Annotated in this window: 53 protein-coding genes and 1 tRNA gene (1 of these 54 running past the window's edge); 32 read left to right on the top strand and 22 right to left on the bottom strand. The window is 53.2% G+C overall.

Annotated features, from left to right (window positions below; genetic code table 11):
- Positions 1–454 precede the first annotated feature (454 nt).
- A complete protein-coding gene (uspF, locus tag SK34_RS13295; RefSeq protein ID WP_003835732.1) occupies positions 455–883 on the top strand; it encodes a universal stress protein UspF in 429 nt (142 codons plus the stop codon).
- A gap of 478 nt (positions 884–1,361) precedes the next feature.
- Here the strand turns inward: uspF and torD are convergent, their stop codons facing one another.
- Genes torD through torC form a run of 3 tightly spaced genes read right to left on the bottom strand, consistent with a single transcriptional unit; the run spans position 1,362 to position 5,681 of the window.
- Entirely contained in the window at positions 1,362–1,976 is a 615-nt protein-coding gene (torD, locus tag SK34_RS13290) for a molecular chaperone TorD (protein ID WP_032936924.1), read from the bottom strand.
- Complete coding sequence (gene torA / locus SK34_RS13285; RefSeq protein WP_048233221.1) at positions 1,973–4,513, bottom strand: trimethylamine-N-oxide reductase TorA; 2,541 nt, start codon at positions 4,511–4,513, stop codon at positions 1,973–1,975. The genes torD and torA overlap by 4 nt, the downstream gene beginning before the upstream one ends.
- Positions 4,503–5,681 (bottom strand): pentaheme c-type cytochrome TorC, encoded by a 1,179-nt coding sequence (torC, locus tag SK34_RS13280; protein WP_003835737.1) that lies wholly within the window; start codon positions 5,679–5,681, stop codon positions 4,503–4,505. The genes torA and torC overlap by 11 nt, the downstream gene beginning before the upstream one ends.
- A gap of 131 nt (positions 5,682–5,812) precedes the next feature.
- On the opposite strand from torC, the gene torR reads away from it, so the two are divergent.
- A complete protein-coding gene (gene torR, locus SK34_RS13275) occupies positions 5,813–6,505 on the top strand; it encodes a two-component system response regulator TorR (RefSeq protein ID WP_032948739.1) in 693 nt (230 codons plus the stop codon).
- On the opposite strand, the gene torT is transcribed toward torR, so the two are convergent.
- Positions 6,478–7,509 (bottom strand): TMAO reductase system periplasmic protein TorT, encoded by a 1,032-nt coding sequence (gene torT / locus SK34_RS13270; protein ID WP_048233219.1) that lies wholly within the window; start codon positions 7,507–7,509, stop codon positions 6,478–6,480. The genes torR and torT overlap by 28 nt on opposite strands.
- 82 nt (positions 7,510–7,591) lie before the next feature.
- On the opposite strand from torT, the gene torS reads away from it, so the two are divergent.
- Entirely contained in the window at positions 7,592–10,357 is a 2,766-nt protein-coding gene (torS, locus tag SK34_RS13265) for a TMAO reductase system sensor histidine kinase/response regulator TorS (protein WP_071684890.1), read from the top strand.
- A gap of 37 nt (positions 10,358–10,394) precedes the next feature.
- Here torS and SK34_RS13260 read toward each other — a convergent pair.
- Positions 10,395–10,471: transfer RNA gene (locus tag SK34_RS13260), tRNA-Arg, on the bottom strand.
- A 253-nt stretch (positions 10,472–10,724) separates the two neighbouring features.
- On the opposite strand from SK34_RS13260, the gene fimW reads away from it, so the two are divergent.
- The 3 genes from fimW (at position 10,725) to fimZ (ending at position 13,646) form a co-directional block, all read left to right on the top strand.
- A complete protein-coding gene (fimW, locus tag SK34_RS13255) occupies positions 10,725–11,318 on the top strand; it encodes a fimbria biosynthesis transcriptional regulator FimW (RefSeq protein ID WP_003021906.1) in 594 nt (197 codons plus the stop codon).
- A 385-nt stretch (positions 11,319–11,703) separates the two neighbouring features.
- The gene (gene fimY, locus SK34_RS13250) at positions 11,704–12,426 is read left to right on the top strand and encodes a fimbria biosynthesis regulator FimY (RefSeq protein WP_003021904.1); all 723 of its coding nucleotides are present in this window, start codon (positions 11,704–11,706) and stop codon (positions 12,424–12,426) included.
- 587 nt (positions 12,427–13,013) lie between these two features.
- Positions 13,014–13,646 (top strand): fimbria biosynthesis transcriptional regulator FimZ, encoded by a 633-nt coding sequence (gene fimZ / locus SK34_RS13245; protein ID WP_003021902.1) that lies wholly within the window; start codon positions 13,014–13,016, stop codon positions 13,644–13,646.
- 49 nt (positions 13,647–13,695) lie between these two features.
- Here fimZ and sfmF read toward each other — a convergent pair whose 3' ends face one another.
- From sfmF to fimA, 6 genes are all read right to left on the bottom strand, one after another.
- Positions 13,696–14,190, bottom strand: a complete 495-nt coding sequence (sfmF, locus tag SK34_RS13240) for a fimbria assembly protein (protein WP_085951539.1) — start codon at positions 14,188–14,190, stop codon at positions 13,696–13,698.
- A gap of 34 nt (positions 14,191–14,224) precedes the next feature.
- The gene (fimH, locus tag SK34_RS13235) at positions 14,225–15,232 is read right to left on the bottom strand and encodes a type 1 fimbria D-mannose specific adhesin FimH (protein ID WP_044712796.1); all 1,008 of its coding nucleotides are present in this window, start codon (positions 15,230–15,232) and stop codon (positions 14,225–14,227) included.
- 4 nt (positions 15,233–15,236) lie between these two features.
- Positions 15,237–17,858 (bottom strand): fimbrial biogenesis usher protein, encoded by a 2,622-nt coding sequence (locus tag SK34_RS13230; protein WP_003847495.1) that lies wholly within the window; start codon positions 17,856–17,858, stop codon positions 15,237–15,239.
- Positions 17,859–17,865: 7 nt separating this feature from the next.
- Positions 17,866–18,558, bottom strand: coding sequence for a type 1 fimbria chaperone FimC (gene fimC, locus SK34_RS13225; protein ID WP_016149733.1), 693 nt, complete (start codon positions 18,556–18,558; stop codon positions 17,866–17,868).
- 41 nt (positions 18,559–18,599) lie between these two features.
- The gene (gene fimI / locus SK34_RS13220; RefSeq protein ID WP_044699450.1) at positions 18,600–19,133 is read right to left on the bottom strand and encodes a type 1 fimbrial protein subunit FimI; all 534 of its coding nucleotides are present in this window, start codon (positions 19,131–19,133) and stop codon (positions 18,600–18,602) included.
- A gap of 77 nt (positions 19,134–19,210) precedes the next feature.
- Positions 19,211–19,765, bottom strand: coding sequence for a type 1 fimbrial major subunit FimA (gene fimA / locus SK34_RS13215; RefSeq protein WP_032947919.1), 555 nt, complete (start codon positions 19,763–19,765; stop codon positions 19,211–19,213).
- A gap of 571 nt (positions 19,766–20,336) precedes the next feature.
- On the opposite strand from fimA, the gene folD reads away from it, so the two are divergent.
- The 3 genes from folD to SK34_RS13200 all read left to right on the top strand — a co-directional run bounded on the left by folD (position 20,337) and on the right by SK34_RS13200 (position 22,067).
- Positions 20,337–21,203 (top strand): bifunctional methylenetetrahydrofolate dehydrogenase/methenyltetrahydrofolate cyclohydrolase FolD, encoded by an 867-nt coding sequence (gene folD / locus SK34_RS13210; RefSeq protein ID WP_003021887.1) that lies wholly within the window; start codon positions 20,337–20,339, stop codon positions 21,201–21,203.
- Between the two features lies 1 nt (position 21,204).
- The gene (ybcJ, locus tag SK34_RS13205) at positions 21,205–21,417 is read left to right on the top strand and encodes a ribosome-associated protein YbcJ (RefSeq protein WP_044699447.1); all 213 of its coding nucleotides are present in this window, start codon (positions 21,205–21,207) and stop codon (positions 21,415–21,417) included.
- 125 nt (positions 21,418–21,542) lie between these two features.
- A complete protein-coding gene (locus tag SK34_RS13200; protein ID WP_003021883.1) occupies positions 21,543–22,067 on the top strand; it encodes a metal-dependent hydrolase in 525 nt (174 codons plus the stop codon).
- A 91-nt stretch (positions 22,068–22,158) separates the two neighbouring features.
- On the opposite strand, the gene cysS is transcribed toward SK34_RS13200, so the two are convergent.
- Positions 22,159–23,544, bottom strand: coding sequence for a cysteine--tRNA ligase (gene cysS, locus SK34_RS13195; RefSeq protein WP_003831109.1), 1,386 nt, complete (start codon positions 23,542–23,544; stop codon positions 22,159–22,161).
- 173 nt (positions 23,545–23,717) lie between these two features.
- Here cysS and ppiB point away from each other — a divergent pair, with 173 nt between their 5' ends.
- From ppiB to mnmH, 5 genes are all read left to right on the top strand, one after another.
- The gene (gene ppiB / locus SK34_RS13190) at positions 23,718–24,212 is read left to right on the top strand and encodes a peptidylprolyl isomerase B (RefSeq protein WP_003021875.1); all 495 of its coding nucleotides are present in this window, start codon (positions 23,718–23,720) and stop codon (positions 24,210–24,212) included.
- 2 nt (positions 24,213–24,214) lie between these two features.
- Positions 24,215–24,937: a UDP-2,3-diacylglucosamine diphosphatase gene (gene lpxH, locus SK34_RS13185; protein ID WP_003835755.1), complete on the top strand. Its 723-nt coding sequence runs from the start codon at positions 24,215–24,217 to the stop codon at positions 24,935–24,937.
- Between the two features lie 238 nt (positions 24,938–25,175).
- Positions 25,176–25,685 carry a 5-(carboxyamino)imidazole ribonucleotide mutase gene (purE, locus tag SK34_RS13180; protein WP_003021871.1) on the top strand — a complete coding sequence of 170 codons (510 nt, stop codon included), beginning with the start codon at positions 25,176–25,178 and terminating at the stop codon, positions 25,683–25,685.
- Complete coding sequence (gene purK / locus SK34_RS13175) at positions 25,682–26,749, top strand: 5-(carboxyamino)imidazole ribonucleotide synthase (RefSeq protein ID WP_003021869.1); 1,068 nt, start codon at positions 25,682–25,684, stop codon at positions 26,747–26,749. The genes purE and purK overlap by 4 nt, the downstream gene beginning before the upstream one ends.
- A 96-nt stretch (positions 26,750–26,845) precedes the next feature.
- Complete coding sequence (mnmH, locus tag SK34_RS13170; protein ID WP_046669824.1) at positions 26,846–27,931, top strand: tRNA 2-selenouridine(34) synthase MnmH; 1,086 nt, start codon at positions 26,846–26,848, stop codon at positions 27,929–27,931.
- Here mnmH and SK34_RS13165 read toward each other — a convergent pair whose 3' ends face one another.
- From SK34_RS13165 to ybbA, 6 genes are all read right to left on the bottom strand, one after another.
- A complete protein-coding gene (locus SK34_RS13165) occupies positions 27,932–28,591 on the bottom strand; it encodes a methionine ABC transporter permease (RefSeq protein WP_003021866.1) in 660 nt (219 codons plus the stop codon).
- Positions 28,584–29,600, bottom strand: a complete 1,017-nt coding sequence (gene sfbB, locus SK34_RS13160) for a virulence-associated ABC transporter ATP-binding protein SfbB (protein ID WP_003847503.1) — start codon at positions 29,598–29,600, stop codon at positions 28,584–28,586. Before sfbB ends, SK34_RS13165 begins: the two co-directional genes overlap by 8 nt.
- A 63-nt stretch (positions 29,601–29,663) precedes the next feature.
- The gene (locus SK34_RS13155; protein WP_003835785.1) at positions 29,664–30,494 is read right to left on the bottom strand and encodes a MetQ/NlpA family ABC transporter substrate-binding protein; all 831 of its coding nucleotides are present in this window, start codon (positions 30,492–30,494) and stop codon (positions 29,664–29,666) included.
- 275 nt (positions 30,495–30,769) lie between these two features.
- Positions 30,770–31,903, bottom strand: a complete 1,134-nt coding sequence (locus SK34_RS13150; RefSeq protein WP_003021860.1) for a porin — start codon at positions 31,901–31,903, stop codon at positions 30,770–30,772.
- Between the two features lie 188 nt (positions 31,904–32,091).
- Positions 32,092–34,506, bottom strand: a complete 2,415-nt coding sequence (gene ybbP / locus SK34_RS13145; protein WP_048233214.1) for a putative ABC transporter permease subunit YbbP — start codon at positions 34,504–34,506, stop codon at positions 32,092–32,094.
- Positions 34,503–35,189 carry a putative ABC transporter ATP-binding protein YbbA gene (gene ybbA / locus SK34_RS13140; protein ID WP_048233212.1) on the bottom strand — a complete coding sequence of 229 codons (687 nt, stop codon included), beginning with the start codon at positions 35,187–35,189 and terminating at the stop codon, positions 34,503–34,505. The genes ybbP and ybbA overlap by 4 nt, the downstream gene beginning before the upstream one ends.
- On the opposite strand from ybbA, the gene tesA reads away from it, so the two are divergent.
- From tesA to SK34_RS13125, 3 genes are read left to right on the top strand one after another with little or no spacing between them, the layout of a single operon-like run.
- Complete coding sequence (gene tesA, locus SK34_RS13135) at positions 35,157–35,783, top strand: multifunctional acyl-CoA thioesterase I/protease I/lysophospholipase L1 (protein ID WP_003847506.1); 627 nt, start codon at positions 35,157–35,159, stop codon at positions 35,781–35,783. The two genes, ybbA and tesA, sit on opposite strands and share 33 nt — an antisense overlap.
- On the top strand, positions 35,773–36,582 hold the full coding sequence (locus SK34_RS13130; protein WP_087879042.1) for an SDR family oxidoreductase: 810 nt from the start codon (positions 35,773–35,775) through the stop codon (positions 36,580–36,582). Before tesA ends, SK34_RS13130 begins: the two co-directional genes overlap by 11 nt.
- Before the next feature lie 58 nt (positions 36,583–36,640).
- Entirely contained in the window at positions 36,641–37,495 is an 855-nt protein-coding gene (locus SK34_RS13125) for a co-chaperone YbbN (protein WP_048233211.1), read from the top strand.
- Positions 37,496–37,573: 78 nt separating this feature from the next.
- On the opposite strand, the gene fetB is transcribed toward SK34_RS13125, so the two are convergent.
- Positions 37,574–38,353, bottom strand: coding sequence for an iron efflux ABC transporter permease subunit FetB (gene fetB, locus SK34_RS13120; RefSeq protein ID WP_003021842.1), 780 nt, complete (start codon positions 38,351–38,353; stop codon positions 37,574–37,576).
- Positions 38,340–39,017 (bottom strand): iron efflux ABC transporter ATP-binding subunit FetA, encoded by a 678-nt coding sequence (fetA, locus tag SK34_RS13115; protein ID WP_048233209.1) that lies wholly within the window; start codon positions 39,015–39,017, stop codon positions 38,340–38,342. Before fetA ends, fetB begins: the two co-directional genes overlap by 14 nt.
- Positions 39,018–39,151: 134 nt before the next feature.
- On the opposite strand from fetA, the gene SK34_RS13110 reads away from it, so the two are divergent.
- The 4 genes from SK34_RS13110 to SK34_RS13095 are packed head-to-tail and all read left to right on the top strand — an operon-like array spanning position 39,152 to position 43,374.
- Entirely contained in the window at positions 39,152–40,069 is a 918-nt protein-coding gene (locus SK34_RS13110) for an SPFH domain-containing protein (RefSeq protein ID WP_003021835.1), read from the top strand.
- On the top strand, positions 40,066–40,524 hold the full coding sequence (locus tag SK34_RS13105) for an NfeD family protein (protein WP_048233207.1): 459 nt from the start codon (positions 40,066–40,068) through the stop codon (positions 40,522–40,524). The genes SK34_RS13110 and SK34_RS13105 overlap by 4 nt, the downstream gene beginning before the upstream one ends.
- 19 nt (positions 40,525–40,543) lie before the next feature.
- Positions 40,544–42,688 (top strand): PA5441 family protein, encoded by a 2,145-nt coding sequence (locus SK34_RS13100; RefSeq protein WP_048233205.1) that lies wholly within the window; start codon positions 40,544–40,546, stop codon positions 42,686–42,688.
- Positions 42,658–43,374: a DUF3142 domain-containing protein gene (locus tag SK34_RS13095; RefSeq protein WP_048233203.1), complete on the top strand. Its 717-nt coding sequence runs from the start codon at positions 42,658–42,660 to the stop codon at positions 43,372–43,374. Before SK34_RS13100 ends, SK34_RS13095 begins: the two co-directional genes overlap by 31 nt.
- Here the strand turns inward: SK34_RS13095 and cueR are convergent.
- Entirely contained in the window at positions 43,371–43,781 is a 411-nt protein-coding gene (gene cueR, locus SK34_RS13090; RefSeq protein WP_003021822.1) for a Cu(I)-responsive transcriptional regulator, read from the bottom strand. The two genes, SK34_RS13095 and cueR, sit on opposite strands and share 4 nt — an antisense overlap.
- Positions 43,782–44,070: 289 nt before the next feature.
- Here cueR and SK34_RS13085 point away from each other — a divergent pair, with 289 nt between their 5' ends.
- The 10 genes from SK34_RS13085 (at position 44,071) to ybaK (ending at position 55,564) form a co-directional block, all read left to right on the top strand.
- On the top strand, positions 44,071–46,215 hold the full coding sequence (locus tag SK34_RS13085) for a TonB-dependent receptor plug domain-containing protein (protein WP_003021819.1): 2,145 nt from the start codon (positions 44,071–44,073) through the stop codon (positions 46,213–46,215).
- A 2-nt stretch (positions 46,216–46,217) separates the two neighbouring features.
- Complete coding sequence (locus SK34_RS13080; RefSeq protein WP_048233201.1) at positions 46,218–47,042, top strand: heme/hemin ABC transporter substrate-binding protein; 825 nt, start codon at positions 46,218–46,220, stop codon at positions 47,040–47,042.
- An 18-nt stretch (positions 47,043–47,060) separates the two neighbouring features.
- A complete protein-coding gene (gene hutW, locus SK34_RS13075; protein WP_048233199.1) occupies positions 47,061–48,398 on the top strand; it encodes a heme anaerobic degradation radical SAM methyltransferase ChuW/HutW in 1,338 nt (445 codons plus the stop codon).
- Between the two features lie 12 nt (positions 48,399–48,410).
- Positions 48,411–48,905, top strand: coding sequence for a heme utilization cystosolic carrier protein HutX (gene hutX, locus SK34_RS13070; protein ID WP_003021812.1), 495 nt, complete (start codon positions 48,411–48,413; stop codon positions 48,903–48,905).
- Positions 48,905–49,528: an anaerobilin reductase gene (chuY, locus tag SK34_RS13065; protein WP_003021809.1), complete on the top strand. Its 624-nt coding sequence runs from the start codon at positions 48,905–48,907 to the stop codon at positions 49,526–49,528. The genes hutX and chuY overlap by 1 nt, the downstream gene beginning before the upstream one ends.
- Positions 49,529–49,579: 51 nt before the next feature.
- Positions 49,580–50,572, top strand: a complete 993-nt coding sequence (locus tag SK34_RS13060; protein WP_003021806.1) for a FecCD family ABC transporter permease — start codon at positions 49,580–49,582, stop codon at positions 50,570–50,572.
- Complete coding sequence (locus tag SK34_RS13055; RefSeq protein WP_048233197.1) at positions 50,569–51,339, top strand: heme ABC transporter ATP-binding protein; 771 nt, start codon at positions 50,569–50,571, stop codon at positions 51,337–51,339. Before SK34_RS13060 ends, SK34_RS13055 begins: the two co-directional genes overlap by 4 nt.
- A gap of 147 nt (positions 51,340–51,486) precedes the next feature.
- Complete coding sequence (gene copA / locus SK34_RS13050) at positions 51,487–53,988, top strand: copper-exporting P-type ATPase CopA (protein ID WP_048233196.1); 2,502 nt, start codon at positions 51,487–51,489, stop codon at positions 53,986–53,988.
- A 100-nt stretch (positions 53,989–54,088) separates the two neighbouring features.
- Positions 54,089–54,883, top strand: coding sequence for a TraB/GumN family protein (locus tag SK34_RS13045; RefSeq protein ID WP_016149720.1), 795 nt, complete (start codon positions 54,089–54,091; stop codon positions 54,881–54,883).
- 201 nt (positions 54,884–55,084) lie between these two features.
- Complete coding sequence (gene ybaK / locus SK34_RS13040; protein ID WP_048233194.1) at positions 55,085–55,564, top strand: Cys-tRNA(Pro)/Cys-tRNA(Cys) deacylase YbaK; 480 nt, start codon at positions 55,085–55,087, stop codon at positions 55,562–55,564.
- A 107-nt stretch (positions 55,565–55,671) separates the two neighbouring features.
- Here the strand turns inward: ybaK and ushA are convergent, their stop codons facing one another.
- The gene (gene ushA / locus SK34_RS13035) at positions 55,672–57,324 is read right to left on the bottom strand and encodes a bifunctional UDP-sugar hydrolase/5'-nucleotidase UshA (RefSeq protein WP_048233193.1); all 1,653 of its coding nucleotides are present in this window, start codon (positions 57,322–57,324) and stop codon (positions 55,672–55,674) included.
- 174 nt (positions 57,325–57,498) lie between these two features.
- Between ushA and fsr the strand changes: the two genes are divergently transcribed.
- Positions 57,499–57,671 carry the 5' portion of a fosmidomycin MFS transporter gene (gene fsr, locus SK34_RS13030; protein WP_003021788.1) on the top strand. It continues 1,048 nt past the right edge of the window, so 173 of the gene's 1,221 nt are visible here — the first part of the coding sequence; the start codon lies at positions 57,499–57,501; the stop codon falls past the right edge of the window.

The raw sequence follows: 57,671 nt of genomic DNA, 5'->3' as shown, positions 1-57,671 counted from the left end.
CATCAAGCGAAGAGAGAAATAAGAATCAGCCAATAGGTAAGTTTGAAGGGGCTCGCATAATTAATGAGAACGAAATGTAAATATCAAATTTCGTTTAAAATTAGAATGTTAAACCAAACATAAAGTTTGATTAACTATTAATCACACAAACATCAGAATAAAAGTTTGATAACGATTAAAAGCTGCTGAAATTAATCCTTTGGTGACAATCGTTATATAATTAAATATATAATGAAAACACATAAAAAAGAACCCTTTTCTGTTTTTCGATTACACGTATTAATGAAGATATCTGTCTTACAATTTTGCTCACATATACATATACGGCCAGACATGCGACACACACATTTCATTGACGCACATTTATGCACGTAACCTTGATCTGGTCACTTATTATACAAAGACAACTTTCGCTACACTCAGAGTAGAGGTAAACAAACAGGAGGTAGTGAATATGTATCGCTCAATTCTGGTGCCCATTGATATCTCTGAAACCGATTTGACTCGCCATGTTGTTCCACAGGTTCAGGCGCATGCCAAAACCGCGAAGGTTCACTTTTTAGCCGTTATTCCTACCGTTCCGTTCTATGCCTCGCTGGGGCTGGCCTACTCTACCGAATTCCCGGACAGAAGTGGTCTGCAGGCCAAGGCCAGCGAAAAACTCGAAGAGATTATTAAGCAGTTCAATATTCCTGCAGGCAGGAGTCAAACTCATGTCGTTTACGGCCCGCCAAAGGATCAGATCCTCAAACTGGCGGAATCAGTAGACGCCGAGCTTATTGTCATCGCCTCACATAAACCCGGTTTTAGCACTTATCTGCTGGGTTCAACGGCAGCAGCCGTGGTACGCCACGCGAAATGTCCGGTGCTGGTTGTACGGTGATAGGGTTAAAACGGGAGCGAATGTGCTAATGCCATTCAGTTCACGAAGATGAAAGACCATGGAAATAACTGGGAGTGGAACAACCATAGCGAGGTCATCGCTTCAACGCCCTAATTTCCAGTTAAATCTGTTTTGCTGTTCAGCGATTTTCAAATAAAAGCGCAGGAGGTCAAGTGTGGACTGGTCCGGCTGAAAATTGCCGACGTGTTTCCGTAAGGCCGGGAGAACCCACAGGGATGCGGGTTCAGGGCGCGTTTTACAGGGATGTTGCCTCGCGCCCGGCCCGGTAGCCTGAAGGAATAAGCGGAGAGTATTGCGCAGCAACAATTTTCCCGCCGGGAGCCGGGATTGTTAAGGGTACGGCGATAGTACCCTTAACACGTTCACAGACAGTATCGTTTCAGAGAAGTGAAAAACATAAGGTGAACGTAGCAATACGACGGAGGCAACAGATTCATTACTGCCGGATGTGCTGCTCTCAGCGCTGATTATCCAGTCTGACCAAAGCCAGCAACAGCTGACTTAGCGCGCCGTAAAAACCAAAGTCATCATACCGACAGCATTTAGTGGTGAACTCCGGTAACCAGCGTAACAGCCCTGCCAGCGTTTCTCTGCGCAACGCATCCACCTGCTGATGACGCGGTCCTGCCTCTGCCAGGGAAAAATGCAGATGGCTCAGCAGTTCGATAAAAATCGCCAGATGATCGGCTGACTCGCTAAACGTATCGCTTACCTGCATGCCCGCATCAGATAATAGTTGTTTAATGACCCCATAGTTTGGCCCTCCTTCAAGATGAGCCGATGCATAGGGTAACGCCGCGTGTTTATCCGACATCAGGAACAGGCTGCAAAAATCAGCCGCCAGTTCCAGGGTAGCGTCTTCCCGCACCTTGAGCGCGGCAATTTTCGCCTCCAGCAGAAGGACCTGCGCCTCAAGCAGAGGCTCGCCTTTGAGCACCGCGAACCACTCAGCCATTTCGCTGGACTGCAAAAGCCCCAGGCTTTCATCGTCACGCTCCCGGGAAAACAACTGCGCCAGCCAGGCGTACACGCAGGCCATTTGTTCTTTTGTCAGGGAGGTGTCTTTCATCATGACTTCACCTGCTCAGCCGGGACATATTCACACTGCGCCACCATTTTTATCGGGCCACTGAACGCCGTCACGTTATCCACCTTGCCGGTATACTTCTCAATTTCCACCAGCGTAGTATGGGCGCTGGTTGCCTGCGCCAGCTGAGACGTGCCGATATCTATCGTTAACACGTTCGGATTGCCGTATTTACACAGCGCTCCGGTTTCTCCACCGTTATCAGGGTCGTACCAGGCACCTTCATGGATGCGCGCCACGCCCGGCGAGTAGAGATCGGAGACAACCGCCCCGGCCAGCACTTGTCCACGCGCGTTAAATACACGAACTATATCGCCGTTGCGAATGCCCCTGGCGTTGGCATCCTGTGGGTTAATAAACACCGGCTCTTTGCCACCTACCGCGTAATGCTTACGCAACGCTTCGGACTCGCAGAGCTGTGAATGCAGACGGAAATCCGGGTGGACGGATTGCAGATGCAGCGGCCAACGTTGCGACCCTGGCCCACCGTGTGAACGTTCGATTTTCTCGAACCACATCGGATGCCCCTGGCAATCGTCATATTGCATATCGGCAATGGTTTTCGAATATATCTCGATCAAACCGCTTGGCGTCCCCAACGGTTCAAGGTCGGGATCTTCGCGGAAGGCCTGATGACGAACAAACATCTGCGGATGTTCGAATTCAACGTACTCTTGCTGATTCCAGAAAACGTCGAAGGCCGGAAGATGAACACCGCGTCCTTTCCCTTGCTGGCTTCCTTCCTGCCAGATGCGCTTCAACCAGCCCATCTCATCCAGCCCTTCAGTGAACGCTTCTTCACGGTTAAAGCGGCGGCAAAGATCGCGGAAAATATCGAAATCATTACGTGCTTCAAACTGCGGCTGCACCAACTGCTTCATGGCGATAATTCCGCGGTTGGAGTGGTTGCCATATTGGTCAAGATCGTTACGTTCAAACTGGGTCGTCGCCGGCAATACGATGTCGGCGAATCGACAGGTCGACGTCCACTGATTATCGATGGCGATGACGGTTTCCAGCTTACGCCATCCCTCAATAATGCGATTAATCTGCTGGTGACGATGGAAAGGGTTGGTCCCGGCAAAAACACACATCTTCAACGGCGGTAACTTAACTGTTTTGCCGTTCCAGTTAATGATTTTGCCCGGCTCCAGAATCGCATCGATAAAACGCGCGATCGGAATAGTACTGCTGTAGCCCTTATAATCGGTGCTGTCATGCACAGGAGGTACGGTGGTGGAGCCAGAAAAACCGCTCAGGATAATCCCTTTACGCCCCGGGGTGCCCGCACCGTTGTAATGCCAGCCAAAGCCAAAGCCGCCGCCGGGTAAACCGATTTGTCCGAGCATCGAGGCTAGCACCACGATCATCCACGCCCACTGTTCCCCATGCTGCATACGCTGCACGCACCAGCCGGCAATAATTTGCGTTCTGCCGCCCGCCATCTGCCGCGCCAGTTCACGAATCGTATCTGCATCAATTCCGCAGATTTTTTCCGCCCACTGGGCATCTTTAGGCTGTCCGTCACTTTCGCCCAGCAGATAAGGCAGAAATTGCTCAAACCCAACGCAGTAGTTATCGAGGAAATGCTTATCGTAGAGCTTCTCGGTATACAGCGTGTGTGCCAACGCCAGCTGTAGCGGCACATCAGCCTGCGGGTTCACGGCGATGTGCTTAACCTTGTCGCGGCCCAGATAGTCATGCGTTGAGGTGACGACCGGGTCAACGCTGATGACCGAAATCTCACCCCGCGCCACTTTATCCTTCAGTTGCTCGTAGTATTCGTAGACATCATGATCCGGACACCACCAGTTCGCCTGCTGGTTTTTGATGAGATCGGAACCCCACAGCACAATGGTTTTGCTGTTTTCTAGTACCAGCGGCCAGGAGGTCTGCTGTTCATATACCTCCATTGACCCTACCACGCGCGGCAGAATGACCTGAGCGGCGCCGGTGGAATAGTCTCCCCCGGTACTCACGCTGTTGCCATGCAGCGCAATGGCACGTGCCAGCATCCCGGAAGCATTGTGGAACATCCCGGTCGATTGCCAGCCGCTGGCAGTCAGCAGCGCGCTCGGACCATAGGTCTTCTGAATGCGTTCCAGCTCCTGGTAGAAGAAGTCCAGCGCTTCATCCCACGAAACGCGTACAAAACGGTTATCTCCGCGCTGAGTGGTATCGCTCTGATGGCGCTTACGCAACCAGTCCACGCGGACCATCGGGTAGCGAATACGCGCCCCACCGTGTACGTGATCCGGGAGTCCGGCGATCATTTTTGACGGGTATTTATCATGCTCAAACGGTTTGGCCTCAATAAAACGACCATCAACCACGGTGGCACGGATAGCCCCCCAGTGAGAACCGGTCAGAATCCCCTCTTTGACACCAGTGCCCTGGACTTCTGCGGCGTTAGCGCTACGCGGCGTGAGCAGCGAAGGCCCTAACATACCAGCTACGGTCAAGCCCCCCAACTGCATTAGAAAACGTCGGCGAGATGCCTGAAAGAGATCGTTATTTTTCATTGCTTTCTCCCTTATCGCCATGCGGCTTATCCGTAGTGTCAGAGGCATTCATCTGCAAATATTTCAGTAAGGTACGTTCTTCACGTTTATCCAGACTGGTAAAGCCAATCATGCCGTTCAACGTGCCAATCCAACCGTTAGCATCAAAGTGCTCTTTCTCTGGCGCGCCGTGGCATTGGTTACAGGTTCCGTTATAGAGCGAGTCGGCATAAGCCCAGATAGGTTTGATGTCGTTGACCATATCGCCCTTCTGCATCCAGGCGGTGGCCTGCAATTTACTCCATGGTGTATTCGTTTCCGCAACGGTGGTTTGCTCCAGCGTCTTCACGTGCTGCTGGATGTCGCCACGAATGGAAGCCACAAAAATGCGCTTGCCCGGCAGTTGCGCCAACACGCGCTGACGCCCATTACTCTCGGTCCAGCCCACAATTTCAATTTGCAGCCAGTCACCGTCACGCTTTAACACTTTCACTTCAGAAGCGGGCAGCAGTGAGCCTGCAGGTTCTTTATCACCTTTGGCGGCATAAATAGGTTTGATGTCCAGAGAGTAGAGCGTCTCGCCATCATCGTTTGCATTGGCGCGTAACTGGTCAAACTGCTTACGGAAACCGCTGCTCATATCGGGAAGCTGGTGCGCGATTCCTTTATGGCAGTCGATACAGGATTGGTTGTCCTTGGCCGCAATCTTCATCTGGCGCGCAGCTTCAGGATGCTGTTTAGCGTGGTCCATCGCATCATAGTCATGACAAGAACGACAGGTCGCGGAGTTGTTCTCCTTCATTCGCGTCCATTCGCGCTCCGCCAGCTCAGCGCGTTTGGCTTCGAATTTTTCTGGAGTATCAATAGAGTGGGCAACAAAGGTTTGGTAAATATCGTTGCTGGCCTCCAGCTTACGTTTCACCATGCCTGGAATATCGGATGGAATGTGGCAGTCATGACATTCTGCGCGTACCCCGGAGGCATTCTGAAAATGCGCAGACTGTTTATATTCTTCGTAAACCGGCTGCATACTGTGGCAGCTCACGCAAAACTCGGTAGAACTGGTTAATTTAATACCAACGTGCGGCAAGACGATCAGCGCAATACCGACCACAATCCCGATAACGACCAGCGCCAACACTGACCAACGTGCGCTCGGTCTGAGCAGCGCCCTCCATAGTTTCCGCATAATAGCCCCTGTAATTTTATGGTTTAGTTACAGAGGATCTTATTTCTCAAATGTGAACAGCAACACTGGTCAGGATGAATGACTTACGGCACAATGTGAACAGATATGAACAGAAAGAGCACGCCATCAGGATGTCGCATCACATTGTAATTGTTGAAGATGAACCCGTCACCCAGGCGAGGTTACAGGCATACTTTGAACAGGAGGGTTACCACGTCTCGGTCACCGCCAGCGCTACAGGCCTACGTGAAATCATGTCACAACATCCTGTCGATCTTATTCTGTTGGATATCAACCTCCCGGACGAAAATGGCTTAATGCTGACCCGTGCCCTGCGCGAACGCTCAACGGTAGGGATCATTCTGGTGACGGGTCGTAGCGATCAAATTGACCGGATCGTTGGCCTGGAAATGGGCGCTGATGATTATGTCACTAAGCCGCTGGAGCTACGTGAACTGGTGGTTCGGGTTAAAAATTTGCTCTGGCGTATCGATCTTGCCCGCCAGGCACAGCCGGAGACCAAAGATAACTGCTATCAGTTTGCCGGATACTGTCTGAATGTCTCCCGGCATACCCTGGAGCTGGGCGATGAGGCGATCAAACTCACCCGCGCCGAGTATGAAATGCTGGTCGCCTTTGTCACCAATCCGGGGGAAATTCTCAGCCGCGAACGTTTACTGCGTATGCTTTCGGCACGACGGGTAGACAATCCAGACTTACGCACCGTGGATGTATTGATCCGCCGTTTGCGCCATAAGCTACGGGCCGATTTACTGGTGACGCAGCACGGCGAAGGTTATTTTTTAGCAGCCGACGTGTACTGATACAGATAAACCGGACGGAACCCGCCAGGAGAAAGTGAGTGCTGAACATGCTGGCTGTCGGCATTTTTCGGGGTGAGCACCAGGATCGGCGGACTGATATTTTCCGCCACCGGTTGCCCTTGTAATACTCTGATAGCCTGTTGAATCGCCAGTTCACCTTGCCAGACCATTTGATCGCTGGCAGCCATAATGATTCTTTCGCGTTTAAGTCCGCGATAAACCTGATGCGACAGGTAAAAAGAGACAACGGTTAGCGGCGTCCCCTGATTCCGCTTCTCTCCCATCGCTGCCTCCGCAGCAATTGCTGTACCGGCAACCACATCGACATCCGGGTGACGTTCAAGCATCTCTTGTAAAAGGTTGCGCTGAACTTCAATATCATTATCCCCCAACGCCACATCCACGATGTGCACCTGACTACCGGCAATCGCCTGACGGAATCCTGCCACCATTTCGCGGCTGCCTCCGGCGTCATCAGGTCCGGGCAATAATAAGACCTTTAACGGTTTTCCCGCGCTCCACTTAACCAGATAGTGGCCTGGCTGGTAACCCATCTGGAACCATGGAACTCCGACCCGTGCTTTCACCGTCGGATCGTGTATCGCATTCACTACCTCAATGACCGGCAACGTACCAACCTGCGCCTGCAAATCCGGAAAAATCGTTGTGCTGCTGCCCAATAAAATGGCATCCGCGCCCCACTGCTGGCACTGGGCGATTTGTGTTTTTTGCGTGGTGAACTGACGATACCCTCCCGCCTCAAACACCTTCAGGCTTACTCCATATTTTTTTGCCGCCTCAAGCATGCCGTAATTCACTGAAAGCCAGTAGGAATCCTTCAGGCTGGGATACAACGCGCACAGTTTCCAGACTTTGCTTGCAGTAACGTCCGTCTGCGGCACCGAGACTGACTGCCGGGTATCCTGCCAGCGCAGCAGTGCAGACCCGGCCGCGTGACTTAAGCCGGGAAAAAGTGTGATAAGCAGGAAAACCAATACGCGCATGATAGCCTCAACATTGATAAGGCTTTATCCTAGTTGCTTTCCTCTTTTGGACTCAACCTTTTTAATCTGTGGCGACCAGACAGTGAATTTATCTCTGACCAAACGACTGTGGATAGGCTTTGCGCTGATGGCGGCACTGACTCTTATCAGTACGCTGACAGGCTGGTATAACCTGCGTTTTGTCAGCCAAGTTGAGCAGGCCAATACCCAGGCGCTAATTCCAACCATGGATATGGCGCGCCAGCTCAGCGAGGCCAGTGCCTGGGAACTGTTTTCCGCACAAAATCTGACCACCGCAGACAATGAAAATATGTGGCTGGCTCAGGGGAGAATGCTAACCGCCCAGAGTCTGAAAATAACCACATTACTCAAAACTCTTCGTGAACAGGGCTTTGATACTTCGGCCATAGAACAACAGGAAAAAGAGATCGCCCAGTCGTTAAGCCATCAGGGGGAGATGGTTGGCGAACGCCTGAAATTACGCGCTCAACAGCAACAACTTAGCCAGCAAATTATTGAGGCCACCGCTGACGTTGCCGAAATGGCGCGCGGCCAGGCCAGCAATGCAGCTACCTCGGCGGGCGCCACGCAGGCAAGCATTTATGATTTAATTGAGAGTCATCAGGGGCAAGCGGCTGAACACGCGTTGGACAGGCTCATCGATATCGATCTGGAATATTATAACCAGATGAATGAGCTGCGCCTGAGCGCGCTACGCGTGCAGCAAATGGTGATGAATCTGGGGAATAACCAGGCGCAGAATAACCTGGCTGCGCTGGAAAGCCAGTTGAATGCCGCCGTCAGAGTGCTTCACCGCCGACAAATACGTATTGAAGATCCAGTGGTGCGCACTCAGGTGGCCGACACCGTCAATACGATTAGCCGTTATATTGAGCTGCTGTCCCTGTATCGCCAGGATAATGACTTCACGACCCAATTGCAGATCTTATCGCAGAATAATATCGAACAATTTACCCGTTTCAGTAGCGAAGTCAGCCAGTTGGTGGAAATCATCGGCCAACGCAATCAAAGCGGACTCGCGCATCTCAAACAGGCCAGCCAGCGCGGGCAACACTTGCTGCTGCTGTTAGGTGGCGTGTCATTATGTTTGCTGATTCTTATACTTTGGCGTGTGGTTTATCGCTCAGTCACACGCCCACTGGCACAGCAAACCCAGGCGTTGCAGCGTCTACTTGAGGGGGATATTGACTCCCCCTTTCCGGAAACCGCAGGCGTTCGCGAGCTGGATACCATCGGGCGGTTGATGGATGCCTTTCGCAGTAGCGTTCACGCCCTCAATAACCATCGCAAACATCTGGCCGCACAGGTTAAAGCTCGCACCGCCGAGCTGCATTCTATGGTATCTGAACACCGGCAGGCCCGTGCAGAAGCTGAAAAAGCTAACCAGGCAAAATCGGCGTTTCTTGCCGCCATGAGTCATGAAATACGCACTCCGTTGTATGGTATCCTCGGCACTGCGCAGTTGCTCTCAGACAATCCAGCCCTGGCACAGCATCGGGAAAATCTACGCGCAATCACCGACTCGGGCGAGTCTCTGCTGACCATCCTCAACGATATCCTCGACTATTCCGCCATCGAAGCCGGTGGAAAGAATGTGGCGATAGGCGATGAGCCTTTTGAACCCAAACCCTTGCTGGAAAGTACGCTTCAACTCATGAACAGCCGCGTTAGCGGTCGCCCGGTCGTGCTGGTTGCGGATTTTGCCGATGACGTTCCCGCTTCCCTGCGTGGCGATCCGCGCCGTATCCGGCAAATCATTACTAACTTATTAAACAACGCACTACGCTTTACCGATCGAGGACACATTATCCTGCGTAGTCGGCGTGAAGATCAGGACTGGTATGTTGAGGTTGAGGATACGGGATGCGGAATTGACCCTGCCCGTCAGCACGATATTTTTCAGCCGTTCGTTCAGGTAAGCGGTAAACGCGGAGGAACCGGGCTCGGACTCACCATCAGCGCCAGTCTCGCCAAGGCAATGCAGGGAGAGCTAAGCGTTACCAGCACACCCGGCGTCGGGAGTTGTTTCCAGCTACGTCTGCCATTGCGGGCAACCACGATGCCCGTCATTAAACCCGCACAACGCTCCATATCGTTACAGGGCTTACGCTTATTGCTTATCGAGGATAATCCTCTTACGCAGCGCATCAGCACAGAAATGCTCACTCTCAATGGCGCACAGGTCACCGCTGTCGACTGTGCCGAGGAGGCGTTAAGCCTGTTGCGGGAAGATGCCAGCTTTAATGCTGCTCTGGTTGATTTCGATCTTCCTGATATCGACGGGATCACGCTGGCGCAGCAGTTAGCCCACGACTATCCGGCACTTAACCTGATCGGCTTTAGCGCACACGTCATCGACGAAACGCTAAACCAAAGAACCAGTACCCTGTTTCTCGGCATTATTCAAAAACCGGTTCCACGGGATGAACTCAGTCGACTTATTACGCATTATCTGCACGCCAACGAGTCTCTCCCGCTTGCATCAGACAATGACAACAAACGGTTAGATTTTCAGCAATTGGCTGGGGATATCCAGGTCATGGGATGGCAAAAGGTGCACGAATGGTTAGCGCTCTTTAAGCAACACACCCTTCCTTTATTAGATGAAATTGACACGGCGCGAGATTTAAATGAGCGCGAGCAGATAAAACGTCTGGCGCATCAGCTCAAAAGCAGCTGCGCCAGCATGGGAATGCACTCAGCCAGTACGATGTGTGCAGCACTTGAACAGCAGCCGTTGGGTGATTTTTCACTCAGAGAGGAGATCCAACAAAGTCTTTATGAGGTAGAACGTTGGCTGGAAGCAGAAAAACCGTCCCACTCGTAACGGTGCGTTGAAGCTGAGCATAGGGACTAACTTTGAATGGTACGCCCTGTAGGATTCGAACCTACGACCTACGGCTTAGAAGGCCGTTGCTCTATCCAACTGAGCTAAGGGCGCATTGCGAAGTGATTACTTCATGCAGATGAAACGCGTGAATTATACGGTCAGCGCCTGCTGAGTCAATGCCTTTTATTTCAGTTGCTGGCGAAGTGTACGAATGTTGATTTTTTCTGCTTGTTCAAGGGTATCCAGGAAATCACCTGGTAACAACTCAGCCCACGAAACGCCAGATTTAAGGATACATGTATTTAGAATATTTATGATTTTGCTTAACATTCCCTTACCCCTCCAGTGGTTCAGGAACTCTTTAATGTTAAGTATCGCCATCAAGGAAGAAAACAGTCACTTCGAACATGGACTGAAAATCATCATCTCCCATCTGGCAAATCAGTGGCATCAGGAGATCTGCTTTTTACCTGTCGAGAATATCGATCGCGCTGACATCGCGTTTATCTCCCTGGATGAAGATTGGCTCAGCGCCGATTGCTATCAGATTCCGATCCATACCCGCCGCCAACACCGGGTTGTCATCTGCAACAGAAACGATAAAGATAAGCTGATGTTCCGGCCCTGCCTGTACATGTTGCCGCTGATCTATCGGGAAGATGACGTTGAGGAAATGACTAAAAAATTAGTCCCCATCCTGCAAAAACGTGCGCTGCGCAACAACGTGCCTGCAACTATCTGCCATTACTGCACTACCCGCAACTTTTCTGTCGACGAACGCAAGTTCTTAATGTTTCTCGCCAGCGGATATACCTTAGCCGAAACGGCTCACCTACTCTCAATAAGCGATCTTCAGGCCAAAGCGACCCGCCGCGGCATAATGAAAAAGCTGCATGTGAAAAACGATCAGCAATTCTTAAGATACATCCGCGCCCATCTGAATTTTCTACAAAATTAGACGGGGTATCTCTGCCTAATTTTTATTGAGAAATATCTCATCCTCGATTAAGTATCGACTCCTACTGTACCTATCCGCAGACTGCCAGAATAATCCAGCCATACTATTTCCGGGGTAACAGAAAGACACACCCGGTAATATTTTATCTAATATCAGAGAGAGGTTGAACTGGATAAAACGATCTTTTGGGCATTGAGTAAGACATCAGAAAACTTCCGGCAGATTATTCTGATGGGATACGCAATTGCCAGTCTGATGATTGTTGAAGTACTGAAACCCAACGGCACAAGGACATTGACCTTTACGCTGGCAAAAATTTGGGTCAGGGATGTTTATAGTCAGCAATTTATCCAGACCTGCCGCAACAGAAATGGAATGGAAAAGGATGCACAGCGCAAAACGCCGGGACCGCTATCGCCGCATACGAAACACTAACTGTACCTGGCAATATCCCCACTGTACCTCACAAGTATTTGACCGGCTCGAGTATCTGGCGCAAAAACTCGAATACACATTACCGGACGACACTATATCTCAGGCGATAATTACAACAGACTACTACCTGGCCTATGCGTTAAGTCGACATTTATTCTCAGGCACACGTACGGCGGTCTTCCAGAGCGTTGAGTCGGCCTTACCCAGCATGCAAGAACCAGTAATTAGCCAGTTAGTGATTGACATAGAAAGCTTAACACTCCCCTATTTCGATATACTTGAACGTTTGCGCCAGCTAATTAAGCAGCGTAATGACATCCAGATCTTCATAATGCTTTCCAGTCGTGATGAAGACCTGACTACCTTTATTTCACTATCCGGACCATTTTATATCTTATCACGTAATTTACGCCTTCCGGAGGTGCGTCACGCCTTATTATCGCCGGTTCCTGACTATATTCATTCCAGACGCATAAATCAGCTCGATTGGGAGATGATTGCCTTACTTTTACAAGGTAACTCCTTAAAAAAGATTGCATTGTTACAAACACAACCCTACCACCGTATCATCTATCGCCTGAACCAATTGATTACGCGCCTGGGGTTACCCAGCAGACAACGCTTTTTGCATCTGATACACCGCCTCAACGTTACCTCTCTTCATTTAATTTAACACCATAACCCTATGTGCGATAAGATTTTTTAGGAAACTACTTATTCTCGAATAAGAAAAAAGATCTAATTTTTACAAATATTTAATATTTACAACTATTCCTGGTCTTATGCCTGGTGCCACTGTCACACTTAACCTTACTGATTCTGTGCATTTCAATATAAAAAAGCCTAATTACAGTCTTAACAAAACCTAAACAATTGGTTTATTGTATCGTTTTTACTATTTAAAAAAAATTTTCAATCTGCCATAATTCGAACTGCAGATAAATAATACCAATAGTCATTAACACATCTGGATCTTTCAGAATATCCTAACTGACATTAACAACCGGGATGTTGTAAGTCTTTTCCGAAAGAACAGAGCAGGTATAATCCCCACAGTTTCCTGATTAATTGTTAGTTTTCCCGGTGTGAAATGGATTTTCCACAAATTCATTGTTCTGCAGAAGAACAACCGAATAAACAAGGATGAAATAATATTTATTCGGTTTTCCCGCAGAACAATTCTTGGCTATTTGACAATATTATAACGCCTGATGTTTTATCAAATTCGCAAGATACGCAAACAGTTTGAGGCATACAACAATGAAACCAGCATCCGTTATCATTATGGACGAACACCCTATTGTCAGAATGTCGATAGAAGTACTACTCGAGAAAAACAGTAATATTCAGGTAGTATTGAAAACCGACGACAGCCGTACGGCAATAGAACACCTGCGCACATACCCGGTCGATCTTGTCATCCTGGATATTGAACTACCTGGTTCGGATGGATTTACATTACTCAAGAGAATAAAGTCTCTGCAGGAGAAAACTCGGGTGCTGTTTCTCTCTTCCAAATCGGAGTCTTTTTATGCCGGGCGTGCTATCCGGGCCGGTGCAAATGGTTTTGTCAGTAAACGAAAGGATCTCAATGATATCTACAATGCAGTAAAAATGATTTTATCGGGATATTCTTTTTTCCCGTCGGACACCCTTAATTTCATTAACAATATAAACGCACAAAAAGGTGTGCTGAATGACATGCCGCTCTCTAACCGCGAGGTTACGGTTTTGCGTTATCTGGCAAACGGTCTGTCCAATAAGGAAATTGCTGAACAGTTGTTACTCAGCAATAAAACGATTAGCGCTCACAAGGCGAATATCTACTCCAAGCTCGGGTTGCACACCATCGTTGAGCTGATCGATTATGCAAAAATGCATGAGTTAATGTAATAACACTCCCGGCGAGATGTCGTTCGGGAGCGTTTTGTCAGCTTATTGATTAATTATAGTTAATCATAAACGTGGCATCAGCCCTGGCGACGCCAGGCTGAACTCCATCGGCTAACGCGATATAGTTGGCGAAAAAGGTCAGCGTGGCATTGCCGTTCTCATCAATCCCCACGGCCTGGCTCGCCTGTTCGAGCGGTAATCGCGTACGATCGCTGTCGTGCAGTTCAATCGCCACCTTTTGTGCCATGACCGCATCATCAAGCGCCAACAGCGTCGTGCCCGGAGCCGGAGTACCGGAAAACGTTATCGATGCGGATCCCGGCGGGCAACCTTCAAGCTTCAGCGTAAACGCGACCGGTTGAGTGGTATCTCCGCTGGTCTGAAGCTGCTTTGTCGGCCAGGTCCCCAACTCCACCGACTTATTGCTGTCGCTGGCAATCACCGCACAGGTAAAGTCCACCACGTTGCCACGCAGCTCAATATTGATTTCCCCCAGCGACGAGGAGGCATGGCCCAACGAACTGAATGTTAGCAGGGACACCATCGCCAGAAGCGCCCCTGCGAATGGCGTTTGCTTGTTAGTCATAATCCACTCGCAGATAACCACGAGCCGTAAAAGGCCCTTCGGTAGGTTTATTCCCCGTCACGCTGACCGGCCATGCCCGAATACCGACCCTGGCTGCGGCGTTATCATCCAATTGAAATGGGATATTGCTGGACAAATTGTTAGGCGTCAGCGGGTTACCACTGCTATCGGCGACGATAAAACCTAAATCCGGGTTGTCAGAAACCATCATTTGTCCGGTGGCTTTCTCAGCCTCTACACGCATGGTCAAGTAGGCCTGTGCGGCGACGTTGGTGCATTTTATCGCCACGGTTTTGGTCTGCGGATTAATGCCTTCGGGCCGGTTTCCTGCCCCCGCCTTGCTAAACAACGATGCGCCAATATCGCCAAAATCAAACTCAACAATCTGCCCGGCGTTCACCTCACAGTTTTGTGGAACCTCCACCTTACCGCTGTAGCTGATGGTGTACACCGGCGTGCTTAGCGCATCTCCGGTACTGGTCGTGACATAGACGCTGAACATCGTCTGACGCGGAATCGGAACCATGTTAATAAACGAGCGGATCACTTTGAGTTTAAACACCAGCTTTGAATCCATTACGCCAAAAGGCTGCTGTTTCGATACGTTGGGGTGAGTCCCCATGCGGATATAATTACGCGGAGGATAAAACAACCCGGCATAGCTGTCGGTGATGCTCATGGCTCCCAGCAGGTAGTCATTGAGCTTCAGATACTGAAAACCGCCCTCGGTACTTTGCACCGGAAGTTCAGTGACATAGCTTCGGTAGGTGTAATTCACCGACGTTCCGGCCGGACAGGTGGCATTCACGCCAATCCAGCCCGATTTTTCCGGTAACGTTACAACCTGTCCCGGCTGGTTGTTGCTGCTGTTAAAGACATTCGACAAATCGTAAAAAACATCCGTTGGCGTGCCATTCGAGTTATGGCAGACCGTCGCCCATGACGAATGTGCCATCAGCAGTAAAGCGCTTCCCAGTAACAAACCCGTTTGTCTTTTCATCGTATTATTCCTGTCGTGCCGTTGGAGATTCGCACGTCACGTTCGTGAGCGTCACCGCCTGTTTCAGACTCTCCTCAGGCAAGGCATAGCGCGCCACGCAGCGAGCGTTTGCGCCTTCCCCCCATTGGATCAGCAACTCGCCTTTTAGCGGCAGACCACTGAGATAAATTTGCCCGTCTTCGCCCACCATACTGGTCACGCCACTGGTGTTTTCCCGCACAATAGAGCCAAACGGCACGGGTTTACCGGCATGTTTGGCGGTAATCAGCGCCCGCACACCGATTCGTGTATCAAACGCCGCTCGCACCAGCGCCCCTTGCGTTGGTACTACGCTGCTGACGTTATTTTCCACATCGGTATTGTTGTTCATGGAATTGGTGTCTAACGCGACACGGTTATAGCGATAGACGGTGGCATACGGCATCACCGCGTATCCACGCCAGTCGGTTTGAACGCCGGTCTGGTTTTCTATCCGCACACCCTGTGCGCCAGGCGCTTTAATCAGCACATTGGTATCACCCAGAGGCTGACTGAGCGTAATGCCATCCGCATGCCCCACCACGCCGCCAGAGAGTTGCCAGTTGTAGTCATGCTGATCGCGATCGTAGTTGTATCCCACGCCCAGCGTGCCATAGGCCGCCTGCCAGTTGGCACTGGCGTTTCCGCTGTAGCCATTGGTGCTGCTGTGCCCCTGATTCACGCTGTAGCTCAGGTTGCGTCCATCCAGCAACGTACCGCCGATCCCGCTCTGCCAGCTATTTTGTCCATTGCTATTACGGTTAGCATTAAAGGTGGCGTAGGTGCGATCGAAGGCGCTATCTCGCGAGTAGCGCCGTCCGCTCAGCAGGCTGAACGGTATTGACATATTGAACGCGACAATACGGTCGGTGTCGGAGATGCCAACCGATTCATTCCACGACCAGGAGAGTGAATAGCTAATACCTTGCCAGCCGCTGGCATAGCCCAGTTGATACCAGGTATTGGTGTCTGAGGTATTCCAGTACGTTTGCTGACTACCCGAGACATACAGCGATCCGTAATCCCCCAGATTCTGCGAAATGTTTATCTGGAAACGGCCCTTTTTGCTGTAGCTCAGGTTGTGGTAACTCTTCACATCGGGCACATCGTGGCGATTGCCCTCGCTGTCGTATTCGTACTCATAGCCTTCCATACTGCGATACGCCACATCGTCGAGGGTATAGAAACCACGCGTAGAGTAGCGATATCCCAACAACTGAAAGTTGGTGCCAAAATTGTTCAGCGATTTCGCATATAGAAAACGCAATGACTGCCCCTGGTGCGTACTGTCATCCGCCAGTTGGCTGCGGGCATGGGTCAGATCGACAGAAACCGCCCCCCAGTCCCCCAGGTTTCGGCCGGTGCCTAAAACCACCGCCGTGTAGCGTGAGGCCAACTGCGTACCGCCGTAAGCGGTGTAGCCTTCTGGTAACCCAGCAATTAATGTTCCCTGGAAAAAGAATGGAGAAGATTGTTGGCTATTGCCGCTGCGAAAATCCCCTGCGACCACGTCATATTTGAAACGCCCTTCTCGTTGTAACAAGGGAACCGTGGAGTACGGCACCGTATAGCGCTGTTGGCTGCCGTCCTTTTCGTCCACCGTCACCTCAAGGTCACCGCTGGATGACGTCGGGTTGAGATCGGTTATCGAGAAAGCGCCCGGTGAAACATAGCTTTGATAGATCACATAGCCATTCTGACGAATGGTTAGCTTTGCCGCTGTTCGCGCAATACCGCGAACGGTAGGCGCGTAGCCCTGTAAGCTGTCGGGATACATACTGTCTGAGGAATAGAGCCGCGCCCCGCGGAATCCGACGCTGTCAAAAACGTCGTTGCCGGTGTTGCTGTCACCCATCACCAGCTCGCCCTTCAGCGGAATAATCGCGCGCTGAAGCCATGTGCCGATGTTTTTCCAGCTTTGTGAGTGATATCCGTCACCTTTGGAATAGCTCCATGCGCCGTTATTTCTCAAACGCCAGGGGCCATAGTTCAGGCCACTGAGCATACTTAAGAAATAACTGTCCGTATCACTCCCGCGACTGCCGGTGAAACTGTAGTTAACCAGCGCAGCCGGGATGCCTTCATCCCACTCTTCCGGTGGAATATAGCCACGCGCGCTGTTTAACATCGACGCCTGCGGCAGGCTGACGTTTAGTCGCAGGGTAGAAAAATCAAACGCAATCTCGCTGCCTGGAATCGCCTCAGGTAGATTGATGCAGGTATCGTTCGCATCCTTACTGAGTGCCGGAAACGCGGCGATATTGACGCCAAGGCGCTTCACCCAGTCGAGCCCAAAGCACGGCATCAGCCCACCGGACTTCTCCCCGGATTTTCCCGCGCTGGTCGTAAAACGAATATCCTGAGTAGCCACAAACTCATCATTGCGCCAGATATCCACGCGATAAACACCTTCAGGCTGGTGATTACCTTTTTCAAAACGTGATAAATCCGCCACGGTTGCCGTATCCGCAGATAAAAAGGCCGGATTAAAATAGCTTTCACCATGGCTTAAAGAGGGAAAGAGCGCCGCCAGCGTGGACAACGCCACCCCCGCCAGCGGTGGCGTAACCCCCGGAAACAGGCCAGGAAAATACGTTGTCTTATTCATCGTTATCTCAACGCACGCTAACCGTTTGGGCCGGGGTCACAGCGCCATAATCATTGACCGTCTGGAACGTAACGTTGCCCTGCACGCCTGTTGGCAACAGAACCTGCGCATCGCTTTTCGGTGCAACCATCACGTTATCGACCTTCGTTTTCCCCACGTTGAGATTGACCAACGTGACGTAATACGCTGACGGATTGTTAATTTTCAGGTGGTTGCCGGAACGGGAGAATTTCAGCATCCCGGGCGCATCTTCCGGAATTTGCGGCAAATTATTCGGGCGCACAAAAAGCTTGATGCGGGACAGAATCGCCAGTTGCAGAACGTTTTTGCCCTCAAGGCTGTTTTTATTGACTGACGGAATGGCTTTTACGTTCATCCAGAACAGCGACTCACGATCTTTGGGCAACGGAACACCTGCATAGATAATACGCAACGTGTTTTCGCTTTTGGGCTCGCTGACAAACAACGGAGGCGTAACCACAAACGATGTTTCTTTAACACCTGCGCTATTCTCAATCCATGAATTGACCAGGTAACGTTCTTTGGTATCACTATTGCTAATAGACAGTGACGTTTGTTTGGCATCGGCTGGATAAATAACACGGGTAGCGCCTAATGCAATGCCTCCGGCAGCCTGAACACTGGCAACAGGAAATAAGAATAGTAAAAGGATAAAACCTGATTTTAGATAATTAAACATAGCTACAAATACCTTTGGTGTGATTATCGTTGGGAAATAAATCAGGGATAAACCAACGTAAACCACACGTCTGAACGAAGCGTTCCCGGCGTTATATTTTCCGAGACAGCCCGATAACGAGCAGTGAAATGAAACGTCATCTCTTGCGTTATAATCGGCGCATAATGAAGCGGCAGCGCATTCGGAATAATTTGCCGTTGGCGCTGGTCAAATAACGCCAGGCCGATCCCCGAAGTCGCAGACGCATCTCCACTGGCAAGGAAAACCTGCGGATCTTCCGCTGGCGTCACGCCTGCAAACGCAATCCCAACGTGGTCATAAACATCGGAGCTGCATGACGTTAAGCGCAGTGAAAACGGCACGCTGGTAGAGGCAAAGCTCCCCGTCCCGGAGAAAGCATTGGTGCGATACTGCCCCATTTGCACCCGCAAATTTTGGCTGTCAGTAGCGACCGTGCAGGCACCATTGACGAGCTGCCCCCGTAAGTGAAGGCGGCCACTTTCCAGTATTACCGTATGTGCAAACACAGGCAGTACGCACAGCATTCCCGCCAGCGCCACGCCTTTCCCTATCATCTGCCGCATCCTTCATCATCCCCGGAAATTGCCTCATCCAGTGAGGCGAACGTCATCCTTGCGCAAATCAAAACGGCTTATTCGTACTTCATGATGAACGTCGCGTCGGCATTTGCCTGACCCGGCGTAGCGCTGGTGGCAGTGGCTTTGTAACGCGCAGAGAAACGCAGGGTGTTGGTTCCTTCTACCAGCGCCTGAGCGGTAGAGAAGGTGGCTCCATCCGGCTTCAGCGCGGTGGACGTGTTGTCCAGAATTTCGATACCTACACCGCCAGCAGTAGTGGTGTTATTCCCTGAAGAAACAGCCAACAGAGCCGAGTTGGTGGCATCTGCCTGACCAGAGAAAGCAACGGCTGCGGTTGCAGCAACTTTCGGATCACAATCGTTCAGCACGATGGAGAACGGAATTTGTGCCGTTGTATCACCTACTGCGGCAAAACTGGCAGTACGATACTGGCCTAAGGTGACAACCTGATCGGATGACTGAGTACTGACTGCACAGGCTGCATTGACCAGTTCACCTTCAAAATGCACAGTACCGCCGCTCACACTTACCGGATCGGCTGCAACCGCAGCACCTGCGACTAACATCAGGCTGGCAATAACAGAAGAGGTCATTAATTTACGTTTCATGGATTTCCCTTGAATTACACACATCCGGCTCCAGCATCCTGCGGGATCCGTTTTCATTATCGACATTAAATGTCAGGCTAATTATCTCTGCATCCTGTAAAGATATATATCGCAAGAGAATTAGCTAACCTTTTACCCCGACTCTCCTGAGTATTTGATTTACTAATTATCCTTCGCGAATATGACTATTCGTCACAGCGATAAATTAAACATTTCAATTAATGAAAAATACCTGCAAATCCTTTTAATAGCCCTGGCTAATTCTTAATGGGATCTAAGAAAAGTCTTGGTTAATATTACCTAAATGCCGCCGTAATAGTACGTAACAGTCTGGTTTATGAAGCATTACCCATAAAGAACCCAGGGTGATGAGATGTTTCATTCACGTTAATTTTAATTAGCATGCTTATTATTTATTCGTAAGGCTTCAGCCTTTGTGCCGACACCATTTGCAGCCCGTGACGGCCCTGGCGCACATAAAAACGCAAACGAAAACTGACAGCACGTCCCGCTTCTGACAAAATAGTGGCATCCCCTTCGATTTAACGTAACAGACGGAATCCTCTCTCTGATGGCAGCAAAGATTATTGACGGTAAAACGATTGCGCAGCAGGTGCGCTCTGAGGTTGCTCAAAAAGTTCAGGCGCGTTTAGCGGCTGGATTACGCGCCCCAGGCCTGGCTGTTGTGCTGGTAGGCAGCAATCCGGCTTCGCAAATTTACGTCGCGAGTAAACGCAAAGCCTGCGACGAAGTGGGGTTCGTCTCCCGCTCCTATGACCTGCCCGAAACCACCAGCGAGGCGGAGCTTCTTGAGCTGATCGATACGCTCAATGCAGATACCACCATCGACGGTATTCTGGTACAACTGCCGTTACCTGCCGGTATCGACAACGTTAAAGTGCTGGAGCGTATTGCACCGGATAAAGACGTTGACGGTTTTCATCCGTATAACGTCGGTCGCCTGTGCCAGCGTGCGCCGCGCCTGCGTCCTTGTACCCCGCGCGGTATCGTGACCCTGCTTGAGCGTTACAACATCGACACCTACGGCCTTAATGCGGTCGTCATTGGCGCTTCAAACATCGTCGGTCGCCCAATGAGCATGGAACTGCTGCTGGCTGGCTGCACCACCACCGTCACCCATCGCTTCACCAAAGATCTGCGTCGCCACGTTGAGCATGCTGACCTGCTAATTGTTGCCGTCGGTAAACCGGGCTTTATTCCTGGCGAGTGGATCAAAGAAGGTGCGATTGTGATTGATGTCGGCATCAACCGTCTGGAGAATGGTAAGGTTGTTGGCGATGTGGTCTTTGAAGATGCTGCCGCACGCGCGTCATATATCACGCCGGTCCCCGGCGGCGTAGGCCCAATGACGGTCGCCACACTTATCGAAAACACGCTGCAGGCGTGTGTTGAATATCATGATGTAAAGGACGTTTAAGATGGCCACATTTTCACTGGGTAAACACCCACATGTTGAACTCTGCGATCTGCTGAAGCTGGAAGGCTGGAGCGAAAGCGGCGCCCAGGCAAAAATTGCTATTGGCGAAGGGTTAGTGAAGGTCGATGGTGTTGTTGAAACGCGTAAACGCTGCAAAATCGTTGCCGGACAGACCGTGAGCTTTGAAGGTCACAGCATTACCGTCGTGGCATGACCCTAAGTGCCGGATGAGGTAAACACCGTATCCGGCCACTTCTCCCTCTCGTTTTCAGATAATGACTTCATCCCCGCTTCACAGTGAACTGTTAGCATGTTGTTTTTCCACACGAAGCGATCATCATGCCCACTATTGTTACCCACGCAGCCGTTCCGCTCTGTTTAGGGTTAGGTCTCGGACTTAAAGTCATCCCCCCACGATTACTGTTTGCTGGCGTCGTTCTGGCTATGCTGCCAGATGCCGATGTGTTGTCATTTAAGTTCGGTGTCGCCTATGGCAATGTGTTTGGCCACCGGGGATTTACCCACTCACTGCTGTTCGCCTTCGTGGTACCGCTGCTCTGCGTATTGATTGGCCGACGATGGTTTAAGGCGGGATTGATTCGCTGCTGGCTATTCCTGACGGTTTCACTGCTGTCACACAGTCTGCTGGATTCCGTTACGACAGGCGGCAAAGGCGTCGGCTGGCTGTGGCCGTGGTCGGATGAACGCTTCTTTGCACCGTGGCAGGTGATTAAAGTCGCTCCGTTTGCGCTATCACGCTACGCCACACCGTATGGGCATCAGGTAATAACTTCGGAGTTGATGTGGGTATGGCTGCCGGGCGTTATGATGATGGGTGTGCTGTGGTGGTACAAACGTCATTAATAGTGCCTGATGGCGCTACGCTTATCAGGCCTACCGATCATTCCATCGTAGGCCGGATAAGACGTAAGCCGCCATCCGGCAATATAGAGAGTTACTTACGACGCCAGGTGGTGCCCTGCGGGCCGTCTTCCAGCACGATACCCATCTCATTGAGACGGTCACGCGCGGCATCAGCCGCCGCCCAGTCTTTCGCTTTACGCGCATCCAGACGCTGTTGGATTAACGCTTCAATTTCAGCAACTTCACCGTCATCCGCCTGCGCCCCGCTTTGCAGGAACGCTTCCGGATCCTGTTCCAGCAGTCCCAGCACGCTGGAGAGCTTGCGCAGATGCGCAGCCATACCGTTAGCCGCCGCCATATCTTCACCCTTCAGGCGGTTAACTTCACGCGCCATATCAAACAGCACGGAGTAAGCTTCCGGCGTGTTGAAGTCATCGTCCATCGCTTCAATGAAACGTGCTTCAAAGGCCTCGCCACCCGCAGGGGCAACGGATTTGTCGGTACCGCGCAGTGCAGTGTACAGACGCTCCAGCGCAGAACGCGCCTGTTTCAGGTTCTCTTCGCTGTAGTTGAGCTGGCTACGATAGTGACCCGACATCAGGAAGTAGCGAATGGTTTCGGCGTCGTAGTATTTCAGCACATCGCGCACGGTAAAGAAGTTGCCCAGCGATTTAGACATTTTCTCGCGGTCAACCATCACCATCCCGGAGTGCATCCAGTAATTAACGTACTCACCGTCATGCGCACAGGTGGACTGCGCGATTTCGTTTTCATGATGCGGGAACATCAGGTCCGAACCGCCGCCGTGAATATCGAAATGGTTACCCAGTTGTTTGCAGTTCATCGCCGAACATTCGATGTGCCAGCCCGGACGACCTGCGCCCCATGGAGACGGCCAGCTCGGCTCGCCTTCTTTGGACATTTTCCACAGCACGAAGTCCATCGGGTTACGCTTCACATCAACCACGTCAACGCGAGCACCCGCCTGCAGCTGATCCAGATCCTGGCGTGACAGCTGACCGTAGTTCGGGTCAGTCGGCACGTCGAACATCACGTCGCCGTTATCAGCAACGTAAGCGTGACCTTTGGCAATCAACTGCTCAGTGATTTCGATAATTTCAGCGATATGGTGCGTAGCGCGCGGCTCCAGATCCGGGCGCAGAATATTCAGCGCATCGAAATCGCTATGCATTTCCGCGATCATTCTGTCGACCAACGCGACAAAGCTTTCACCGTTTTCATTCGCGCGCTTGATGATTTTGTCATCAATATCGGTAATGTTGCGTACATACTTCAGCTTATAGCCGAGGAAGCGCAGGTAGCGCGCGACGACGTCGAAAGAAACAAAGGTACGTCCGTGGCCAATATGACAGAGATCGTAAACGGTAATACCACACACGTACATGCCGACTTCCCCGGCATGAATAGGTTTGAATTCCTCTTTTTGGCGCGTCAGTGTATTAAAGATTTTTAACATCGAAGATTCCGTGTAGACGTGTGTGGATAGTAAAGTCTGTATAATACCCATAATTTAGACCGGAAGCAGCACACTTTGCGAGGTGATCACAGCTTGCGGTTATGCTATAACACACCCCTAACTCTGACCCTTGACGGGGTCGAAGCACCAATCTATCGGAACAGGATGCAAAAATGGTTACTTTCCACACTAATCACGGCGATATCGTAATCAAAACGTTTGATGATAAAGCGCCTGAAACAGTTAAAAACTTCCTGGACTACTGCCGCGAAGGTTTTTACAACAACACCATTTTCCACCGTGTTATTAACGGTTTCATGATCCAGGGCGGCGGTTTCGAGCCAGGCATGAAGCAAAAAGCCACGAAAGAAGCGATCAAAAACGAAGCGAACAACGGTCTGAAAAACACCCGTGGTACGCTGGCAATGGCGCGTACTCAGGCTCCGCACTCCGCAACCGCACAGTTCTTCATCAACGTTGCTGACAACGACTTCCTGAACTTCTCCGGTGAAAGCATGCAGGGTTGGGGTTACTGCGTGTTCGCTGAAGTTGTTGAAGGCATGGACGTGGTTGATAAAATCAAAGGCGTTTCCACCGGTCGCAGCGGTATGCACCAGGATGTGCCAAAAGAAGACGTTATCATCGAAAACGTGACCGTCAGCGAGTAATCGTGGCGACACTGTTTATTGCAGATCTTCATCTCTGCACAGAAGAACCGGCGATCACCGCCGGTTTTCTGCGTTTTTTAGCCGGCGATGCGCGCAAGGCCGATGCGCTATACATTCTCGGCGACCTGTTTGAAGCCTGGATTGGCGATGACGACCCGAATCCGCTGCATCATGAAATGGCCGCAGCGATAAAAACGCTGGCAGATTCCGGCGTCCCCTGCTTTTTTATTCACGGCAACCGTGATTTTCTGCTCGGCAAACGTTTTGCCCGTGCGAGCGGCATGACCTTGCTTCCCGAAGAAAAAGTGCTCGATCTGTATGGCCGCAAGGTACTGATCATGCATGGCGACACCTTATGCACCGACGACGCAGGCTATCAGGCGTTTCGCGCCAAAGTGCATCAACCCTGGCTACAGAAGCTGTTTCTCGCCCTGCCCCTGTTTGTTCGCCAGCGCATTGCCGCAAAAATGCGCGCCAACAGTAAAGCCGCCAATAGCAGTAAATCGCTGGAAATCATGGATGTGAATCCGCAGGCCGTGATTAACGAGATGGAAAAACATCAGGTCCAGTGGTTAATTCACGGACATACACACCGTCCGGCTGTCCACGAACTCACGGCCAATGAGCAACCCGCTTTCCGCGTGGTATTAGGCGCATGGCATACCGAAGGCTCAATGGTGAAAGTCACGCCCAGCGACGTTGAGCTAATCGCGTTTCCGTTTTAATTCTGCAGATATCCAGTTCCTCTTTACACAAAACTATTCGAGTTGCATCGAGGCGGCAAATCTGTGAGTCCCCAGGAGCTTACAAAAGTAAGTGACTGGGGTGAGCAGATGCAGCCAACAAAGAGGCAGCTTGAAGAGTGAAGTGTAAAGCGCGCAATCGTTTTCCTTGAAGGTTAATTATGCTATTCTCTGTGGCCTCAAAAGTCGAGTGTAGTGCACCACAGGAGTTTTCAGACGCATGTCTTCCCGCAATAATCCGGCGCGTGTCGCCATCGTGATGGGGTCCAAAAGCGACTGGGCTACCATGCAGTTCGCCGCCGAAATCTTCGAAATCCTGGACGTTCCGCATCATGTTGAAGTCGTCTCCGCCCACCGCACCCCAGACAAATTGTTCAGCTTCGCCGAAAGCGCTGAAGAGAACGGTTTTCAGGTGATTATTGCCGGAGCCGGTGGCGCAGCGCATTTGCCAGGCATGATTGCGGCGAAAACGCTGGTGCCAGTTCTCGGCGTTCCGGTGCAAAGCGCAGCGTTGAGCGGCGTAGATAGCCTCTACTCCATCGTTCAAATGCCGCGCGGTATTCCGGTCGGCACGCTGGCGATCGGCAAAGCGGGTGCGGCCAATGCGGCCCTACTGGCAGCGCAAATTCTGGCTACACACGACAACGCATTACACCAGCGTCTGGACGACTGGCGCAAAGCACAAACCGATGAGGTACTGGAGAATCCGGACCCGCGAGGTGCGGCATGAAGCAGGTCTGCGTACTCGGTAACGGTCAGCTAGGACGCATGCTGCGCCAGGCCGGCGAGCCGCTGGGCATTGCGGTCTGGCCCGTCGGGCTGGACGCTGAACCGGCTGCTGTCCCTTTTCAGCAAAGCGTGATCACCGCAGAGATTGAGCGCTGGCCGGAAACGGCGCTCACTCGCGAACTGGCGCGCCACCCGGCGTTTGTTAACCGCGACGTCTTCCCGATTATTGCCGACCGTCTGACGCAAAAGCAGCTTTTTGACAAGCTCGGTCTGGCGACCGCGCCGTGGCAACTGCTGGCAGATAAAAGCGAATGGTCTGCGGTATTCGACAAACTCGGCGAGCTGGCGATCGTCAAGCGTCGCGTCGGCGGCTATGACGGTCGTGGACAGTGGCGTTTGCGCGCAAATGAAACCGCACAACTGCCGGATGATTGCTATGGCGAGTGCATCGTCGAGCGGGGAATCAACTTCTCTGGCGAAGTCTCACTGGTTGGCGCTCGGGCGCATGACGGCAGCACCGTTTTCTATCCCCTGACCCATAACCTGCATCAGGACGGTATTCTGCGCACCAGCGTGGTGTTCCCGCAGGCTAACGCCAGACAGCAGGCACAGGCTGAAGCGATGCTCTCCGCCATCATGCAGGAGCTGGGCTATGTCGGCGTGATGGCGATGGAGTGTTTCATCACCCCGGAAGGTCTGCTGATCAACGAACTGGCTCCGCGCGTGCACAACAGCGGGCACTGGACGCAAAACGGCGCCAGCATTAGCCAGTTTGAGCTGCACCTGCGTGCCATTACCAACCTGCCGTTACCGACGCCGGTGGTGAACCATCCTTCGGTGATGGTAAACCTGATTGGTAGCGACCTGAACTACGACTGGCTGAAGCTGCCGCTGGTACACCTGCACTGGTATGACAAAGAAGTGCGTGAAGGGCGTAAGGTGGGTCACCTGAACCTGAGCGACAGCGATACCGCGCGCCTTAGCGCGACACTGGAAGCGCTTATCCCCCTGCTGCCGCCGGAATATGCCAGCGGTATTATCTGGGCGCAGTCAAAGCTGAAATAAGCCATTAATGCCGGGGAATGGATTTTATCCTTCCCCGGCCCCTCCCCTGGCGCGTAAAATCCCCTCCATTGCTGTTTTGTATTTTCAGGATCAAACATGAACGATGGAACGGACTATCGCGCAATTCTGCTCGCTGGTACGCCTTTAATCGATGTACGCGCCCCCGTCGAATTTCAGCAGGGCGCCATGCCGGGCGCAATAAACCTTCCCTTAATGAACGATGACGAACGTGCTGCCGTGGGTACCTGTTACAAACGTCAGGGGCCTGAGGCCGCCCTCGCGCTCGGCCATCAACTGGTCTGTGGCGAGACTCGCCAGCAACGCATGAAGGCCTGGCTGAATGCCTGTCGTCAAAATCCTGCGGGCTACTTATGCTGCGCGCGCGGCGGCCAGCGTTCGCACATTGTGCAGCAATGGTTGCACGAGTCCGGTACTGACTACCCGCTAATACAAGGCGGTTATAAAGCATTGCGTCAGGCGGTGATTCAACTGACTGAAGAGTTGGTGCAAAAACCGATCGTCTTAATTGGCGGCTGTACCGGGAACGGTAAAACGCAGCTGGTGCAACAGCAGCCAAACGGTGTGGATCTCGAAGGTCTGGCGCACCATCGCGGTTCCTCATTTGGTCGCACCGTTGAACCGCAGCTTAGCCAGGCAAGCTTTGAAAACCTGCTGGCGGTCGAAATGCTGAAAACAGACAGCCGTCAGGATCTGCGTCTGTGGGTACTTGAAGACGAAGGCCGCATGATCGGCGCTAATCATCTGCCCGAATGTTTGCGCGAACGCATGAGCCAGGCCGCTATTGCGGTGGTGGACGATCCTTTTGAGCTACGGCTGGAGCGGCTGCGCGAAGAGTATTTTGTGCGCATGCACCACGATTTCACTCACGCTTATGGCGAGAGTCAGGGCTGGCAGGAGTACAGCGAGTATCTGCACCACGGTCTGTTTGCTATCCGCCGTCGTCTGGGTTTGCAACGTTTTGCCGAGCTGACCACCCTGCTCGACGTGGCTCTGCGCGAACAGCAGGCAACGGGCAGCACCGACGCGCATATGAGCTGGCTGGTACCGTTGCTCAACGAGTATTACGACCCGATGTATCGCTATCAGCTGGAAAAGAAAGCCGCGAAAATCGTCTTTCGCGGCTCATGGCAGGAGGTGGCTGACTGGCTTAGCGTACAGTAATCAATGTCTGTCGCGCTTGTCTGCGCGTTTCGCCAACCAGTCGCCCAGCACCTGAACGACTTGCACCAGAATAATCAGTGCCACCACGGTGACGATCATGACCTGGGTTTCGTAGCGGTAATAACCAAAGCGAATCGCCAGGTCGCCGACTCCACCGCCGCCAACGATACCGGCCATTGCGGAGTAACCGATCAGACTCACCAGCGTTATCGTCAGCCCACGCAGCAGACCCGCGCTCGCCTCCGGTAACAGAACGGTGCAGATGATGCGCATCGGGCTGGCGCCAAACGCTTCCGCCGCCTCGATAATGCCTTTATCGACTTCACGTAGCGCGCTATCAACCAGACGGGCATAGAAAGCAATTGCTGCTACCGACAGCGGAACCGACGCCGCGATGGGTCCAATGGTATTGCCGAGCAAAAACTGGGTTAGCGGCAACAACAGAACCAGCAGGATCACAAACGGCACCGAGCGGATAATATTCACCAGCACGGAGCTGAGCAGATACACAAAACGGTTTTGCCAGAATAAATGCCGGTCGGTAACGAAAATAAGAAAACCGAGCGGCAGACCGCCAATAATCGCCAACAGCGTAGAGATGCTCAGCATCTGGAAGGTTTCATTAAACGCCAGCGTCAAATCAGGCAATAAATCATCCACGAATCACCTCCACCTGTGCAGTACGTTGACGAATATGTTCCACGGCGACATCCACCGCAGAAGGGTTATGCGGCGCGGTCAGTTGCACCACCAGAATCCCCAGCGCACGTTCGCCGATATATTCAATTTTGCCGTGCAGAATGTTCACCGCCACGCCAAATTTAACCGCCACTTCTGACAACACCGGCTGTTCTGCCGAATCACCGATGAACAGAATTTTTAGCAACTGGCCAGGCAGATGCTGGCGCAGACGGTCGGGTAACGTCAGATTGAGGGTATGCGACACCAGTTGCTGAGTGAAAGCGTGCTGCGGGTGAGCAAAAACATCAAACACCTCGCCAGACTCCACTACCTTGCCACCGGACATCACCGCCACGCGATCGCAAATCGATTTGATCACGTTCATCTCATGGGTGATCAGCACGATCGTGATCCCCAACTGTTGGTTGATCTGCTTAAGCAACGCCAGAATCGTGGCCGAGGTTTCGAGATCTAACGCGGAAGTGGGTTCATCACACAGCAGCACATCCGGGTGATTGGCAATTGCGCGGGCAATACCCACACGCTGCTTTTGCCCACCGCTGAGCTGAACCGGAAAGCGGTTCGCCTTGTCTGACAGCCCCACCAGCGACAGAATTTCGCTCACGCGCGGGCCAATTTTACTGCGTTCCCATCCGGCAGCCTTCAGGCTAAAGGCGACGTTTTGCGCCACGGTACGGGTATGCATCAGATTAAAATGTTGAAAAATCATCCCGATACGCTGACGGGCTTTACGTAGATGCGCGCCTTCCAGTGCGGAAATTTCTACGCCGTTCACCTTAACGCTTCCCTGGCTCGGACGCGTTAAGGCGTTCAGGGTGCGCAGCAGCGTACTTTTTCCCGCGCCGCTGGTCCCGACAATGCCAAATATCTCACCTGCGCCAATGCGCAAGCTAACGTCATCAACCGCCCGGGTTGATGCTCCACGGCCTGCGCTAAAATCCACGCAAACTTTCTCAATCTCAATCATAGCCACCTCAGAAATGCGAAAAGGGCAGTCGTCGCTGCCCCTGTTAACCCTTGTGCGCAGCGATTATTGGGCTACCGACATCCATTCCGGTTTCTGGAAGGCGCTGTAGATATTTTGCGGATCGTCGATCACCGCACGATACGCCGGAGATTTCACCGCCTCGACAATATCTTTCGCAAATGGTTTATCCGCATCTTCACTGCGTACCGCGATGATATTTTTCAGATTTTCGTCCAGGTGTTCCTGCTTGATGGCGCTGGCGAGATCCAGTTTTGCCGCTACGGCAAAGTTGCCGTTGACCAGCGCACCGGTCACACCGTCCAGCGTACGCGGCAGCTGTGCCGCTTCCAGCGGTTTAAACACCAGCCCTTTCGGGTTGCTGGCAATATCGCGCTCGGAGGCTTTAGTTGGATCGATGTTGTCTTTGATGGTGATAAGGCCAATAGACTGCAGGAAACGCAGACCGCGAGCCAGGTTGGTGGGATCGTTGGAAAGCGTGATCACATCCCCTTTTTTCAACTCATCCAGGCTTTTGATTTTATGTGAGTAAAAACCCATCCCGGCCGTCGGGACCACAATCAGCTTGCTCAGCTTCAGGCCTTTATCGGCGGTGAATTTGTCAAAGTAGAGTGAATGCTGGAACAGGTTAGCATCGATGCTGCCATTGGAGAGCGCCATGTTAGGCTGCACGTAGTCGCTGAATTCGCGTACTACTACCTTATAGCCTTTCTCTTTCAGCGTAGGGGCAATGGCTTGTTTTACCATATCGCCGTACGGCCCAGGTGCGACGCCAAATACGATGGTGTGCGGATCACTGTTCGCATGAGCAAATTGTAATCCACAGGCCAGTAACAGCGCCCCGGTCGCGACGCGTAAACTCTGACGCAATCCCATAATCTCTCCATTTTAACGTTGTGGTGTCATGTCTCACGCCGTTCTTGCGGCGTTGTTCTTGTTGGCCTGTTAACAGGCTGATTGTTAACATGACACAGATCACAACCTGCTGTCCTTGAAATTATTTCATGATGTTGCAGAGTGTGTTTTTAAATGTGAGAAGGCATGAAAAAGCCGGATGTCGGCACAAGTGCCTTATCCGGCCTACAAATAACGCGATCCCCCTGCTCTCGTAGGCCCGATAAGCGCAAGCGCATCGGGCGGCAGGCGTTCGATTAGAAGTCGTAACGCAGACGCACCAGGTTCATGTCGCCCAGATTGTCGGTGCTGGAGGTGAAGACGTGTTCGTAATCCACACGGAAACCGTAATCCAGCTGGAAGCTGATACCCACACCGTTGTCGGTACGCAGGTAGTTACGGCCATTCACGTATTCAATACGATCGCCCATAAAGTATGGCTGCACGGATTTCAGCGCATACTGGCCAACCGGGAAGGTATATCCCGCAAAGTATTCCAGACCCCAGGCGTCACCGGCAAAATAGTCATTAACAGAGACTTTTTTGGTGGTCATGAAGTTTTGATACCAACCGCCGCCCAGCGAGAAAGTCCAGTTGTCCGGTTTCCAGCTCAGCGCAGTACCGACGATGTTTTGATCGTAGGTTTTGCTGGTGTTGCCACGCATTTCCGCGCGAGTGTAGTTCCACGCCGTACCCCAGGTTAGGTCATCAGTGATGTGATAATCCACACCCAGGGAGCCGCCGCCTTTACGTTTGTAGCGCAAACCGTTGTTCGGGTTGTAGTCATCGCTGAACAGATAAGACGCGTAAAGATCAACATCGCCTACCGTATTTTTATACTTCAGTGACTTACGTGTACGATAGGAACCGTCGTAGTCGCCATTGATACCGTTACCTGGCGCCTGGCCGATCATGTCGTAGTCCCAGATATCCGTTTTCGCACCCACCACATCATAGTAAATGCTGTTCTGTTGACCGAAGGTCAGCGTACCCCAGGTCGCGCTCTTCAGACCGGTGTACAGCATACGACGCGTAGTATCGTTGGCGCCGTTAGCATAGTGATTGTCCCAGTTGAACATCGCCGGGAAGTTAACGCCCAGCTCGTAATAGCTCACCCAACTGATGTCATCAAACAGATAGTAGTCAGCGGCGAAGCGGAAACGCGTTCCACCGTCGAAGCCATTACGTTTGTAGCCATTCTTACCATCGTCACCGGCCATATTCTGGAACTGCGGACGAATACTCCCGCCGACGGTGAAATTAAGACGGCTCAGCGGGTTGCCCGCCTGCGGATCTTGTTTCAGGACCGTGATTTCCGCCTGGGAGGCGAAAGTCGTTAATGCCACTGCTGCGCCGATCGATACCGCCAGCGCCGTTTTTTTTATAGTCATTATTTGTACCTTGATAGATAGCCTGCCAATTATTCAGCATACAAATATTAACGTTTATTAATACACTCGTGTTGTCGGGTTTTTATTGTTCTGTGCTGTTAAATATCAATGAGTTATCATTTTGTGCTACATAGATAAAAAAAAGCACCGATTTAAAAAAACCGGTGCGTAATCATCACGAATATGAATTAACTGCTGAACTGACGGAACAGCGCTTTGCCTTTAAGAAGACGTGAACCGAGCCATCCGCCACAGAGAGAGAGCAGCAATGCCCCACAAAGCGGCAACACAACCCACAGCCGCCAGTCTGGCTCCCAGGGGAAATCAAACACGCGGGTTTGCAGCACCGCCAGCGCAGTTTCCGCCCCGATGGCCGCCACCAGTCCGGCGACCATCCCGAGCATGGCGAACTCGCACCACAGCGTGGTACGCAGCAGCTTCTTGCCCGCGCCCAGCGTGCGCCAGACCACCAGTTCCTGATGACGCTGACGCATCCCGACCTGCACCTGCGCCAATAGCAGCAACATACCGCAAGCGGTGACCAGCACTACCATCACCTCCAGCGCGCGGCTCACCTGCTCCAGCACCTGACTCACCTGTTTGAGAATAGCGCCAATATCCAGCAGGCTGATAGTCGGGAATTCGCGGTTAAGCTGCGTCAGCATGCCGTTGCCGTTCTCCCAGCGAAAGCTGGTTAACCAGCTTTGTGGCTGAGCATCCAGCGCGCCGGAAGGGAAGATAAAGAAAAAGTTTGGTCGCAGGCTTTCCCAGTCCACTTTGCGCAGACTGCTGACCGTGGCGCTGAAATCCTGGGTATCCCCCATAAAGGTCACCCGATCGCCAAGCTTAACGCTCAGTCGTTTCGCCAGCCCCTCTTCCATCGACACTTCGCCCGCTTTTGGCGGCCAGCTCCCGGCAACGATCGGGTTATGATCCGGGCGGGTATCCTGCCAGGTCAGATTAAGCTCGCGGTTCAGCGCTTCATCCTGATTACCTTCGGTCGATTTCTCATTGATCGCCGTCAGACGGGCCCGCACTATCGGGTAGAACGACTCAGGGATCACCTGATGCTCAGCAAGGAAAGCCTTCAGCGGAGCCACCTGCTCAGTGGCAATGTTGATCAGAAAATAGTTTGGACTTTCCGGCGGCATTTGCTGCTGCCAGCGGTCGAGGAGATCGCCGCGCAGCACCAGCAACAGCGCCAGCAGCATAAAGGACAGCGAAAATGCCGACAGTTGGCTCAGCGTTGACCACGGCTGGCGCAACAGCCGGCTGACCGCCAAACGCAGCGGCAGCGAGGTCAGCGTCAGACCACGCAGCAGGTTAAGCAACATCCAGCCCAACACGCCGCACAGCAGCGCCAGCACCACAGCCCCGGCCAGTACCGCCCACAGCAGCATACTTCCGCCCATCAATCCGGCCAGCAGCGCAACCACAACTATCGTTGCTACGGGCAGATAGACCTTAAGCGGCCAGACGTTTGCCACCACGTCGCGACGCAGTACCCGCAGCGGCTGCGTCGCCAGCAGCAAGCGATAAGGGCGTAGCCCCACCAACAGAGAAATGACGGTCATGGTACCGAGTGCCCACAGCCACGGCCACAGGCTGGCGGGCGGCAGCTCACCGGGCAGAACTGGCTTCAGTAATACAACCAGCACCCGCTCAAATAACAGCCCGAACAGCCCGCCGGTCACGCCAGAAAGCGTCAGCACCATCAGCCACTGGCCGATAATCAGCTTGCGCAGCTGCGCCCTGCCCGCGCCGAGCGTTTTTAATATCGCCACCAAATCGTAACGACTGCGACAGTAATGATTCATCGCCACGGCAACGGCAGCAACCGCCAGCAGTAGCGTTAACAGTGCCGACAGCAGCAGGAACTGTTGCGAACGCTCCAGTGATTTCCCCAACGCCCCTTCATCCTGCTCCAGCCCATACAAACGCTGTTCCGGCTTTAACTGCGGAAGCAGCCATTTTTCATAGGCTTCCAGTTGCTGTGGCGTACCGCCAAATTTATAGCGCCAGGTCACACGGCTTCCCGGCTGGACCGCCGCCGTTTTTTCGACATCCGCCATGTTCATCATCAGGCGCGGCGCTATCTGGAAGGGATTAAAACCGGAATCCGGTTCCTGCACCACTTCTCCGGCGATGCGCAGGGTGGCATCGCCAACGTCGATGGAATCACCGATTTTTAAGTTGAGTAGCGCCATCAGACGCGGGGCCAACAGCACTGAGCCCGGCTGCGGTTTCAGCCCCGGCGGATTGGTTTGCAGCGTGCCGTACATCGGATACACATCATCCACTGCTTTGACGTTCGCCAGCTGCGGCGTATCCCGGGCAAAGGTCATGGTGGCAAAGGTGAGCTGTTCACCCACTTTCAGACCACGCTGTCGCGCCTCGTCAATCCACGCTTTCGGCACAGCGCGCGAACTTTGCAGCGACCGGTCCCCCGCCATAAACTCACGGCTTTGCTGGCTCAGCCCTTTTTCCATGCGATCGCTGATATTGCCCAGCGCCAGTACACAGGCCACCGCCAGGCTTAACGCCAGCCAGACAATCAGTAATGAAGGCGAGCGCCATTCGCGCCAGAACCAGCGTGCAATCATGCCTCCTCCTGCAACTGTCCGTTCACCAGGCGTAAACGCCTATCGCAACGCGCCGCCAGCTGCGGGTCATGGGTCACCAGAATCAGGGTGGTACCGTGTTCCCGGTTCAGAGAAAACAGCAGGTCGGCGATTTTGTCTCCGGTCTGGCGGTCCAGATTGCCCGTTGGTTCATCGGCAAACAGCACGTCAGGCCGTCCGTTAAACGCCCGTGCCAGCGCTACGCGTTGCTGCTCCCCGCCGGAAAGCTGGGCCGGAAGATGATCAAGGCGTTTTCCCAACCCCAGTTGCTCCAGCAGCGTTTTTGCCCCGTCACGACTTTTTCCGCTATTTTCGCCGCGTAGCAGCGCGGGCAGTTCGACGTTTTCCAGCGCGTTGAGAGTTGGAATTAACATGAATGACTGGAAGACAAAACCGACGTGCCGCGCCCGCAGCTGCGCCCGGGCTTCTTCGTCCATAGTGTGCAGCGCCTGCCCCACCAGGCTGACTTCACCGCTGGTGCCATCGTCCAGCCCGGCGAGGATCGCCAGCAGCGTGGATTTCCCCGATCCCGACTCGCCAATCAACGCAATGGTCTCGGCGCGTTTGACAACCAGTTCAACTCCGGTAAGGATGGATAGCTCTTGATCACCCTGACCGACGGATTTCTTAAGATGATGAACTTCAACAATGTTTTCCGCTGGCATTGGCCTTTCCTGTTCCTGGTCCTGTTAACTTTCCGCGCCGCCGCTGCGGACACGTTATTAATTCTGGGTGACAGCCTGAGCGCCGGATACCGTATGTCCGCCAGCGCCGCGTGGCCTGCGCTACTTAATGATAAATGGCAAACCAAAACGCCAGTCGTGAATGCCAGCATTAGCGGCGACACCTCGCAGCAAGGTCTGGCCCGTCTGCCTGCATTACTCAAGCAGCACCAGCCGCGCTGGGTGCTGGTCGAACTTGGCGGTAACGATGGCCTGCGCGGATTTGCGCCTGCGCAAACCGAACAAACCCTGCGCACGATTCTGCAGGATGTGAAAGCGGCAAATGCCGAACCGCTGCTGATGCAAATTCGTCTGCCAGCAAACTATGGTCGCCGTTATAATGAAACCTTTAGCGCGATTTATCCAAAGCTCGCCAAAGAGTTTGATATTCCTCTGCTGCCATTTTTTATGGAAGAGGTTTATCTGAAACCCCAGTGGATGCAGGATGATGGTATTCATCCTAACCGTGACGCTCAGCCGTTTATTGCCGACTGGATGGCGCAACATCTCACACCTCTAGTAAATCATGAGTCGTAATGCTACGGAGATCCTGACAGGTAAAGTTATGCAAAAATCGGTCTTAATAACAGGATGTTCCAGCGGAATCGGTCTGGAAAGCGCGCTTGAACTAAAGCGCCAGGGTTTTCAAATTCTGGCAGGCTGTCGCAAACCTGACGATGTCGCGCGTATGAACAGTATGGGATTCACTGGCATATTGCTGGATCTGGATTCACCCGAAAGCGTGGATCGTGCCGCCGATGAAGTGATCGCCCTGACCGATAATCGTTTATATGGGATCTTTAACAACGCCGGATACGGTGTCTATGGTCCCCTGCCCACCATCAGCCGTGAACAGATGGAACAGCAATTTTCCGCCAACTTCTTTGGCGCACATCAGCTTACCATGCGCCTGTTGCCCGCTATGCTCCCTCACGGCGAAGGACGTATCGTGATGACTTCATCGGTGATGGGATTGATCTCAACGCCGGGACGCGGCGCCTATGCCGCCAGCAAATATGCACTGGAAGCCTGGTCCGACGCGCTGCGTATGGAACTGCGCCACAGCGGGATTAAGGTCAGCCTGATTGAGCCCGGCCCCATCCGTACCCGCTTTACCGAAAACGTCAACCAGACCCAGAGCGATGCTCCCGTGGAAAACCCCGGCATTGCCGCGCGTTTTACGCTGGGACCAGAAGCGGTTGTCGCCAAAGTACGTCATGCATTTGAGAGCGATAAACCGAAGCTACGTTATCCGGTTACGCTGGTGACCTGGGCAGTGATGCTACTTAAACGCCTGTTGCCAGGCCGCATAATGGACAAAATTTTACAGGGTTGAGTTGAAGCACGCGCGTCAGCCCCCATGTAACAAGAAATCGACAAAAGAGAGTAACTCCATGTCCACACAGAATATTGTTAACATTAACGAATCGAACCTGCAGCTGACCCTTGAACAGTCGATGACCACGCCGGTCCTGTTCTATTTTTGGTCTGAGCGCAGCCAGCACTGCCTGCAATTGACGCCGGTACTGGAGAGCCTTGCCGCCCAGTACAACGGCCAGTTTATTCTCGCCAAGCTCGACTGCGACGCCGAGCAGATGATCGCTTCTCAGTTTGGCCTGCGCGCCATCCCTACGGTTTATCTGTTCCAGAACGGTCAGCCAGTGGACGGATTCCAGGGCCCGCAGCCGGAAGAGGTTATCCGCGCACTGCTGGAAAAAGTGTTGCCGAGCGAAGAAGAGCTGAAAGCGCGTCAGGCTATCGAATTCATCGAAGCCGGTAATCACGCGGATGCACTGCCGCTGCTGAAAGAAGCCTGGCAGATCTCCAACCAGAGCAGCGAAATTGGCCTGCTGCTGGCGGAAACGCAAATCGCCCTCAATCGTTCTGACGATGCCGAAGCGGTGCTGAAAACCATTCCGTTGCAGGATCAGGATACCCGCTATCAGGGACTGGTGGCGCAGATAGAACTGCTGAAGCAGGCGGCGGATACGCCGGAAATCCAACAGCTGCAGCAGCAAGTCGCCAGTAATCCGCAGGATGCGGCGCTGGCAACTCAACTAGCCATCCAGTTACATCAGGTCGGACGTAACGAGGAATCACTGGAACTGCTGTTCAGCCACCTGAAGAAAGATCTCACTGCTGCCGACGGTCAGGCACGTAAGACCTTCCAGGAGATCCTTGCCGCACTCGGAACCGGCGATGCGCTGGCCTCAAAATACCGCCGCCAACTGTACGCACTGTTGTACTAATCCGTTTGATTTTGCCCGATGGCGCTTGCGCTTATCGGGCATACAAATTCTACCAATACCGATCCCTCCGGCATCACATCACGTCTTCTTCAAATGCGTTACGACTAATTGGTGGCGCGAATTATAGAACTTCCGATAAGTCAGGTAGCAGGCAATAATGGTCGACAGGCTGGCGGTAGAAAGCAGCATAAACGTCACCATAATCTGATACTTAATCGCTTTTACTGGATCAATACCCGCGAAGATCAACCCGGACATCATCCCCGGTAAACTCACCAGCCCTACCGTTTTTGCAGAGTCGATCGTTGGGATCAACGAGGCGCGAATGCTGTCGCGAATCAGCGGCGCAGAGGCCACTTTCGGCGTCGCGCCGAGGCTAAGTTTTTCCTGAATTTGCTGCTGTTCGCTGTTAAACCGCTGTCCCAGATTGTTGTAACACAGCCCCACTGCCACCATCGCATTGCCTGCAATCATGCCGGAGATCGGGATGACCTGCATCGGCGTGAACTCGATAGAGCCAGACAAAACCAGCACCGAAAGCGTTAGCCCCGCCCCCACCGTGATAGCGATAAACGACGAGAGGAAAGCTTTATCAATATATTTACTGCGCTTTTGTGCGTTATAAGCCGCGTTAAAGCAGATAAACAGCACCATCAGTAAGGTCAGAATACTATGGTTAACGCCAAAAATATATTTCAGCACATAGCCGACGATAATCAGCTGAACCACTGCCCGGCAAACGCTCCAGAGAATATCTTTCTCCAGCGCCAGTTTTTCTTTGTGGCTAATCAGGATCGCCACCACCACCAGCATCATCGCTAATGCCAGGGACTCATTGGTAATATTATGCTCGTTCATTGCGTGCTTCCTGCATTTCTCCGGCGTGCGGTTGAAGGGTTATGACATTATCCGCATGCGTAATTTCATCTTTGTCGTGCGTCACCCACAGCACCGCAATATTCTTATCGCGAACATAGTGGTGAATTAATTCGTTCACATTACGTTTATTAGCCTCATCCAGCGCGCTGGTGATTTCATCAAGCAGCAGAATTTTGGGCAGAAACTGCAAATTACGAATTAGCGAGATGCGCTGCTTCTCGCCACCGGACAGCTCATTTATGCTTTTTCTGAGGATCGTCTCGGGGAGATCAAAACGGGCCAGATCGCTCAGAAACGTATCCGGTTCCGGACGTTTGTTACGGATTTGCCAGGGGAAAATGAGGTTGTCGTAAACGGTGTCACCAAACAAAGCAGGCGTTTGCGCACAATAGGAGACCTGCTGGCGATACGTTTCCGGCTTGAGGGTATTGATCTCCTTGCCTTCAAAGAGAATTTCACCGGCAGTCGGACTCATTAATGACGCCACAATCTTGAGTAACGTACTTTTCCCACAGCCGGACTGGCCGGTAATCAACTTAAATTCTCCGGCGCGGAGATCAAAACAGATGTTATTGAGAACCTGCGTCTCACCTGCCTGCCATGCGACATTTTTTAACTGAAGCAAAATACTGCTTTCTTCCATTACCCATTCCTTTTTTACATCTTTCGTGCAGACAGTCTATCCCTGTAATTTATTATAAGGGAGCCCACCTTGATAAATCGGGTATAATTTGATTAATGAGGCAGTAAAGGACAGCACAACAGGAGGTTTCATCAATGCTCATTTTTATTCCTATTCTTATTTTTGTCGCGCTGGTGATCGTCGGCGCTGGCGTCAAAATCGTCCCGCAGGGATATCAGTGGACGGTAGAGCGTTTTGGCCGTTACACCAAAACCCTGCAACCGGGTTTAAGCCTTGTTGTGCCGTTCATGGACCGCATTGGTCGTAAGATCAACATGATGGAACAGGTGCTTGATATCCCTTCTCAGGAAGTCATCTCCAAAGATAACGCCAACGTCGCAATTGATGCCGTGTGCTTTATTCAGGTGATCGACGCGCCGAAAGCGGCCTATGAAGTCAGCAACCTGGAACTGGCGATTATCAACCTGACCATGACCAACATTCGTACCGTTCTCGGTTCGATGGAACTCGATGAAATGCTTTCCCAACGCGACAACATCAACACGCGCCTGCTGCATATTGTTGATGAAGCCACGAATCCCTGGGGCATCAAAATCACCCGTATCGAGATCCGCGACGTGCGTCCTCCGGCAGAACTTATCGACGCGATGAACGCGCAGATGAAAGCCGAACGTACCAAGCGCGCCTACATTCTTGAGGCCGAAGGGATCCGTCAGGCAGAAATCGTCAAGGCCGAAGGTGAGAAACAGTCGAAGATCCTTAAAGCGGAAGGTGAACGCCAGTCCGCGTTTTTACAGGCTGAAGCGCGTGAACGTTCAGCAGAAGCCGAAGCTCGCGCAACGCAGATGGTGTCTGAGGCCATTGCTGCTGGGGATATTCAGGCAGTGAACTACTTCGTGGCACAGAAATACACCGAAGCGCTGCAGCATATCGGCTCCTCGAATAACAGCAAAGTGGTGATGATGCCGCTGGATGCCAGCAGCCTGATGGGCTCTATTGCCGGGATCGCCGAACTGGTTAAGGACAGCGCCAGCGAGCGGAAAAAATCATGATAGCGATGATTCTGGTGCACCCGCACATCTTCTGGCTCAGCCTCGGCGGTTTGCTACTCGCCGCCGAGATGCTGGGCGGCAACGGCTATCTGCTGTGGAGCGGCGTTGCAGCGGTGATTACCGGTCTGGTCGTCTGGCTCGTTCCGCTAGACTGGCCGTGGCAGGGGGCGATGTTCGCCGCCCTCACCCTGCTGGCGGCGTGGCTGTGGTGGAAATGGCTGGCAAGGCGCGTTCAGGAGCAGAAACCCGCCGACAGCCATCTTAACCAGCGCGGACAGCAGCTGGTTGGCCGACGATTTATTCTGGAAACCGCCCTGGTCAATGGTCGCGGACACATGCGCGTCGGCGACAGTTCCTGGCCCGTTAGCGCCAGCGACGATTTGAGCGCCGGTACGCAGGTTGAAGTCATTGCCGTTGAAGGGATAACCCTGATTATTAAAGCGGTATCACATTAAAAAGACAGGAAATAAGACTATGGTCAGGAAGACACCCCTTGCCTTTGCCCTTTGCACATTACTGACCGCCGCCCCGCAGGCATTCGCCTCTTTCGATATGGAAGACTGCAAATGGAGCGACGACAGCTGCCTGCTGAAAGGCACGCCGACCTTTAACCCTGAAAACGACAGTCGCGACAACCTGCTGCGGCTGCTGAGTCAGGAAAAATCATTTGCTCTGCCGGTGCAATCAATGCCAGCGGATATCACCCGCTCCCGGGATTTCTATTTTGCCTATCACCCGCAATGGGATGAGGCAGCCCCGCAGCCAGCCGCTGCGCCGGCATCCGCCGCAGACAGCCCACTCTCCCGACAGATGGCCGAACTGAACATTAGCGCAGACGAAATAAACGTCAACGACGCTGAGCTTGAGAACCGTCATGTTTCAAATAACACCGAGAGCGTCAGCGCATTTTTTGCCGCACTGCTGGCCGACTCGACGTTAACGGCGGAACAGCGCCAGGCCTTAGCCCAGGCGCGTACGGGGCTGCTATCCGGGGCAACCCGCGAGCAAATTGAGTCTTCACTTGCCACCCTCCCGGCTGATTCACCGGCTCAGTCCTATAAAAATTATCTGGCCGCAGCTGCCAGTTTCTATGCCGGTGATTATGCCAGCGCCGAACGGGATTTCACTCAGCTTGCCAAAAGTGAGCGCCCGTGGCTGGCAGAGACCGCGCAATACATGCTGATGCGTGCGGCCTTGAACAAGAGCAGCCAGAACAGCGTGGGCGAGTACGGCGATTTTGATATTGCAAAAATTAACCGCGAGGACGCGACTCAGGCTCAGACGCAGGCACAAGCCTACCTGCAACGCTTCCCGCAAGGCCTGTATGCCGACTCCGCGCGCGGTATGCTGCGTCGCATCAACTGGTATTTACAGGCGTGGCCGCAGCTGGCCGGGTTGTATGAGCAGACGCTCCAGCAGTCGGCTGACGCTCGGCAACTGCAAGAAATAGTCATCGAATACGATAATGTCTACGGTATGGCGTTCTACGAACAGTCCGTGGTGGAAGCATTCCCCGATGCGCCGCTTGTCAGCTATATCGAACTGCTGCGCGCGCTGCGTCTGGATAACAACAGTAAACCCACGCTGACCCAGGCGCAGCTCGATGCCAGCAAACCGGTGTTTGAGCAGAGCCAAAAATTGCCGCTATGGCGCGATCTGCAACTGAATCTGTGGCTGGCGACGGAGAACTACGCGGCGATTATTCAGGCAGTTACGCCAGCGCAGAAACTCGCCGTTCACGATACCCTCGCCTTGAGCGAACAAGTGCTGTACGGCGAAGCGCTGATGGGCCAGAAGAACTGGAGCGCCGCGCGTGATTTCTGGCTGCAGTTGCTAAAACTCAGCCAGGACAACGAACAGCAGCAGTATGTACAGGCTAAGCTCGCCGCAACGCTGGTTTATAGCGGCGACGTGGCGGCGGTTTTTGCCCCAGAAAGCGCAGTAACCAACCTGCGTTTTCGCTCGCAGATACTGAAAACTCAGGCCTCGCCTGAACTGCTGCGCCAGCAGGCCGTCCATGGACCTAACAATGAAGAGCGTACCATCGCCCTGCATACGCTGCTGGTACGCGATCTTACCGAAAACCGCTTTGGCGACTGGTTGAATGACAGAAAACTGGCCAGCGCCATTACTCCGCCGGTTATTGGCGACGCGTTTGATGACGTTAATCTGAGTATTTTCGACTGGAACGGCGACGCTGCCGAGCGCGGTTACACCTGTCGCAGCCTCAATGAAACGGTAACGGTATTGAGCAAAAAAGCGGATGATGCCCACGCGCTGAACTGCTTAGGCGAATTCTTCCGCACCACGCAAACCCACGTCGATTTGTGGAAAAACAGTGCTGGCAACGACGTTCTTGAATCAGCAATATCGCGCAAGGAGCCGTTCGGTCAGTTCGACAGGCAACGCTACTATCAGCAGGTGATCACTTCGCCGAAAGCAGAGGTTGAAGACAAGAGCTTCGCGCTGTATCGCGCCATCATGTGCTATGCGCCGTCAGGCTCTAACGAGTGCGGCGGTGAGGAAGTGGATAAACTACAGCGTAAAGGCTGGTTCACCCAACTGAAAACGCAGTATCCGGGAAGTCCGTGGGCGCAAAAACTCAAATACTACTGGTAACCGCGCTGCTGACAGGCCAGGTACAGGCGGCGGATATCGTCGCCGCCCGTGAGCATCCGGCCTTCTGGCTGTGGTCAGGCGTGAAGGCCAGTGATGAGCTGAAAGACGCGCAAACGGTCTATCTGCATCAGGGTGAGGTGCTGGTTCGTTCGGGTAACGTGGTTTTCCAGCGTCTCGGGCTGCCGGTCAGCCGCCTGTCTTTTTCCTCGATCTGGCTGACCGTGCGCTTTACCACGCTCGACGTACCGGAGGCGATCCCGGCTCGCATCATAAGATTGATGCAACGCTGGCAGACCGCCGGGAATCATGTGCTCGGCCTGCAGGTTGATTTTGACGCGGCGACCCATCAGCTTGCCGATTATGCCCGCTTTCTGCAGCAATTACGCCAACAGTTACCGGCCGAGTTTGCACTTGGCGTGACTGGACTGCTGGATTGGGCAAAAACGGGCGACGTCGCCACGCTGAATGCGCTGGCGGTCGATGAACTGGTGGTCCAGAGCTATCAGGGTCGTCATACGGTAACGAATTATCAGGCGTATCTGCCCGCACTCAGTCGTCTGCGCATTCCGTTTAAGCTGGGGCTGGTGCAAAACGGTAGCCGGGACCCGCAGGCTGAAGCGCAGCTTGAGAAATCCCCGTGGTACCGCGGCACGGTGGTATTTATGCTTAATCCCCCTCGCCGTTAAGCCTTCGCTTTATGGTGGCAGCAGCCGGAGAGGTTATCAATGATCGGGCATTCGGCGCTGTCATCGCCAGGGCAACTCTCCGCCAGTGCCAGCAAATGCAAGCGCATGGCCTGCAGCTCGCTGATATGCCGCTCAATGTCCGCGACCTTTTCTAAGGTACGCTTTTTCACATCTGCGCTATGACGCGCCGGATCGTTAAACAGATTCACCAGTTCGCCGCACTCTTCGAGATTAAAACCCACCTGGCGTGCCTGGCGCAGCAGCGTAAGTTCATTCAGATGCTGCTGGTTGTATGTGCGATAGCCATTTTCGCTACGCAGCGGCGGCGTCACTAAGCCTTTTTCTTCATAAAAGCGTATCGCTTTGCTGGTCAAACCGGTTCTTTTCGCAACATCGCTAATATTCACATTTCCCCCGCGGATCTTGTTGGTACTGAGCCCATTATAGCCCAGATTGTCCTGATGATTTACCCGAGAACCCTGCACATTTCCTACCCTCACCGCGATGCACAAATCCTTTTAATTCACATTGTTATATCCGATTTAGATCACATTTATGCATTTAATGACTGCACGAAATTGACTCAAATCAAAAGATATATTGGTTCTACATCTTTCATCTTGAACAAAGGGAAACAATTTTATATATAAACGCGAATGATAATGATGATCATTTACATTCAATAAAGGTTCTCTTATGTTGCCACGGAATAACCAAAGGCCATTTATTCTTTCAGCCCTGACATTATGCATGTCCGGCGCCGCTTTTGCAGCTACCTCTCCAACACACGCTTCTACGTCCGACGAAGACACGGTTATCGTCACGGCTAACCGCACAGAAAGTAGCCTTTGGGATAGCCCTGCAACCATCCAGGTTATCGATCGCCAGACGCTGCAAAACTCCACCAGCGTTTCTATTGCTGATGATTTACAAGATATTCCCGGCGTCGAAGTCACCGATAACGCCCTCGCAGGGCGGAAACAAATTCGTATCCGTGGCGAAGCGTCTTCGCGGGTGCTGATTTTGATCGACGGCCAGGTCGTCAGTTACCAACGTGCCGGACAAAACTACGGAGCCGGTTTGCTGATTGACGAATCCGCGCTGGAACGGATTGAAGTGGTCAAAGGCCCCTATTCTGTCCTCTACGGTTCGCAGGCGATTGGCGGTGTCGTAAACTTTATTACCAAAAAAGGCGGTGATAAGCCTCTCGGCGGCAGCGTTAAGGCTGTTTATAACTCCGCAACGGCAGGATGGGAAGAGTCGGCAGCGGCCTGGGGCAGCATCGGAAACTTTGACTACCGCATCAATGGCAGCTATTCCGACCAGGGGGACCGCGATACGCCTGACGGAAGATTGCCCAACACCAACTTCCGTAATAACGGCCAGGGCGTATGGCTGGGTTACAACTTCGATCGCCACAAAATTGGGCTCTCCCTCGATCGTTACAAACTGTCTACTCAAACCTGGTTTGACGATCCAGAGGGCCAGTTCGACGACTTTAGCGTCAAAATACCTAAGCTGGAACGCGAGAAAATCGGTCTTTTCTACGACTACGCGGCCGATGGGGATTACCTGAAGAACATCCATGTTGACGCATACAGCCAGACAATAGAGCGCAAATTTGAAAACCGGGTCAAAACGACCCAGGTTATCCCCAGCCCGATGATTAAAGCGCTGACGGTCAGCAATCAGACCAATACCAACGACAAACAGTATACCCAGGGGGTAACGCTACAGAGCAACTTCTCCCTGCCTGCTAACAACGAGCTGGTGATTGGCACTCAATATCAGCATGACAAAATAAAACAGGACACGGACGGCAGTACGCGCCAGACCGCAGCTACCGGCTTCTTCGATACGCAAACACGTACCCTGTCATACAACGAAGCGGAGCAAAGCAACACCTCATTGTTCGCGCAAAACGACTGGCGCTTTGCCGATGACTGGACGTGGACCGTAGGCGCACGCCAGTACTGGCTGTCTTCGAAGCTCAAGCGCAACGATACGCAAACCCTGCAAAGCAGCGGCAGCACCTGGCAATCCACCGGAGGAAATTCCGTTCACGATGATGAACTGGTGACCTCAACCAGCCTACGCTATTCCGGTTTTAAAGATCTTGAACTCCGGGCTGCATATGCCCAGGGCTATGTCTTCCCCACGCTGACTCAGCTGTTTATGCAGACGTCCGCAGGCGGCAGCGTAACCTACGGCAATCCAAACCTGAAGGCGGAACACTCGAATAACTATGAGCTGGGTGCACGGTATAAAGGGAATATGTGGCTGATTGACGGCGCCATTTATTACTCCGAAGCCAAAGACTATATCGCCAGCCTGGCCTGTTCAGGTCAACCCGTATGCAGCGGTAATACCACCTCTTCACGGGGCGGCTATTACTACTACGACAACATCGATCGGGCCAAAACCTGGGGCATGGAACTCACCGCAGAATACAACGGCTGGGCAGTTTCACCTTACCTGAGCGGTAATCTCATTCGCCGTCAGTACGAAGGCAATACCCTTAAAACCTGGGATACCGGCGAACCCACTCTGACCGGGCGCGTCGGCCTGAAACATACCTGGTTGATGAACGCCGCTAACCTGACGTCCGATGTCTTTATCCGCGCGGCGTCCAGCGCCAAAGATAATACCGGCACCACGGAAATCAACTACCCAGGCTGGGCCACGCTTAACCTTGCATTCAACACCGAGTTCGGTCCGCAGGATCAGTATCAGGTCAACCTCGCGCTCAACAACCTGACCGACAAGCGTTACAGAACCGCGCATGAATCTATTCCAGACGCTGGTTTCAATGCCGCCGTTGGCTTTGCGTGGAATTTCTGACGATGAAAAAACTCTTGATTGGCTTACTGAGCCTCGCCTGCGTTTTCAGTGCCCAGTCCGCCGACCGCCTGGTGGTGGCGGGCGGCTCTCTTAGCGAACTGATATACGCCATGGGCATCGGCAACCGGGTGGTCGGCGTTGATGAAACCACCTCGTATCCACCCGAAACTGCCGCACTCCCGCATATCGGCTACTGGAAGCAGTTAAGCAGCGAGGGCATTTTATCGCTGCATCCAGACAGCTTTATCACCTGGCAGGATGCTGGCCCTCAAATCGTGTTGGATCAGTTGCGGGCGCAAAAAGTTAACGTCGTGACGTTGCCGCGCGTACCGGCCACCGTCGAACAGATGTACGCCAACATTCGGGAACTGGCTCAAACCCTGCGCATTCCCGAACAAGGTGAGACGTTGATCGATCGCATACGTCAACGTCTGGATCGCGTTCAGCACAACGTGGCAGCGAAAAACGCGCCGGTCAAAGCCATGTTCATTCTCTCCGCTGGCGGCAGCGCGCCACAGGTCGCCGGAAAAGGCAGCGTTGCCGATGCCATTATGACCCTCGCTGGCGCGCAAAATGTCGCCACTCACGCACAGTACAAAAGCTACAGCGCGGAATCGCTGATCGCCGCCAACCCAGAGGTGATCGTGGTGACGTCGCAAATGGTGGATGGCGGTCTGGCTCGCCTGAGCACGATTGCCGGGATTACCCACACTGCGGCCTGGAAAAACCAGCGCATTGTGGCGATTGACCAGGCGCTGATTCTGGGTATGGGGCCGCGCGTCGCCGATGCGGTTGAAGCCCTGCACCAGCAATTCTGGCCTCACTAACTGGATTTATAAAGAACAATGAAAACTGAACACTCGCTGGATCTCACCGCGCATTTTGCGCTCGAGGGAAGTCAGCCATTTAAGGATCGCCGCGCCACGATGCCCTGGCGTGGGGCGATCCCGGTTGCCAAAGAGCTATTGTCACAAACCTGGCTGGAGGTCATCAGCCAGCCAACCCCACCGCGGAAACGGTTGGTGTACTTGCATATCCCTTTTTGTGCAACACATTGTACTTTCTGCGGTTTTTATCAAAACCGCTTTGAAGAGGATCACTGCGCCCGCTACACCAACGCGCTATTACGCGAAATAGAGATGGAAGCCGATAGCGCATTGCATCAGTCGGCCCCGATTCACGCCGTCTATTTTGGCGGCGGTACACCGTCTGCGCTGTCGGCACGGGATCTGGCCAGAATCATCACCGCACTACGTGACAAGCTACCGCTGGCGCCGGACTGCGAAATCACCATTGAGGGGCGGGTACTCAATTTTGACGATGCGCGAATAGATGCCTGCCTTGACGCTGGCGCCAATCGATTTTCGATCGGCATTCAGTCATTTAACAGCCGGATCCGCAAGAAAATGGCGCGCACTTCGGACGGCCCGACCGCGATGGCCTTTATGCAGGGGTTGGTAAAACGGGATCGAGCCGCCGTGGTCTGCGATCTGCTGTTTGGTCTGCCAGGACAAGACGCAAAGGTGTGGGGCGAGGATCTGGCGATTGCCCGCGACATCGGCCTCGACGGCGTAGATCTTTATGCTCTGAATCTGCTCCCTAATACACCGCTTGGCAAAGCGGTTGAAACCGGGCGCACAACGGTTCCCTCTCCTGCCGAACGTCGCGACCTCTATCTTCAGGGCTGCGATTTTATGGACAGCGCGGGCTGGCGCTGCATCAGCAACAGCCACTGGGCGCGCACCACACGGGAACGCAATCTGTACAACCTGCTGATTAAACAGGGCGCAGACTGTCTGGCATTCGGCTCTGGCGCAGGAGGGTCAGTCAATGGCTATTCCTGGATGGTCGAGCGCAATCTGACCACATGGCATGAATCCATCGCCGTCGGAAAAAAACCGCTCATGATGATGATGCGCACCGCCGAGCGTGGTTTCCAGTGGCGACACACCCTCCAGGCCGGTATTGAAACGGCCCGCGTCCCGCTGGATGAACTGACACCTCATGCACAAAAACTGGCCCCGCTACTGACCCAGTGGCATCACGCAGGACTGACGCGAGATGCCAGCACCTGTGTACGCCTGACCAATGAAGGGCGTTTTTGGGCGAGCAATATTTTGCAGTCTCTTGATGAACTGATTCAGGCACTTAACGCGCCGCGCATTGCGGTAGAGCAACCATAAAAGGAGTGAAGTATGAGCCATGTCTCTTTACAGGATTTTTTGAAAACTGAGCCGGACGGTACGCTGGAAGCTATCGCAGCCCAATACAACACCACGCTGCTGGAGGTGGTGAAAAACCTCCCCTCCCCGACGCTGGTTTCCGGCGATCAATTTGATACCGTCTGGGAAACCGTCAGCGAATGGGGCAAAGTCACCACCCTGGTCCATACTGCTGATGTCATACTGGAATTCACGGGTGAATTACCTTCAGGATTCCACCGCCACGGTTACTTCAACCTGCGCGGCAAAAAAGGCATGACCGGTCATATCAAGGCAGAAAACTGCACACATATCGCCCTGATTGAACGCAAATTTATGGGCATGGACACCGCGTCCATTCTCTTCTTTAACCAGGCGGGTAGCGCTATGTTCAAAATTTTCCTCGGTCGGGATGAGCATCGTCAGCTACTGGCCGACCAGGTCAGCGCCTTTCACGCGCTGTCTTCATCCTTAAAGGAACATGCCTGATGGCTCCATGGCTCATTTTTGGTGCAGGTGGTAGCGGCGTCGGCGCGAAAACACTGGCACTCGCACTGGCGGAACAACGTCCGGTGATTGCCGTCGTTCGCAACGCGCAGGTCGCTGCCGGGTTGCAGGAAAAAGGTGTGCAGGTCTTCATTGGCGACGCCTGCGACAGCCAGGTCACCGCCTGTGCCTGTCGCGCAGCGGGTCAACATGCCACGGTGATCTCCTCCATGGGCGGTGCCCAGGATTATCTGGCGCACAGAACCGTCATTGATGAAGCAGAAAAAGCGGAGATCAAACGCATGATTCTGGTGACTTCGCTTGGCTGTGGCGACAGTTGGCCCTTTTTGTCCCCACGCGCCAGGGCCGCATTTGGTCAGGCTGTACGCGAAAAATCGTTGGCTGAAAGCTGGCTACAAACCAGTCAACTGGACTACGCCATTCTCCGCCCCGGAGGTTTGCTGAACGGTGCAGCCACAGGTCAGGCGCAACGGATACAGGCCGAGGAGTGCCATGGTTTTGTGATGCGTGCAGATGTTGCAAGGCACATTCACGAACTGGCTACAGCCCCGTCACTCAATAACCAGATTTACAGTTTGGTTGAGCCAGGGCTGAAACCCGCGTAAACCCCTCGCGGCGCGGGAACTTCGCGCCGCAAAGACGTTATGGAGCGTTGCGTGCTTAAGGACTCGCTTTCTTCCGTCAGCATTCTGACGGGTCTTTCTCTGTTGTTGGTCGCTCTGATGCTCTTCGGAGCCAGCCAGGGGGCGCTGAACATTAGCTTCAGCGCGCTGTTCAACGACGAATACCGTGACATCTGGTTGAACATCCGTTTGCCCCGTGTGTTGCTGGCCGTTCTGGTAGGCGCAGCGCTGGCAACGGCAGGGGTTATCATGCAGGGGCTTTTTCGCAATCCGATGGCCGATCCTGGCCTGCTTGGTGTCAGTAGCGGCTCCGCGCTGATGGTCGGTATCGCGATAGTTATCCCCTTTTCGTTTCCCGTGGTGCTGGTGCTGTATGAGCAGATGATTTTTGCCGTCGCGGGCAGCATGGTGGTCTGCACGATTATTTTCCTGATAAGCCAGCGTCATAGCCACGGCGGAATGATGCAACTGCTGTTAGCCGGTATCGCTATCAATGCTTTGTGCGGTTCGGCTATTGGCGTACTGAGCTATGTGGGCGATGAGCAACAGCTACGTCAACTTACGCTGTGGATGATGGGCAATCTCGGCCAGGCCCAGTGGCCAACGCTGCTGGTTGCCAGTACCTTTGTTCTTCCAGCCATTGCTGTCACCGTCTGTATGGCGGGCACGCTTAATTTGCTGCAATTGGGTGATGAAGAGGCGCATTACCTCGGCGTGAACGTCAAACGTAAGCGCCAGCAGTTACTGTTGCTCAGCTCGCTACTGGTTGGTGCTGCCGTTTCGGTCAGCGGCGTAATTGGCTTTATTGGCCTGGTGATCCCACATCTGATCAGAATGACTACCGGCGCCGATCATCGCTGGTTGATTCCCTGCTCTACGCTGGCGGGCGCCTGTCTACTCCTGATTGCCGATACGCTGGCCCGCACTCTGGTGCAGCCTGCCGAAATGCCCGTTGGTCTGTTAACCAGCCTGATCGGAGGACCGTATTTTCTGTGGTTAATACTGCGTAGCCGGAGGGTGTCATGATCGTTGCTGAAAATCTGGTTTACCACATTCAGGGCAGACGATTGACCGATGATGTTTCCCTGACGCTACCTGAAGGAGAGATTATCGCGATTCTGGGCCCGAATGGCGCCGGGAAATCAACGCTGCTCCGCCAGCTTACGGGTTATCTGCAACCTCACAGTGGGCGTTGTAGCTTATTCGGCAAGCCGCTGAACGAGTGGTCAATCACCGAGCTGGCAAAAACCCGTGCGGTGATGCGCCAGAATAGTCATATGGCCTTCCCGTTTAGCGTGCAGGAGGTTATCCGCATGGGCAGGCATCCGTATCGCACGCGCAATACGGGCGATGAAACGGAACACATCATGACGTTGTGCGACTGCCAGGCGCTGGCCGCGCGCGATTACCGGCATCTGTCGGGAGGAGAACAACAGCGAGTACAGCTGGCACGTCTGCTGGTTCAGCTTTGGGAGCCCGTGCCTCGGCCCAAATGGTTATTTCTCGATGAACCTACCTCCGCCCTGGATATTCACCACCAGCAGCACCTTTTTCGTCTGCTGCGTCGCCTGGTGCGTGAACGGCAGTTTAGCGTCTGCTGCGTCCTGCACGATCTCAACCTCGCAGCGCGTTATGCCGACCGCGTGGTATTGATGGAACGCGGCAGGATTATTGATAACGGGTATCCGCAGGATGTCCTGAAGCAACGGGCGCTGAACGCGCTGTACGGTGCCGATCTCACGGTCATAAATGAACCGGAGCATCGAACGCCGCTTATCGTTCTCAATCAATAACAGACCGGGAACGCTCTGAGGTGACGTTCCCGTTTTTTCCCCCTTCGCCCCTTTTTTCATCTTTTCTAAAAACACCCTTGACCTTCCCCTTGCTGGAAGGTTTAACCTTTATCACAGTCAGTTAAACCTGCAATGAAGGAGTTGGTTATGTCTCAAACAATCGATCTAACCCTGGACGGTTTGTCCTGTGGTCACTGCGTAAAACGCGTTAAAGAAAGTCTGGAAAAACGTCCGGATGTTGAGCAAGCGGATGTTACCGTGACAGAGGCCCATGTTACCGGGAGCGCCAGCGCAGAAGCGCTGATTGAAACCATCAAACAAGCCGGTTACGGCGCGGAGTTAAGCCACCCAAAGGCTAAACCGCTGACGGAGTCATCAATCCCGTCGGAAGCACTGGCAGCGGTCCCTTCCGAGCTTCCGGCAGCTACGGCTGATGATGACAGCCAACAGTTGCTGTTAAACGGCATGAGCTGCGCCAGTTGTGTGACCCGTGTACAAAATGCATTGCAAAGCGTACCGGGTGTCACCCAGGCACGGGTAAACCTGGCGGAACGCACTGCGCTGGTAATGGGCAGTGCCTCCGCCGCAGATTTAGTGCAGGCGGTGGAAAAAGCAGGCTACGGCGCAGAAGCCATTGAAGATGATGCTAAGCGCCGCGAGCGTCAGCAAGAAACCGCCGTGGCAACCATGAAACGTTTTCGCTGGCAGGCGGCCGTCGCGCTGCTGCTGGGTATCCCTGTCATGGTATGGGGAATGATTGGCGACAACATGATGGTGAGCGATGACAACCGCAGCCTGTGGCTGACGATTGGTCTGGCAACGCTTGCGGTGATGGTTTTCGCGGGCGGTCACTTTTACCGCAATGCGTGGAAAAGCCTGATGAACGGCACCGCGACTATGGATACGTTGGTCGCGCTGGGTACAGGGGTGGCATGGCTCTATTCCATGAGCGTCAACCTCTGGCCGCAATGGTTCCCGATGGAAGCGCGACACCTCTATTATGAAGCCAGCGCCATGATTATTGGTCTGATTAACCTCGGACACATGCTGGAAGCGCGGGCTCGCCAGCGCTCGTCCAAAGCGCTGGAAAAACTGCTTGATCTGACGCCACCGACCGCACGCATCGTTACTGACGAAGGTGAAAAGAACGTGCCGCTGGCAGACGTTCAGGCGGGAATGTTGTTGCGCCTGACCACCGGCGACCGCGTGCCGGTCGATGGAGAAATTACGCAGGGCGAAGCCTGGCTGGATGAAGCGATGCTGACCGGTGAGCCTATTCCGCAGCAAAAAGGTGAAGGCGATAGCGTCCACGCCGGTACGGTCGTACAGGACGGCAGCGTGCTGTTCCGCGCCAGCGCCGTTGGCAGCCACACCACGCTGTCACGCATTATTCGTATGGTGCGTCAAGCGCAAAGCAGCAAACCGGAAATTGGCAAACTGGCCGACCGTATCTCCTCGGTGTTCGTTCCGGTCGTGGTCGCCATTGCGCTGGTCAGTGCGGCTATCTGGTATTTCTTTGGACCAGCACCGCAGATTGTCTATACGCTGGTCATTGCCACCACCGTTCTGATTATCGCCTGCCCTTGTGCGCTGGGTCTGGCAACGCCGATGTCGATTATTTCCGGCGTGGGGCGTGCCGCTGAGTTTGGGGTACTGGTACGCGATGCCGATGCGCTGCAGCGCGCCAGCACGCTCGATACTCTCGTCTTTGATAAGACCGGGACGCTGACTGAAGGCAAACCGCAGGTTGTCGCCATCAAAACGTTTGGCAACACCGATGAAGCGCGGGCAATTCGTCTGGCTGCAGCCCTTGAACAGGGTTCCAGCCACCCGCTGGCCAGGGCGATTCTGGACAAAGCAGGCGATGTCTCGCTGCCGCAGGTCAACGGTTTCCGTACGCTGCTCGGGTTAGGCGTCAGCGGCGAGACCGAAGGTCATACGTTGCTGCTGGGAAATCAGGCACTGCTCAATGAACAGCAGGTAGATACCACTGAAATGGAGGCTGAAATCACCGCTCAGGCTTCCCAGGGTTCAACTCCGGTCCTGTTGGCGATTGATGGTAAAGCAGCGGCGCTGTTAGCGGTGCGAGATCCACTGCGTAGCGACAGCGTGGCAGCGCTCCAGCGCCTGCACCGCGCCGGGTATCGTTTGGTGATGCTGACCGGCGACAACCCAACGACCGCCAACGCCATTGCCAAAGAGGCGGGTATTGACGAGGTGATTGCGGGTGTTCTGCCGGACGGTAAGGCCGAGGCGATCAAGCGTCTGCAGAGCCAGGGGCGTCAGGTCGCCATGGTCGGTGACGGTATCAACGATGCGCCTGCGCTGGCTCAGGCCGATGTAGGGATCGCCATGGGTGGCGGCAGCGATGTGGCGATTGAAACAGCCGCGATTACGCTGATGCGTCATAGCCTGATGGGCGTTGCGGATGCGCTGTCTATCTCCCGGGCAACGCTACGCAATATGAAGCAGAACCTGCTCGGCGCGTTTATCTACAACAGCATCGGCATCCCGGTTGCCGCTGGGATTCTGTGGCCGTTCACCGGCACGCTGCTCAACCCGGTAGTCGCCGGGGCGGCGATGGCGCTTTCTTCCATCACCGTGGTGAGCAACGCGAACCGATTGCTGCGCTTCAAACCTAAAGAGTAACCCTTTACCGGATGGCGCTATCAACTGCGCCATCCGGCAATTCACACATTGCGACTTTTCCGGCCACGCGCTAGCATGGTTCTCCACTTAGGGAGGTCGTATGGATTTGTTATACCGGGTAAAAGCATTATGGTCTGCACTGCGCGGCAACCACTATACCTGGCCTGCCATCGACATCTCTTTGCCCGGCAACCGCCATTTTCATCTGATTGGCAGCATTCACATGGGCAGCCGCGATATGGCGCCTCTGCCTGCCAAATTACTCAAAAAGCTCAAGCATGCCGATGCGCTGATTGTCGAAGCGGATGTTTCCGGTGACGACGCGCCGTTTGCCAACCTTCCGATCTTTGCTGCACTCGAAGAACGTCTCAGCCCGGAGCAGTTAGAAAACCTGCGTAAAGTCACCAACGAACTGGGCATTTCCCCATCCCTGTTATCTACTCAGCCGTTGTGGCAAATTGCCATGGTATTACAGGCAACGCAGGCACAGCAGCTAGGGCTGCGAGCGGAATACGGGATTGATTATCAACTGTTGAATGCGGCTAAACAGGCGCATAAACCGATAATCGAACTGGAAGGCGCATCCAGTCAAATCGAGCTGTTATGTCAGTTGCCTGATAACGGACTGGCCCTGTTGGACGATACTCTGACGCATTGGCATACCAATGCCAGACTGCTACAGCAGATGATGGGCTGGTGGCTTGAAACGCCGCCGCACAATAGCGAACTGACGCTTCCCAATACCTTTAGCCAGTCGTTGTATGACGTATTGATGCATCAACGCAACACAGCCTGGCGCGATCGGCTCAGAGCGATGCCTGCTGGTCACTACGTCGTGGCCGTTGGCGCACTGCATTTATACGGAGAAGGAAATTTGCCGGAGATGTTACGGTAAAAAAAATGGCCAATATCTCTATTGGCCCGTCAAAGAGGAATTTCATCATTATTATGATCCCGGCGCTTAAAGCGTCGGTGTAGTTCGATTGTCGCTCAAAGTCATCATCCTGCCAATACTATTGCGCAAGATGGTACTATTTTTTAGACAGACATCAGGCGTATGCTTGAGTCGTATTTTGTCTGGGCCAGGAAAATTGCTATGACACCCGCCGTTAAATTACTCGAAAAAAACAAAATTTCTTTCCAGATCCACACCTACGATCACGATCCGTCCGAGACGAACTTTGGTGATGAAGTGGTGCGAAAGTTAGGTCTGAACGCGGACCAGGTTTACAAAACGCTGCTGGTTGCCGTGAATGGCGACATGAAGCATCTGGCGGTCGCCGTCACACCGGTAGCAGGTCAACTGGATCTCAAAAAGGTTGCCAAAGCATTGGGTGCCAAAAAGGTCGATATGGCCGATCCCATGGCCGCGCAACGCACTACAGGCTATCTGGTAGGCGGTATTAGCCCGCTGGGGCAGAAAAAAAGATTGCCGACGCTTATCGATGCGCCTGCCCAAACGTTTGACACCATTTATGTTTCCGGCGGCAAACGCGGGCTGGATATCGAACTGGCAGCGAGCGATCTGGCGAAAATTCTGGATGCGAAATTCGCCGATATCGCCCGCCGGGATTAAGCGGTTATAGAATGAATGCCTGATGGCGCGCAGCTTTAAGGCCTACAAATCGCACTGACCTGTAGGCCGGATAAGGTGCCAGCACCGCCATCCGGCACTCCGCCCTGTTACTGCCAGCTCACATCACCCTTCGGCTCATACGCACTGGCATCCAGCGGTGAGTTCTTCTGTACGTACTCTTTCAGCACTTCCGCATCAATAAACCCGGTATTCACATAGCCTGGTTTGTTATCAATGCGCGGATAGCCATCACCGCCGGTGGCGTTGAAGCTCAGCGTTGCCATACGATAGGTTTTGGCTGGGTCAACAGGTTCGCCTTTGATTTTCAAATCGTTAAGTTTGCCGTCTTTCGCTACAAAGCTGACGTTGGCAAACTGCGGGTAGGCTCCGGAGTCCGGCTTCATTTGCGCCACCGCGGTCAGATAATCAATCACTTCTTTCCCGCTCATATCGGCATACACCACGATGTTGCCAAACGGCTGTACCTTCAGCACGCTCTTATAGGTGATATCGCCACCTTCGATGGAGTCACGGATACCGCCGCCGCTCATCACGCCAAAATCAGCGCTGGTTCGCGCCATTTGCGCAGCCAGCAGCAAGTGCCCCATATTGGTTTGCACGAAACGGACTTTGCTACGGTCGCCTTCGAGGCGCGCATTGACGCTACCGATTTTCACGTCGAGCTGCGCTTTACCTTTATTCTGGAACGGCGTCAGCAGCGAAAGCATTTGCTGATTTTCAACAATCTCCGGGGTGTAGAGTACGCGCTCACTTTTACCGTTGTCCCAGGTCACTTTTTTCTTCAGATTAACGGGAATGAGCTGGTAGTTAACCATTTTCATTTCGCCGTTACGGAACTCAAAGTCCGCCCGGCCCACGTATTTGCCCCACTCGTGTGCCTGTACAATCCAGATCCCATTTTGCTTATCTGGCGCACACGGCGTACCCGGTACGTAATCAACCTGCTTCTTATTTTCCGCAGCCATACACACCGGATCCTGCGAGTGGCCACCGACAATCATCGCCAGCGAACCTGCTGGCAAGCTGCGCGCCATTTCGACATCGCCAGGGGCGTTCGAGCCGTGGTTGCCGTTGTCATAATGTCCCATATGGGTGGTCGCGATAATGATGTCTGGCTTTTCACCCATATTCAGTTCCTGAATAACCAGTTTGGCTTCATCAGCAGGTTTACGGAATTCGATATCGGTAAAGAACTCAGGGTTGCCAATTTTCGCCGTATCGTCAGTGGTTAAACCAAGTACGGCAATTTTTAAATCCTGGCGCTTAAAGATGGCCCACGGCTTAAATAAACGCTCGCCGGTGCTTTTCTGATAAATGTTGGCCGAGAGAAACGGAAATTTGGACCATTTTTCCTGCTGGCGCAATACGCTAAGCGGATTATCAAACTCGTGGTTTCCGACCGCCATCGCATCATAGCCAATCAGGTTCATCCCGCGAAAATCAGGTTCCGCATCCTGCAGATCGGACTCCGGCACGCCGGTATTAATATCACCACCAGAAAGCAGCAGTACGCTGCCCCCTTCCTCAGCCACCTCTTTACGAATACCGTCCACCAGCGTTTTTTGCGCCGCCAGTCCGTATTCCCCATATTCGCTACGCCAGAAGTGACCGTGATGATCGTTGGTATGCAGAATGGTAATTTTGTAGGTTTTATCTTTTTCGTACGCTTGCGCTGGCTGACCTGCCAGCGTAAATGCGGCTAATAACGCCAGCGCCACGCCCCGTTTTAAAAACTTCATATTTCTCTCCCTGAGCCAAAATCAACGACTGAAATTACAATGATATGAAATAATAGTCGAAAATGTTTTCAGAAATGAGACTTCCTTCAAACACCTTCCGCAGGTATGTTAGTCAGGTAATAATAACAAATTAGATTACCCTCATAATCGCAACCCAAACAGAAGTGACTTTCTATGGCAATAAGTGAACCAACCCAGCCTGTGGCTGGCGCGTCAGCGTCGGTTGCTAAAGCACGCACCTCATTTGGCATTTTAGGAGCGATCAGCCTCTCCCATTTGCTAAACGATATGATTCAGTCGCTGATCCTGGCGATTTATCCGCTATTGCAGTCAGAGTTCTCGCTGAC

This window comes from Citrobacter sp. MGH104 (assembly GCF_001034485.1).
GTDB lineage: Bacteria > Pseudomonadota > Gammaproteobacteria > Enterobacterales > Enterobacteriaceae > Citrobacter > Citrobacter freundii.
The sequence above is the reverse complement of the archived record's forward strand: the minus strand, read 5'-3'. Positions and strand labels throughout refer to the sequence as shown.

Excerpts from the sequence above, each read along its gene's own strand:
- folD (WP_003021887.1), top strand. The coding sequence starts at position 20,337 with ATGGCAGCAAAGATTATTGACGGTAAAACGATTGCGCAGCAGGTGCGC.
- SK34_RS13130 (WP_087879042.1), top strand. The coding sequence starts at position 35,773 with ATGAGTCGTAATGCTACGGAGATCCTGACAGGTAAAGTTATGCAAAAA.
- SK34_RS13085 (WP_003021819.1), top strand. The coding sequence starts at position 44,071 with ATGTTGCCACGGAATAACCAAAGGCCATTTATTCTTTCAGCCCTGACA.
- fimZ (WP_003021902.1), top strand. The coding sequence starts at position 13,014 with ATGAAACCAGCATCCGTTATCATTATGGACGAACACCCTATTGTCAGA.
- ppiB (WP_003021875.1), top strand. The coding sequence starts at position 23,718 with ATGGTTACTTTCCACACTAATCACGGCGATATCGTAATCAAAACGTTT.
- ybaK (WP_048233194.1), top strand. The coding sequence starts at position 55,085 with ATGACACCCGCCGTTAAATTACTCGAAAAAAACAAAATTTCTTTCCAG.
- sfbB (WP_003847503.1), bottom strand. The coding sequence starts at position 29,600 with ATGATTGAGATTGAGAAAGTTTGCGTGGATTTTAGCGCAGGCCGTGGA.
- sfmF (WP_085951539.1), bottom strand. The coding sequence starts at position 14,190 with ATGGTGTCCCTGCTAACATTCAGTTCGTTGGGCCATGCCTCCTCGTCG.
- ybcJ (WP_044699447.1), top strand. The coding sequence starts at position 21,205 with ATGGCCACATTTTCACTGGGTAAACACCCACATGTTGAACTCTGCGAT.
- SK34_RS13230 (WP_003847495.1), bottom strand. The coding sequence starts at position 17,858 with ATGAATAAGACAACGTATTTTCCTGGCCTGTTTCCGGGGGTTACGCCA.
- purK (WP_003021869.1), top strand. The coding sequence starts at position 25,682 with ATGAAGCAGGTCTGCGTACTCGGTAACGGTCAGCTAGGACGCATGCTG.
- torD (WP_032936924.1), bottom strand. The coding sequence starts at position 1,976 with ATGATGAAAGACACCTCCCTGACAAAAGAACAAATGGCCTGCGTGTAC.
- ybbA (WP_048233212.1), bottom strand. The coding sequence starts at position 35,189 with ATGCCAGCGGAAAACATTGTTGAAGTTCATCATCTTAAGAAATCCGTC.
- fimH (WP_044712796.1), bottom strand. The coding sequence starts at position 15,232 with ATGAAAAGACAAACGGGTTTGTTACTGGGAAGCGCTTTACTGCTGATG.
- torT (WP_048233219.1), bottom strand. The coding sequence starts at position 7,509 with ATGCGCGTATTGGTTTTCCTGCTTATCACACTTTTTCCCGGCTTAAGT.
- hutW (WP_048233199.1), top strand. The coding sequence starts at position 47,061 with ATGAAAACTGAACACTCGCTGGATCTCACCGCGCATTTTGCGCTCGAG.
- tesA (WP_003847506.1), top strand. The coding sequence starts at position 35,157 with ATGATGAACTTCAACAATGTTTTCCGCTGGCATTGGCCTTTCCTGTTC.
- SK34_RS13110 (WP_003021835.1), top strand. The coding sequence starts at position 39,152 with ATGCTCATTTTTATTCCTATTCTTATTTTTGTCGCGCTGGTGATCGTC.
- SK34_RS13200 (WP_003021883.1), top strand. The coding sequence starts at position 21,543 with ATGCCCACTATTGTTACCCACGCAGCCGTTCCGCTCTGTTTAGGGTTA.
- fimC (WP_016149733.1), bottom strand. The coding sequence starts at position 18,558 with ATGTTTAATTATCTAAAATCAGGTTTTATCCTTTTACTATTCTTATTT.
- ybbP (WP_048233214.1), bottom strand. The coding sequence starts at position 34,506 with ATGATTGCACGCTGGTTCTGGCGCGAATGGCGCTCGCCTTCATTACTG.
- SK34_RS13105 (WP_048233207.1), top strand. The coding sequence starts at position 40,066 with ATGATAGCGATGATTCTGGTGCACCCGCACATCTTCTGGCTCAGCCTC.
- SK34_RS13100 (WP_048233205.1), top strand. The coding sequence starts at position 40,544 with ATGGTCAGGAAGACACCCCTTGCCTTTGCCCTTTGCACATTACTGACC.
- SK34_RS13055 (WP_048233197.1), top strand. The coding sequence starts at position 50,569 with ATGATCGTTGCTGAAAATCTGGTTTACCACATTCAGGGCAGACGATTG.
- fetB (WP_003021842.1), bottom strand. The coding sequence starts at position 38,353 with ATGAACGAGCATAATATTACCAATGAGTCCCTGGCATTAGCGATGATG.
- torC (WP_003835737.1), bottom strand. The coding sequence starts at position 5,681 with ATGCGGAAACTATGGAGGGCGCTGCTCAGACCGAGCGCACGTTGGTCA.
- mnmH (WP_046669824.1), top strand. The coding sequence starts at position 26,846 with ATGAACGATGGAACGGACTATCGCGCAATTCTGCTCGCTGGTACGCCT.
- purE (WP_003021871.1), top strand. The coding sequence starts at position 25,176 with ATGTCTTCCCGCAATAATCCGGCGCGTGTCGCCATCGTGATGGGGTCC.
- chuY (WP_003021809.1), top strand. The coding sequence starts at position 48,905 with ATGGCTCCATGGCTCATTTTTGGTGCAGGTGGTAGCGGCGTCGGCGCG.
- hutX (WP_003021812.1), top strand. The coding sequence starts at position 48,411 with ATGAGCCATGTCTCTTTACAGGATTTTTTGAAAACTGAGCCGGACGGT.
- cysS (WP_003831109.1), bottom strand. The coding sequence starts at position 23,544 with ATGTTAAAAATCTTTAATACACTGACGCGCCAAAAAGAGGAATTCAAA.
- ushA (WP_048233193.1), bottom strand. The coding sequence starts at position 57,324 with ATGAAGTTTTTAAAACGGGGCGTGGCGCTGGCGTTATTAGCCGCATTT.
- fimY (WP_003021904.1), top strand. The coding sequence starts at position 11,704 with ATGCACAGCGCAAAACGCCGGGACCGCTATCGCCGCATACGAAACACT.
- SK34_RS13125 (WP_048233211.1), top strand. The coding sequence starts at position 36,641 with ATGTCCACACAGAATATTGTTAACATTAACGAATCGAACCTGCAGCTG.
- uspF (WP_003835732.1), top strand. The coding sequence starts at position 455 with ATGTATCGCTCAATTCTGGTGCCCATTGATATCTCTGAAACCGATTTG.
- fimI (WP_044699450.1), bottom strand. The coding sequence starts at position 19,133 with ATGATAGGGAAAGGCGTGGCGCTGGCGGGAATGCTGTGCGTACTGCCT.
- torR (WP_032948739.1), top strand. The coding sequence starts at position 5,813 with ATGTCGCATCACATTGTAATTGTTGAAGATGAACCCGTCACCCAGGCG.
- fetA (WP_048233209.1), bottom strand. The coding sequence starts at position 39,017 with ATGGAAGAAAGCAGTATTTTGCTTCAGTTAAAAAATGTCGCATGGCAG.
- SK34_RS13155 (WP_003835785.1), bottom strand. The coding sequence starts at position 30,494 with ATGGGATTGCGTCAGAGTTTACGCGTCGCGACCGGGGCGCTGTTACTG.
- fimW (WP_003021906.1), top strand. The coding sequence starts at position 10,725 with ATGTTAAGTATCGCCATCAAGGAAGAAAACAGTCACTTCGAACATGGA.
- SK34_RS13045 (WP_016149720.1), top strand. The coding sequence starts at position 54,089 with ATGGATTTGTTATACCGGGTAAAAGCATTATGGTCTGCACTGCGCGGC.
- SK34_RS13080 (WP_048233201.1), top strand. The coding sequence starts at position 46,218 with ATGAAAAAACTCTTGATTGGCTTACTGAGCCTCGCCTGCGTTTTCAGT.
- torA (WP_048233221.1), bottom strand. The coding sequence starts at position 4,513 with ATGAAAAATAACGATCTCTTTCAGGCATCTCGCCGACGTTTTCTAATG.
- copA (WP_048233196.1), top strand. The coding sequence starts at position 51,487 with ATGTCTCAAACAATCGATCTAACCCTGGACGGTTTGTCCTGTGGTCAC.
- fimA (WP_032947919.1), bottom strand. The coding sequence starts at position 19,765 with ATGAAACGTAAATTAATGACCTCTTCTGTTATTGCCAGCCTGATGTTA.
- SK34_RS13150 (WP_003021860.1), bottom strand. The coding sequence starts at position 31,903 with ATGACTATAAAAAAAACGGCGCTGGCGGTATCGATCGGCGCAGCAGTG.